The organism is Streptomyces sp. NPDC091649, from assembly GCF_044756785.1.
Taxonomy (GTDB): domain Bacteria; phylum Actinomycetota; class Actinomycetes; order Streptomycetales; family Streptomycetaceae; genus Streptomyces.
The window spans coordinates 614091-669482 of the sequence record NZ_JBIVTR010000001.1 but is presented as its reverse complement, the minus strand read 5'-3'; the positions used below and the strand labels follow the sequence as shown (position 1 = coordinate 669482).

Here is a 55392-nt window from a genome sequence, read left to right as displayed (position 1 = left end):
AGGACGGCGGCTCCGCGCCGCTCAGGCTCCGGTCATCCCCAGTGACCGCTTGAGGAAGTCCACCTGGAGCAGGAGCAGGTTCTCCGCGACCTGCTCCTGCGGCGTCATGTGCGTCACCCCGCTCAGCGGCAGCACCTCGTGCGGGCGCCCGGCCGCCAGCAGCGCCGAGGACAGCCGCAGGGCGTGCGCGACCACCACGTTGTCGTCGGCCAGGCCGTGCACGATCATCATGGGCCGGACCTCGGCGGCGGGCTCGGAGAGGCCGTCGTCGGTGAGCAGCGAGTTGTACGCGTACACCTCCGGCTGCTTCGCCGGGTCGCCGAGATAGCGCTCGGTGTAGTGGGTGTCGTACAGCCGCTGGTCCGTCACCGGTGCGCCCACGACCGCCGCGTGGAAGACGTCGGGCCGCCTCAGCACCGCGAGCCCCGCCAGGTAGCCGCCGAAGGACCAGCCGCGGATCGCCACCCGGGACAGGTCGAGCGGGAACCGTCCGGCGAGCCCGTGCAACGCCTCGACCTGGTCCTCCATGGTCAGTACGAGGTTGTCCCGCACCGCCTTCTCCCAGCCCGGCGAGCGGCCCGGCGCGCCCCGCCCGTCCGCCACGACGACCGCGAAGCCCTGGTCCGCGAACCACTGCGAGGTCAGGTGCGCGTTGTGGGCGGCGACCACCCGGCGGCCGTGCGGGCCGCCGTACGGATCCATCAGGACCGGAAGGGGACCGTCCGCCTCCTGGTAGTCGGAGGGAAGCAGCACGGCGCACGGAATCCGCCGTGCGCCCCCCTCGGTGAGGGTGATGCGGGCGGACAGCACCGGCTCCTGGGCGAAGCTCGGGACCCGGGTCAGCCGCTTGCCGTCCCGGACCACCCACGCGGCGGCTCCCGGCTCCTCGGGAACGGCCGAGACCACGACCGCCAGACCGCCCGAGCGGACCGCGGAGTGCACACCCACCCCTTCGGAAATCCGCTCGATTCCCAGCTCGTTCACCCGGTACACATGGATCTGGCCGATCTCCGGCTCGACCGCCTCCTCACCGGCCACCGCCGAGACCAGGATGTCGGACTCCCCGATGTCCAGCACCGACTGGACGTGCAACTGCGCCCCGGTGAGCAGCCGGTCCCCGACCGCCAGCACCCGCGCGCCGCCCTCGTCGGCGATCCGCACCAGCCGCCCGTCCGGCGCCCACGCGGGCACCCCGGGGAAAAGATCCAGCCACACCGGGTCCTCGTCGACATGCACGGTCCGGGTCGCGCCCGACTCCGGGTCCACGGCGAGATACCGCTGACTGCGCTGGTCGCGGGCCTGCACCAGCAGCAGCGGCGCACCCGCCGAGGACCAGTGCACCTGGGCCAGATACGGGAACGCGGCCCGGTCCCAGACCACTTCGGTGCGGGTGCCCTCCAGGTCCATGACGAACAGCCGCACCTCGGCGTTGGGCGTGCCCGCCGCGGGGTAGGCGACCTCGGCCGGAGTGCGCTCGGGGTGCGCCGGATCGGCGATGTACCAGCGCTGTACGGGGCTGTCGTCGGCCCGCGCGACCAGCAGCCGGTCCGACTCCGGCGACCACCAGAAACCCCGGTAGCGGTGCATCTCCTCGGCCGCGATGAACTCCGCCAGGCCGTAGGTGACCCGGGAGTCCTCCGGCTCGGCCAGAGCCCGGTCGCCCTCGCCCCCCGCGTCCACCACCCGCAGCGCGCCCTTGGCCACGTACGCGATGTGCCGGCCGTCGGGGGACGGACGCGGGTCGATCGCCGGGCCGGGTACCGGCAGCGCCCGCGCGGTCCCGGCCCGCAGCTCCGCCACGTACACCTTTCCGGACAGGGCGAACGCGGCCAACTCCGCCGCCGCGTCCACCGCGTAGGAGACGATGCCCGACGAACCCTCCCGGGTCCGTTCGCGCCGGGCCCGCTCCTGCGCCGACAGCTTCTCGGCCGAGCCTCCCAGCAGGACTTCGGGGTCGGCGGCGACGCGCTCCTCGCCGGTCGCCGGGTCAAGTACCCAGAGGCGGTTGGTCCGGTCCGTTCCGGACGTGGACCGGAGGAAGATCACACGCGTCTCATCCGGTGAGACGGTGAAGGCGCGAGGTGCGCCGAGAGTGAAGCGCTGGGTCCGTGCTTGCTGGCGGGGAAAGGACAGCTTCTGCGAGGTCATGGCTCCGAACTTAGCTCCGTACGGCGGTTCGTGCGCCCCTCGTGCTGCTGTGCCCCGATCAATGCGTTGGCACGGATAGTTATGATCCGTAGCGCTCGGTGGGTAGGAACCTGCTGACTCCGCGTGTGCTCCCGTTCCGACCGTACTGATGGAGGTGAACCGCCGTGGCGCTCTCGATTTCGGCGGTAGTGCTGCTGGCGATCATTGTCTTCCTGCTGATCCGGAAATCCGGGTTGAAGGGCGGGCACGCGGTGGTCTGCATGCTGCTCGGGTTCTACATCGCGAGTTCGTCCATCGCCCCGACCATCTCCGACCTGACGACCAACGTGGCGGGGATGATCAGCAGCATCAAGTTCTGAGGGCCGTCCGGAGGCCGGGCCGACGCGGGACACGGGCCCGGAGAGGCGGAGCGCGGGTCGCGGGGCGCGGGGCACGAGGTGACCGGGGGCTCGTAGGGTGGTCCCCATGAAGGACCTCCCCGCCCGCCGTCTGCTGCTGGTGCACGCGCACCCCGACGACGAGTCGATCAACAACGGCGCCACCATGGCCAGGTACGCGGCCGAGGGCGCCCACGTGACCCTGGTGACGTGCACGCTCGGCGAGGAGGGCGAGGTCATCCCGCCCTCGCTCGCCCGTCTCGCCGCCGACCGGGACGACGCGCTGGGGCCCCACCGCGTCGGCGAGCTGGCCGCGGCCATGCGGGAGCTGGGCGTCACCGACCACCGCTTCCTCGGCGGTGCGGGCCGCTACCGGGACTCCGGGATGATGGGCGTCGAGCAGAACGTCCGCCCCGGCTCCTTCTGGTCCACCCCGGTGGACGAGGCGGCGGCCCACCTCGTCGAGGTGATCCGCGAGATCCGCCCCCAGGTCCTCGTCACCTACGACCCGGACGGCGGCTACGGCCACCCCGACCACATCCAGGCCCACCGCGTCGCGATGCGCGCCGCCGCCCTGGCCGCCGACCCCGCGCACGGCTCCGGCGCACCGCACGCCATCGCCAAGATCTACTGGAACCGGGTGGAGCGTACGGTGGTCGAGGACGCCTTCGACCGGCTGCGCACCACCGCCCCCGGGGCCTTCCCCGGCATCGCCGCCGTGGACGACGTCCCGGGAGTGACCGACGGGGACCTGATCACCGCGGAGATCGACGGATCGGCGTACGCCGGGGCGAAAACCGCGGCGATGCGCGCCCACGTCACCCAGATCGCGGTCGACGGACCGTACTTCGCCCTCTCCAACGACCTCGGCCAGCCCCTGCTGACGACCGAGTACTACCAACTGGTGCGAGGCGTACCGGGCGTGCCCGAAGGGGTCCGCGAGAGCGACCTCTTCGCCGGCCTGCCGGCCGCGACGGGCACCGCGGGAGGCGCGGCGTGAGCGGCAGGTCCGAAGAAGCCCGCGGCCGTGCGCGGTCCTCCCCCACGCCGCGGCGGAGCGCCCCGTCCGCGCCCGCCGGGCCCGCCGGGCCCGCCGGCCGTCCCGACCCGGCCAGGATCGCCGCCTACGCGGGCCTCGCCGTGCTCGGCGCGCTCGTCGCGCTCGCCGGAACACTCGTCCAAGCCGCGTGGTTCCCGGGCGGGTTGATCCTCGCGCTGGCCGGGTCCGCGGGCCTCTTCTACGGCGGCCGGATACTGACCGGCACCCAGATCGGCGCGCTCGCCCCGGCGGTCGGCTGGTTCATCACGGTGTTCGTCCTGCTGGCCGGCCGGCCCGAGGGCGACTACGTCTTCGGTGACGAACTCGGCCTGGTGCTCTTCATGCTCGGCGGGACGGCAGTCGCTGTGATGTGCGCCACCACCTTCAAAGTGCCGCAATCAGCCATCCGCAGCGGCCGGTCCGGGACGTGAAGTGCCATATCCGGGTCGCGAACGACCCCCACAGGTGTGATGCCCGGGTGGAGGTTTCCCCCGGCCGCGGAGTGTCCGGCGGCGGCGGCCAGTATGGTGGTGCGCGCGCCGAGCCGTCCCCTGGCCTGCGGCATGGGGGAAGTACGGGCGGCGGAGCCAATCGGGAGAACCTGCTTTGAGTCGTGAAACTGACAGTTCGTCCTCCGGGCCCCAGGGCCGCGGCGGAGCCGCGTACCCGTCGGGTACGCCGCCGTACGGATCACGCCAGTATCCGTCACAGGACGGCTCTGACGAGAACCCGGAATCCGTGGATCCGCCCCGGCCCGAGGAACCGAAGACCGAGACCACGCTGACGACGCGCATCCGGATCAACATCCCCGGATCGCGCCCCATCCCGCCGGTCGTGATGCGCACGCCGATGGCGGAGAGCGACGTCGCCGGCGGCCGTTCCGACGCGGAGCGCACCGGCGCCACCCCGCGCCCCGGCACGCCGCCGCCGGCGCCCGGGGCCGGACCCTCGAACAGCCCCGCGGGCCCGAACGGCAACGCCCCCGCGGACCGGCCCCGGGACGGCGGCCCGGCCGCCGACCCCGCAGCCGCGGAGAGGCCGGCCCGGGAGAAGAGCGGCAGCGACTGGTTCGCCCCGCGCAAGGCCCCGGCCTCCGGCCCGGGAGCAGCCGCTCAGGACGCCGGTGCGCCCGGCGCCCCCGGCGGCGCTCCCTTCGGCCCCGGTGGCGTCGTGCCGGGCTCCGGCGCGGGCGCCCCGGGCGGTCCGGGCCCGGGCGGCCCCGGCGCCCCCGGCGGTTCCGGTGGCCCGCACGAGGGCGGCCCCGGCGGTGCCTCGGTCGGTGACGCGGGCCGCTCGCGCCCCGACCTGCCGTACTTCTCGGACGCCCCGCAGTCCGGCGGCGGCGTTCCGGGCGCGCCCGGTCCCGGCCGCAGCGCGCTCGACGGCTACGGCACCGAGCCCCCCGGCGGAGGCCCCCGTCCCGCCCCCGGCCTCGGCGCGCGGACGCCCGGCCCCTCCGGTCCCACCACGGGCCCGGTCACGGGCAGCTCCTCGCTGACCCCGAACCTCGACGGCGTCCCCGGCCTCGGCGGCCCGGGCCCCGGCCCGATGGTCCCGGGCGCCTCCGGCGGCGTACCGCCCCGGATGTCCGACGACACCGCGATCCTCACCCCGCAGGCCCCCGCCCCCGAGCCCGGCCCCGGCGGCCGTGTCTCGGGCGACACGCTGACCAGCGGCATCCCCGTGGTGCCCAGCGAGCCCCGCGCCCCGTTCCCGGGCGGGCCGGGCACCCCCGGCGGCCTGATGACGGGCGGTCCCGGCGGTCCGGGCGCGCCCTCCGTCCCCGCACCCGGCCCCGCCGCGCCGCGCCCCGCTCCGCAGACCGCCGCCCCCGCGAAGAAGGGCCGCTCCAAGCTGGTCCTGCTCGGCGTGGCCGCGGTCGTGCTGCTCGGCATCGCGTACGGCGCGGGTCTCCTGCTGAACCACTCCGAGGTCCCCAAGGGCACCACGGTGCTCGGGGTCGACATCGGCGGCGGCACGAAGGAGGAGGCGGTCGTCAAGCTCGACGCCGTACTCGGCGAGCGGGCCAAGAAGCCCCTCCAGCTGTCGGTGGACGGCAAGAAGGAGAAGCTCGACCCCGAAAAGGCCGGGCTCACCCTGGACAGCCAGGAGACCGTGCGCGGCGCGGCGGGCAGCGACTACAACCCCGTCTCGGTGATCGGTTCGCTGTTCGGCGGGGAGCGTCCCGCCGATCCGGTGATCCCGGTCGACGAGGAGAAGCTCGGCGTGGCGCTGGCCGACCTGGCAGGCGCTTCCGGCTCGGTCAGCGACGGCACGATCCGCTTCGAGCCGAACAAGGCCGTGGCGGTGCCGGGCAAGCCGGGCAAGGCCCTGGACGCCGGGCAGTCCCTGATCTCCATCCGGGACGCCTACCGCGCCCAGGTGCAGACCGGACAGGACCGGCTGGTCGAACTCCCCGTCACCACCGTCGAACCCACCATCACCAACGCCGAACTGGAGCGGGCGATGAAGGAGTTCGCCGAGCCCGCGATGTCCGGCCTGATCACCATCAAGGCCGGCCCCAAGCAGATCCAGTTCGGTCCGGCCCGGTCGCTGCCGCAGATCCTCTCCATGAAGCCCGTGGACGGCCGGCTGGTCGACGTCTATGACAAGAAGGCGATCGACGAGCTCCTGGACGGCGTCTTCGACGGCATCATGGCGGTCAAGGGCGACGGCAAGAAGTACCCGGTCGGCGCGGACGACGTGGCCCAGGCGATGAAGACCGCCCTGACCGGCAAGACGCCGGCCGAGCGCACGGTCACCATCGACCTGACCGGCCAGGGCTGACGCCCCGCACGGACAGCGGCTCCACCTCCTCCGCCCCCGCCCGGGAACGTCTCCGGCCGGGGGCGGAGTCGTCGGCGCGCGTCCTTCGAGGGGCTGTGCGGCCGGGCCGCCGACCCGGCGGGAGGGGCGCGCCGCGGCGGGGACGACGGCTCCGACGGCGCCGGTCCCGGGCACACCGGCCTCAAAAGCGGATGTCGCGCCCGGTCGTGGCGGGTGGACGGGCGCGGGCCCCGAGCGCGGGGGACCATGGGGCCATGAGTTCCTCCGCCGGCCCGGAACGCCCACCCCGCGAAGCCGATCGGATCAAGGTCTGGTTCCGCTTCGTCCCGCGTGAGGACCGGCCGCCGTACGACACCGAGGGGCTGTGGGCGACGCGGCTGGGCCCGGACACCGCGCGGGTCGACAACGTGCCCTTCCTCCAGGACGGGGTGGCCGAGGGCGAGACCGTACGGTTTTGGACGGACGACGGCGGGGTGCACTGGGCCGTCGGCCGGGTGGCGGACTCGGGCAACTGCACCGTACGGGTGCTGCCCGTGCCGGACGGCCCGCTCGGGCGCGACGCACGCGCCGTGCACGAGCGGCTCGCCGGCTTCGGGCTCACGGGCGAGGTCTTCAGCGCCGCGTTCCCGCTGGTCGCCCTGACCGTGCCCGGCGGTGCGGACCTGCGCGAGGTCAAGGCGCTGCTCGCCCGGGGACGGGACGAGGGATGGTGGCACTTCGAGGTCTCGTGCGTCACCGACGCCTGGCGGGCCGCGTGAGGCCCGGGTGCCCGCCGCTCAGGACGCGGGCCTCCGTGGCCCCAGCCGGCTCTCCTGTCCGCTCCCCCCCCGCCGCCCCTACGCCTCGGGCCCGGCCTCGCCGATCTTCCGGATCACCCGGGCCGGGTTGCCGACCGCCACCACGTCGGCGGGCAGGTCCTTCGTGACGACCGCCCCCGCGCCGACCACCGTGTTCTCGCCGATGGTCACTCCGGGGCAGACGATCACCCCGCCGCCCAGCCACACGTTGTCGCCGATGGTGATCGGCCGCGCGGCCTCCCACTTGGCCCGGCGCTGCTCGGGGTCGACGGGGTGGGTCGGGGTGAGCAGCTGGACGTTCGGGCCCAGCTGGACGTCCGCGCCGATGGTGATGCGGGCGACGTCCAGGAGGACGGCGCCGAAGTTGATGAACGTCCGAGGCCCGATGGTGGTCCGGTAGCCGTAGTCGACCCGCAGCGGGGGCCGTACCTCCACGCCCTCGCCCAGCTCGCCGAGGAGTTCGGCCAGCACGGCGCGCCGGGCTTCGGGATCGGCGGCCGAGGTGGCGTTGTAGCGCTCGCTCAGCACGGCCGCGTGCAGCGCGTCCGCGGCTAGTTCGGGGTCGTCGGCGATGTACGGCTCGCCGGAGAGCATGGCTTCCTTCTGGCTCGGCCTGGCCTCGTGGGTCATGTCGTCTCCTTCGTCCGGGGTGTTCGGGGTGCCGGAGGCTATCCGTCCCCTCCCGGCAGTCTGCCCCCACCGCCCCCGGGCCGGTCCCTCAGCCCCGGGGCCAGCGCCAGCGTCACCGCCACCGAGATCCCCGCTACGGCCGCCATGCCCGTCGCCGGGGAGGTCACCTGGGCGATGCCGCCCGCCACGGCCGCACCCACCCCCTGCGTCGCGAGCATCCCCGAACTGCTCAGCCCGAGCGCCTGGCCGCTCAGCTCCTGCGGGGTGAGGGCCATCAGCCGTTCCTGGAGCAGCAGACTCGCGGCGAAGCCCACGCTCGCCAGGACGACCGCCGCCAGCGCGAGAGGCAGTCCGGGCCGCAGGGCGAAGAGGAGGTAGGGCGCGGCCAGCAGCAGCCGGAGCGGAGCCCCCAGCCGTGCCCGCCACGTGGGGCCCGTCGCCGCGACGAACCGCCCGACCAGCGTGTCCCCGGCCAGCATCCCCAGGGCTCCGCCGGCGAAGAGGAGCCCGGCGTGCCCGGGCGCGTACGCCACGTACAGCGACTCACAGCCGACGACGAGCCCGTTGGGCACCCACAGCGCCAGGAACACGTACCGGCGCGGCGTCGACGACCACAGCACCGCGTTCGTCCGGCGGGTCTCCCGGACCGAGGGGCGGCCGGTGGCCCGGGGCGGCCGGGCGGTCAGCCCGAACCGGGTCACGGCCGCCGCGACCGCGTACAGGGCCGCTCCGATGAGCAGCGTCCCGCGCGCCGAGAACACCGTCACCAGCAGCCCGCCCACCGCGAAACCGCCGATCTGCGCCGTGCCCCCCGCCATGTTGAGCACGGAGCGGCCGAGCAGGAATCCCTCGCGCGGCACGATCTCGTTGAGCAGCCCGTACCGTACGCCCCCGCCCGGCGACGAGACCGCCCCCACCACCAGCAGGACGGCGAACGCGCCCCACAACGGCAGACCGGGAGCGGCCTGGACGCAGGCGGCCCCCGAGGACAGCAGGGCCAGAGCGGTCAGCGCGGCGCGCGGCGGCAGCCGGTCCGCCGCGGACAGCAGGGTGAGCGCCCCGGCCGCCTGGGCCAGCGACGGGCCGAACATCGCCAGTGCCGACAGCAGCGGCGAACCCGTCCGCGCGTACACGAGCGTGCCCAGGGCCAGGCCGGTCGCGGTCTGGGCGGCCGTCTGCACGGAGACGGCCGCGAAGAAGGGGGTGAACTCCGGGGTCCGGAACAGTTCGCGGTAGGTGCGCATGGGACGGAGTCTCCGGACGGCGCGGCCGGGGCCGTTACTGTTTCGCGCGGGTGCGAAAGCGGGCGGGGCGGTGAACCGGGTCCTCCTGGACCGGCGCGGCCGGCCGGGCCGCCGGGGGCCGCGGGTGGCGCCGGTGGGACCGACGAGGGCGGGCCGGGGCCGGCGCGAGCGGCGGAGAACGGGACGGTGGGGCGTATGGGCTGGTGGCAGGTCAGTGCGGACACGCTCGCCGGCAGCCGGTTCGTCGTCTCACCGCTCGCGGAGGCCGTCGCGAGTCTGCTGGTCCTGGAGCGGGCCACCGCCGCGCACCCGGGGGAGCGCGCCTGGCTGGAGGCCCACCTGCCCGCCTACCGGCGGCGGGCGGCCGGTGATCCGGTCACCGCGCTGGTGATCCGCGCGGCCCTCGCGCCCCGGTGGATCGCCGACTTCCTCACCCCGGCCCCGGCCCCCGCCCCACCCGGCGCGGCCCGCACGTCCTCCTTCGCCGAGGAGCTGGCGCGCATCCGGGCCACCCCGCCCGGCCGGGCCCGCGCCGAACTCGCCGAGGCGCTGCGCGGCCCGCTGCCCGCCGCTCTGGACCGCGACGACCTGGCCGAGCGCGCCGCCGACACGGTGGAGTGGGTCTGGACGCACACCGTGCTGCCCGACTGGCCGAGGCGGCGACGGGTCCTGGAGGCCGACGTGCTCGCCCGCGCGGCCGAGTTGGGCCGGGGCGGCTGGGCGGCAGCCCTGAACGGCATGCGCCCCGGCGTCCGCTGGCTGGGCGACAGCCGGCTCCAGATCAACACCTTCGACAACCCGCCCCGCGAGCTGGGCCGTGCCCAACTGCTGTTCGTGCCCGTCACTCCGCAGCAGTCCTGGGTCTGCTGGGACGTCCCGCGCCGGTACGGGCTGGTGTACCCGTGCTCCGGCGCCCTCGCCGGAGCCGGGCGCGTGCCCGTGCCGGAGGCCCTCGGCGCGCTGATCGGCCCGGCGCGGGCGGCGGTTCTGCTGCTGCTGGCCTCCCCGCTCAGCACGACGCAGCTCGTCGCACTGACCGGACAGGGGCTGGGCTCGGTGGGGCGTCATCTGCGGATCCTGCTGGACGCCGGACTGGTTCGCCGCCGCCGGGCGGGCCGCTCCGTGCTCTATTTCCGTACGGAAGCGGGGGACGGGCTGGTGCACAGCGCGGGCTGAACCGATGCGGGAACGCCCCCCGCACGCCCCCGCACGCCCCCGGCCCGGACCCGCCCACAGCTGGGCGGGGAGCGGAACGCATCGTCACGCGGTGCGCTCCGCATGGTGGGTGCGCATGTGCGAGTCGTGACAACAGTGACTATGGGCATCCCTCCTCGTTGTGACAATTTCTCTCTCGCCACGAAAGATCCGAGCGAGGGGGCCGTGCGTGAATCCGGAGTACGCCGCGTACTGCCAGGCGGACCGCCGCTTCTACGACGCGCCCCACCGTTCCCCCGGGCCGGGCGGAGCCGCCGATGAGGAGCGCGCGTTCTACGCGCCGCTCCGCGGCCCCGTACCCGGGGGCTGGACACGCTCGCGGCGCGGCGACTGGCTCGCGTACAGCCCCGAGGGGCTCCGGCTGCCGCCCCAGGGCTGGAAGATCCATGTCTCGGCCGCCCTCGACAACGCGGCCTCCGTCCTGGACCGGGTCGTCGGCCACTGCCTGGAACACCGGCTGGCCTTCAAGTGCGTACCGAGCCCCGGGCTGCTGGCCCTGCGGAACGCCAAGTACGCGGACCGGGCCGGCAGCGGCAAGTTCATCACCGTCTACCCGCCCTCCGAGGACGCGTTCCCCGAGGTGTGCACGGCCCTGATGCGGCTGCTGGAGGGTGAGCACGGCCCGTACATCCTGAGCGACCTGCGGTGCGGGAACGGGCCGGTGCACACCCGGTACGGGGCGTTCGCCGCCCGCTTCTGCTCCGGTCCGGACGGACGGCCCGTGCCCGCCGTCGCCGATGCGCGGGGCCGGCTCGTCCCGGACGACCGGGGCCCGGCCTTCCGCGTCCCCTCCTGGGTGACCCCGCCAGGCTTCCTGACCCCGCACCTCGAAGCCCGCGCCGCCGTGGGCCTGGCGGACCTCCCGTACACCGTGGAGAAGGCGCTGCACTTCTCCAACGGCGGCGGGGTCTACCTCGGCCGTGACACCCGCACCGGCGAGCGGGTCGTCCTCAAGGAGGCCCGGCCGTACGCCGGTCTGGCCGCCGACGGGGCGGACGCCGTGGCCCGGCTGGAGCGCGAACGGACGGCCCTGGAGCAACTGGCCGGACTGGACTGCGTACCGGCGGTCCGGGACGTGTTCGAGGTCGGCGACCACCACTTCCTGGTCCTCCAGTACATCCCCGGCACCACCCTCAACACCGTCTTCGCCCGCCGCTTCCCGCTCGCCCGGCAGCACCCGTCACCCGAGCTGCTCGCCGAACACGCGTCGTGGGCAGAGGAGTTGTACGGCCGAGTCGAACGCGCCGTCACGGCCGTGCACGCCCGGGGCATCGTCATCAGCGATCTGCACATGAGCAACGTCATGGTCGACGAGGAGAACGCGCGGATCGTCCTGCTCGACTTCGAGGCGGCCTCCCCGGCCGCCGAGCGCCGCCGCCAGATCGTCGCCAACCCGGCCTTCGTCGCCCCGCCCGACCGGCGCGGCGCCGACATCGACCGCTACGCGCTCGCCTGTCTGCGGCTCGCCCTGTACCTGCCGCTCACCACGCTGTTCGGCATCGACCGCACCAAGGCGGCCGGTCTCGCCCGGGACATCGCCCGCGTCTTCCCGGTCTCCGAGGAGGCGCTGCGGCCCGCCGTCGCGGAGATCCTGCGCGACACGGAGGAATCCGGGCGGGGCGGCACCGCCCCGCGGGCGCCCGCCACCGCCCCGGAGGCCGAACCCCCGTCGCCCGCCGCCGCCCCCTTCTCCGCCCCCGCGCACGCCCCGGCTCCGGTTCCCGACCCCGGTGACTGGCCGCGCAGCCGAGACGCGATGGCCCGGGCTGTCACCGCCTCCTGCACACCGGAGCGCGAGGACCGCTGCTTCCCCGGGGACATCGCCCAGTTCGCCACCGCCACCGGCGGCCAGTCCTTCGCGTACGGGGCGGCAGGAGTGCTCTACGCCCTCCACGAGACGGGCGCCCCGCCGTGCCCACCGGCCGAGGACTGGCTCCTGCGGCACGCCAAGGACCCGGCGTCCGGCAGCCCCCTCGGCTTCTACGACGGACTCACCGGCATCGCCTGGACCCTGAACCGGATCGGCCGCACCGCCGAGGCCGCCGACCTCCTCCGGATCATCCTCGACCAGCCCCTGGAGGGCCTCGCGCCCGGCCTGCACAACGGGTACGCCGGCATCGGCCTCGCCCTCGACGACCTGGCCCGCACCGCCTCCGACGCCCCGGCCCTGTCCGCCGCCGCGGCCCGCTGCACCGACCTCGCCGTCCGGGCCCTCACCGAGGGTCCGCCGTCCCCCCGCACCGGACTGCTGCACGGCGCGAGCGGCATCGCCCTGCTGCTGGTGCGCCGGTACGCGACTACCGGGGACCCCGCCCTGCTCGACCTGGCGGCCACCGCCCTGCGCCGCGACCTGGAGCGGTGCCGGGCCGGCGACGACGGCGAACTCCTGGTCGTCGAGGGCAAGCGGCTGATGCCGTACCTCGGTTCGGGCAGCGCCGGCATCGCCGCCGTCATCGACGCCTACCTGGCCCACCGCCCCGACGCCGGACTCGAAGCCGCGGGCCGGGCCCTCCTGCCGGCCGCGCTCTCCGCCTTCTACGTCCAGCCCGGACTGCTCCGGGGCTCGGCGGGACTCCTGCTGCACCTGGCGGCCACCCCGCTGTGCGACGCGGCCGGCCGGCCGCGGGCCCTCGCCCGCCACGCCGGCCTGCTGGGCAGCCACGCCCTCGCGTACGGCGACGGACTCGCCTTCCCCGGCGAGCAGTTGATGCGCCTGTCGATGGACCTGGCCACCGGTACCGCAGGCGTTCTGCTCGCCCTGGGCGCCGCGTTCGGCGGCCCCACCGGACTTCCCTTCCTGCCCGCCGCTCCGGCGGCGCGCCCCGGCCGCGCGAGCGGCCCCGAGAACCGGCCCCGTCAGGGGTCGTCGTAGCAACACCGTCCAGCACCATCACCGTCCCCGAAAGGACATCATCATGGCGCTTCTCGACCTTCAGGCGATGGACACCCCCGCCGAGGACTCCTTCGGCGAGCTCGCCACCGGCAGCCAGGTCTCGCTGCTGGTATGTGAGTACAGCTCCCTCAGCGTGGTCCTCTGCACCCCGTGACCCGACCCGGCCGGCCCATCGGTGATCCTCACCGGTGGGCCGGCCGGCCACGTGCCCCCAGGGGGCGTTCTGCCGATCACGCCGGAAGACCCCCCAGGAAAGGCGACCCCGTGCGGCTGTACCCACGCCCGGGCACGGAGCCCGGCACCCGGTGGCTCGCCCGGCAGCACCCGGCCGCCCTCCTCGGGCTCCTCCTGTGCTCCGCCGGCGGGGCGCTCGCCGCCCTCGCCCTGCCCGCCGCCCTCGGCCACACCGTCGACCGGCTCGTCGCCGGCGGCCCCGTGCCCTGGCCCGGGCTGCTGCTCTGCGCCGCCCTGACCCTCGCCGAGACCGGGTTCGACGCGGCGGCCGCCGTGACCGGCACGACCACCACCGCCCGGCTCACCGCGTCCCTGCGCACCCGCACCGCCGCCCGGCTCCTGGCCGCCGAACCCCGCCGGGCCCTCGCCCTGCCCACCGGCGACCTCACGGCCCGGCTCACCGCCCGCACCGCCGACGCCGCGTCCGCGCCCGTCACCGCCGCCGGAGCCGTCGCGGGCGTCCTGCTCCCGCTCGGCGCGATCGCCGGCCTCCTGCTCATCGACGTGTGGACGGCCGCCGCGCTCCTCCTGGGCGCCCCCCTCCTCGTCGCACTGCTGCGCGCCTTCACCCGCCGCACCGCCGACGCCGGGGCCGACTACCAGCGCGCCCAGTCGCTCATCGCCCACCGGCTCACCGAGGCCCTGGAGGGCGCCGACACCATCCGTGCCGCCCGCACCGGCGCACGGGAGCACCGCCGCGTCCTGGAGCCCCTGGCCGCCCTCGCCGGACACGGCAGGCGCACCTGGGCGGTGTACGGCCGGGCCGTCGGCCGCAGCGGCCTCCTGCTGCCGCTGCTCATGCTGCTGGTCCTCGCGGTCGCCGGACTGCGGCTCGGCGCGGGCGCGATCGGCGTCGGCGACCTGGTCGCCGCCTCGCGTTACGCGAGCCTCGCCGTCGGCATCGGCGCCCTGACCGGCGCCCTCGGCTCCCTCGCCCGCAGTCGCGCCGCCGCCCGGAGCCTGGAACCCCTCCTCACCCTCCCACCGCTGCCGCACCGCGGCCTGGGCCCGCCGCCCGACGCCCCCGGGCGCCTCGAACTCCGTAACGTCGGCGTCGAACAGGACGGCGGCCCGCTGCTGGCCGGCGTCCACCTGACCGTTCCCGGCGGCACGTCCCTGGCCGTCGTCGGGCGCTCCGGCTCCGGCAAGTCGGTGCTCGCCGCGGTCACCGGGCGGCTGCTCGACCCGGACACCGGCAGCGTGCTGCTGGACGGCGTCCCGATGGGCTCCATGGAACCGGCCCGGCTGCGCCGCGAAGTGGCGTACGCCTTCGCCCGCCCGGCCCTCCCCGGCGTCACCGTCGAGGACACGATCGCCTACGGGCCCTGGACCGCGTCACCCGAGGCCGTACGCGAGGCCGCCCGCGCGGCCCGCGCCGACGGGTTCCTGGCGCTGCTCCCGTACGGCTACGCCACCCCCGTCGCCGACGCCCCGCTGTCCGGCGGCGAACGCCAACGCCTGGGGCTGGCCCGCGCGTTCGCCCACCCCGGCCGCCTGCTGATTCTGGACGACGCGCTGTCCGGCCTGGACACCGTGACCGAGCACCACGTCCGGCGGGCGCTCGACGCGCGGGCGGGGCGCTGCACCCGGGTCATCGTCGCGCACCGGCTGTCCTCCGCCGCGCGGGCGGACCGGGTCGCCTGGCTGGAGGACGGCCGCGTCCGCGCCACGGGCCGCCATGACGACCTGTGGGCCGACCCGGACTACCGGGCGGTCTTCCGCACGGACGGCGGCCCGGGTACCGGCCCGGGCGAAACGGCCACGCACGAAACGGGCCCGGGCGGCGGAACCGGCGGCGGAACGGCCACCGGCCCGGGCACCGGCGCGGGCACGAGCCCGGGCCATGGCGCGGCCACCGGCACGGCCGGCACGGGCGGCGGGGACAGCCCGGGCGCACCTGACCGGGGTGCCGGGGGCGCCGTTCCCGCCGCCCGTACGCCCGCGACGCCGGCCGCCGGAGCGGAGGACCGGTGAAGGGCGGCGCGAAGCGGCCCCGGCGCGACACCCCGCTGCGCAGGGTCGGCCGCGAGGCCCGGCCCTTCCTGCGGGCGCGCACCGGCGTCGTCCTGCGGCTGGCCGGCTGGTCCCTGCTGGAGTTCGCGCAGACCTTCCTCACCGGATTCGGGGTCGCCCGCGCGCTCGACGACGGCTTCCTCGCCGAGAGCGCGCTCACCGGCCTCCTCTGGCTTGCCGTCGCCGCCCTCGCCGCGCTGCCCGCCGTGCCCGCCGCGCGCGGAGTGTTCGGCCGGCTCGCGGACCTGGTGGAGCCGCTGCGCGACGGACTGGTCCGGCGCGCCGTCTCCCGGGCGCTGTCCGGCGCGCTCGACCGCGCCGGCGACGTCAGCACCAGGTCGCTGTCGCAGGTCACTCATCAGAGTGAGATCGCCCGGGACGGCTGGGCCGGACTCGTCCTGACGCTGCGCTCGTTCGTGTTCACGGCCGCCGGGGCCGTCACCGGCCTGCTGGCCCTCTCGCCCGCCCTCCTCCTGATCGTGCTGCCCCCACTGGTCCTCGGGTCCGCCCTGTTCCTCGGCACCCTGCCGCCGATGGCGGCCCGCCAGCGCGACTACCTCGCCGCCGACGAGGCGTACGCCGCCCACGCGGGCCTGCTCGCCGCCTCGGTGCGTGACATCGCCGCGGCCGGGGCCGCCGAGCGGACGGTGGCCGAGTCCCGGGCCCTCGCCGAGGCGCAGCTCGCCGCCTCCCGTTCGCTGGCCCGCTGGTCGGCCGTACGCGTGCTGGCGCTCGCCGTCTGCGGCCGCTTCCCGCCGCTGCTGCTGCTTCTGGGGGCGCCCTGGCTGCTGCGGAACGGGCTCACGCCGGGCGCACTGGTCGGCGCGCTGACCTACCTCACCCAGGCGCTCGCCCCCGCCGTCCAGGCACTGATGACCATGCTGGGCACGGTCGGGGGCCGGCTCGTCGTGGTCCTCGACCGGTTCACGAACGCTCCGCCGCCGCCCGCCGAGGACCCGCCGCCGCCCGCCCGCGACGCCGCCCCGCCGCCGCGCGGGACGCCGGTCGCTGAACTCCACGAGGTCACCTTCGCCTACGGGCCCGGGGCCCACCCCGTCCTGGACCGGCTCTCCCTGACGATCGAGGCGGGGGAGCACCTCGCGGTCGTCGGACCGAGCGGCAGCGGCAAGTCGACCCTGGCCGCCGTCCTCGCCGGGACCGAGCGGCCCACCGGGGGAGCGGTGCGGTGGCGGGGGCGGCCGGCGCGCCCGGCCGACGCCACCTCCGTACGCGTCCTGCTCCCCCAGCACGCCTATGTGTTCAGCGGCTCCCTGCGGGACAACCTCCGCTATCTCCGTCCCGACGCCCGCGACCGGGAGATCGCGGCCATGGCGGACGTGCTCGGACTGGACGGGCTGCTCTCCCGGCTCGGCTCCCTCGACGCGGCCGTGGAGCCGGACCGGCTCTCCCAGGGCGAACGGCAGCTCGTCGCCCTGGGCCGGGCCTACCTCGCCGCCCCGCCGCTGCTGATCCTCGACGAGGCCACCAGCCGGCTCGACCCGGCCGCCGAGAGTCGCGCCGAACTCGCGTTCGCCGCCCTGCCGGGCGCGCTGGTCGTCGTCGCCCACCGGCTCAGCTCCGCCCGGCGCGCCGGGCGGACCCTGGTGATGGACGGTCCCCGCACCCAGTGCGGCACCCCCGAGGAACTGCTGCGCTCCTGCGCTCTCTACCGGGACCTGGCCGGTCTCTGGGAGCCGGAGGAGGCGGAGGCGGTCGGAGCGGCGGCGGTGCAGCGGGAGGCGCCCGGCGGGCCGGGCCGACCGGGCGGGGCCGCCGGTTCCGCGCGGCCGGGCCGGGGCGAGGAACGGGATGTCAGATCCACCCCGCCTCCTTCGCCCGCCTGATCGCGTCCAGCCGATTGCGCGCCCCGGACTTCCGTATGGCGGCGGCCAGGTAATTGCGCACCGTCCCCGGCGTCAGGTGAAGTCGGGCGGCTATCCCGGCCGCGGTGTCACCCCCTTCGGCCATCGAGAGCACACTCAACTCCCTCGGCGACAGCGGCATGTCGGCCACCTGTAGCAGGCTGAAGGCCAGCGACTCGTCGATATGCCGCCCCCCGTCCGCCAGTTTGTGCATCACCTCGGACAGGTCGTCCACCGCGCGGTACTTGTCGATGTAGCCGAGCGCCCCCGCCTCGTACGCCCGCCGCAGCCCGCGCGGCCGGTCGCTGCGGGTGAGCACGGCCAGCGGGCACGGCCCGCCGTGCGGTGCGGTCACCGCCTTCACCTCGTCCAGGACGTCCATCACGCCCGGACAGTCCAGGTCGGTGAGAACCACGTCGGGGCCCGGCCCGTCCAGGGGGGCACGTATCGCCCCGCGTTCGGCGGTGCGGACGTCCAACCCCCGCCCCGTGCCGAGGAGCGACGCCAGCGATGCGCGCCACAACGGCACGGTGTGGACCAGCAGCACGGTTGTCATCAATCTGCCCTCAGCTTCTCTCTCCGGCCCGCCCAACGCGGAGCGCGATGGGCTGTACGCGTCCGGTGACGGGTTTCCAGTTGAGCGCATGGGCATTCGCGTACGCCGACAAACGGGCTGAATAGCGCGCCCGTTGGGCGCGGAAGGGGGCGTTCAGAGGCAAAACGGGAGCGCACACCGCGCACGGACCCATCCGCCTCGCCCCCCGCAGGGGCCCTCCGGAGGCCCGGCGCCCGGTGAACTCCGCGGAAGAGCCGCCGGGCGGCCGGTTCAGTTCAGCAGGGCGCGCGCGGCGTGAGCCTTGCGCCGGACGTTCTCGGCCGTCGTCGGCTCGATCCCGTCGAGGATCTCCGCGTACTCCTCCATCTCCACCGCCCCGCGCAGGAACTCACCGCGCTGGACCAGGAGCTGGGCGTGCTCGTAGCGGAGCCTGGCCGGATGCGAGGGCAGGAGCAGCGACAGCTCCACCGCCCACAGGGCCACGTCCGTGCGCTCGGGCCGGGCCGCCGCCCACGCCCGTACGTTGTTCAGGATGCGCAGCACGATCTCCAGCGGCCGCGCCGGCGTCATCATCGACGGGTCGAGGGCGGCCCCGGTCGCCCCCGTGACCAGCAGCTCCGCGTCCCGGCCGGTCAGCGGGGCGCCCCCGGCGAACGGATCGGCCAGCACCAGGCTCTCCCGGTCGCCGAAGCCGACCACGAAGTGGCCGGGCAGGGCCACCCCGCACACCGGCGCGCCCGCCCTCCTGGCGACCTCGATCCACACGACCGACAGCAGGATCGGCAGGCCCCGGCGGCGTCGCAGCACCTGCTGGAGGAGCGAGGAGTCCAGCCGCTGGTAGTCGGCCGAGGAGCCGCCGAAACCGCAGCGCTCGCCCAGCAGCCCGGCCAGCGCCGAGGCCCAGGCGGCGGGGGAGCGGGGGCCGTGGGGCACCATTCCCGCCAGCCGGTCCAGCTCGATCTGCGCCGTGTCGATGCCGTACGGGTCGGGCACGGTCTCCCCCGGAGTCAGCGGGCGGACCTCGGCCGGTCCCACCGGTCCGGCCTCCGCGCCCAGCAGCAGGCACAGGTAGGCGAGGTCCGGCCGCTCGGACCGGGCCTCCTCGGCGAACTGCCGCCGCCGCTCGGCCGATCCGGAATCCCTATCGCTCATATGCGACCCATGTCCCCTTGCCTGCCCGTATCCGTCATCCGCCCGCGCCCGCGCCCGGGTCCGTGGCCGTCATGTACCCGCCGGGCGGGCCCGAGCGCCCTGGCGCGGCACATGGCCCGTCACGCCGAGCGGTAGTGGTGGTAGCGGTGATGGGCCGAGAAGCCCATGCCGTCGTACAGCGCCCGCGCCCCTTCATTGTCCTCCTCCACCTGGAGCCAGGCCGCCGAAGCGCCCTCGTCCAGGGCCCGGCGCGCCAGCGCGGTCATCACCGTGGTGGCGAGGCCGCGACGCCGCTGCTCCGGAGCGACCTCGACGGCCATGAACCCCGCCCACCGCCCGTCCACGACGCACCGCCCGATCGCGGCCGGCGCGGCGGCCGGGTCCGCGTCCGGGGCGCCGGCGTCCCCCGGCACCGTGGCGAACCAGACCGAAGGGCCGCTGCCCAGCACCCGCAGCACATGGGGCCCGGACGTGGAGAAGCGCTGGTAGCGGGCGAGCCAGGCCGCGTCCGGTTCGCGGGTCAGACGGACCGCCCGCACCTCCGACTCCCGGTCACCGACCGGCGCCAGCGCGGCGATCCGCACCTCCGCCGAGACCTCGCGCCGCCAGCCGTGCCGCTCCAGTTCCGCGCACAGCACCTCCTGCGCGCCCTCGGCCCCGGTCGCCGTCTGGACGTACGCGGGCAGGCCCCGCTCCCCGTACCAGTCGCGGACCCGGCCGAGCGCCGCGCCGAGCGGCAGGCCCGGATCGCCCAGCGGCAGCGCGGAGTTGGCGCGCCGGGTGAAGCCGCCCGCGGCACGCAGCCGCCAGTCGCCCAGCGCCTCGCTCTCCACGGGCTGCCAGGCGCGCGCGGTGACGGCCGCCAGTTCACCGAAGGATGCGGCGGGCCCGCGCCGACGTGCCGGGGCGGCGGGCACGACCTTGCCCGCTACCAGAGAAGCTTCCACGATGCGGACCGATTCCCCGCTCTTGCGTGTGATCGAGAGCACACCGTCGTCCCACGATGTGAGCACCCCGACCGTGTCGGTGAACTCCGCGCCCGCGCCCCCGCCGTCGGTCCGGCACCGCACGGACACGCGTTTGCCCACGTCAGCGGGGGTGATGCGGACTTCGAGTCGTCCGCCGATAGTGAATTCCACAGCTGTGTCCGCCCCTCCTGTTCGGATCGTGCCCGAGAACGGAGATACTAGGTGCGGGCATCGACGACGCCGCGCTCCCGCGCGAGAGCCAACGCCCTACCGAGGAGGAACGACAGCGTGACCTACGTCATCGCGCAGCCTTGTGTCGACGTGAAGGACAAGGCCTGCATCGAAGAGTGCCCCGTCGACTGCATCTACGAGGGCCAGCGGTCTTTGTACATCCACCCGGACGAATGCGTCGACTGCGGAGCCTGTGAGCCGGTGTGCCCGGTCGAGGCCATCTTCTACGAGGACGACACTCCGGAGGAGTGGAAGGACTACTACAAGGCGAACGTCGAGTTCTTCGACGATCTCGGCTCGCCGGGCGGTGCTTCCAAGCTCGGTCTCATCGAGCGCGACCACGCGTTCGTCGCCGCACTGCCGCCGCAGAACCAGTAGACACGGCGGCACCACGCGCGCAGCACCGGTCCCGTACGGCTCGTCCCCGTGCGGGACCGAGGTGTTTCCCCGTACCGCCGGGGCGTCGCCGCGCCCGTTCCGCCGCCGCCGTCCGTACGAGACCCCCGAAACCCGTACGCGAACGCTGCCGAAACCCGTACGAGAACATCCGAGAAAGCAGAGCGCCGTGTCCGCAGTCTCCTCCCGCCTCCCGGTCTTCCCGTGGGACAAGCTCGCGCCCTACAAGTCGACGGCCCTGGCCCACCCGGACGGCCTCGTGGACCTGTCCGTCGGCACCCCGGTCGACCCGGTCCCCGAGGTGATCCGGCGGGCGCTGGTCGCCGCCGCGGACAGCCCCGGCTATCCGACGGTGTGGGGCACCGAGGCCCTGCGGGACGCGCTCACCGGCTGGGTGGAGCGCCGCCTCGGCGCGGTCGGCGTGACCCACGCGGGCGTGCTGCCCGTCGTCGGTTCCAAGGAGCTGGTGGCCTGGCTGCCGACCCAGCTCGGGCTCGGCGCGGGCGACAAGGTGGCCTACCCCCGGCTCGCCTACCCGACGTACGAGGTCGGCGCCCGGCTCTGCGGCGCGGAGCCCGTCGTCTACGACGACCCGACCGAGCTGGACCCGGCGGGGCTGAAGCTGCTCTGGCTCAACTCGCCGTCCAACCCGACCGGGAAGGTGCTGTCCCGGGACGAGCTGACCCGGATCGTCGCCTGGGCGCGCGAGCACGGCGTCCTCGTCTTCAGCGACGAGTGCTACCTGGAGCTGGGCTGGGACGCCGAGCCGGTCTCGGTGCTCCACCCGGACGTCTGCGGCGGCCACCACGACGGCCTCGTCGCCGTCCACTCGCTCTCCAAGCGCTCCAACCTGGCCGGGTACCGGGCCGCCTTCATCGCGGGCGACGCGGCCGTCCTCGGCGAGCTGCTGCTGATCCGCAAGCACGGCGGGATGATGACGCCCGCCCCCGTCCAGGCCGCCGTCGTCGCCGCTCTCGGCGACGACGTGCACGTGTCCGAGCAGCGGGCCCGCTACGCGGACCGGCGCCTCGCCCTGCGCGCGGCCCTGGAGGCGCACGGCTTCCGGATCGAGCACAGCGAGGCGAGCCTCTACCTGTGGGCGACCCGCGAGGAGCCGTGCTGGGAGACCGTGGCCCATCTCGCGGAGCTGGGCATTCTGGTGGCGCCCGGAGACTTCTACGGTCCGGCCGGCGCGAGCTTCGTCCGGGTGGCGTTCACCGCGACCGACGAGCGGGTGGCCGCGGCGGTCAAGCGCCTGTCCTGACACGCGGCACGCACCTGCGGGAGGGCCTGAGGAGTGCGCACTCCTCAGGCCCTCCCGCAGGTCGCGCGCCGACCGGCCGAGCGTGCTCGGGCGCCGGCCGGTCAGCCGATCGGCAGACCGCCGCCCAGTGCTTCGGTGGGCAGGCCGCCGCCGGCGGCGTCGGTCACGCCGCCCACGGCCTCGCCCGCGTCGCCCGCGGTCCGGCCGACGGTCTCCTGTGCGGCCGGGAGGGCCACCGCGGCGGACTCGCCGACGGTCTCGCCCGCGGCCGGGATCGCCGTGCCGACGATCCGGCCACCGGTGTCGCCGGCCGCCCGGGTGCCCTGCTGCGCTGCGCCGTCGACGGCGCCGCCGAGACCGGCGCCGTCCAGCGTGGTCAGGCCGCCCAGGTCCGGGCTCTGCGGGAGCTCTGCGGCGCTCGCGGCGCCGGCCGCACCGACCACGGGGGCCGCGCCTGCGGCGATCAGCAGCGCGGCACGAGCGATCCGACGGGTCAGGGGGAGGGACATGATGCTCCTTCAGCGGGTTGTGCGCGAATTCTTCTGTCCGGTGATCGGACGCACTGACAACCGCTGCGGGGGAGGGGGAGGTTGCGGTGGGCCAAGGTAAAGGCTGAGTAATGCGTCGGATTATCCGCAGGGGAAGAACCCGGGCAAACGATCCATACCGTCGAAACCTGGTGAACCGTCACTTCCCTTGGGGGGCAAGGGAATCGGAGCCGGACGACCGGCCGGCCGGGCGGCCGGACGGAGCGGTCCGGGGGCGGGGCGCCCAAGGCCCGTACGGGTGATGGGGCGTACTACTGAACGACCCGGATTCTGACCGAGGCCGCGTCCGTTTCCGTGCCCTTCGCGCGTTCTGTCCGCCAGCCCCTACCGGCCTCCCAGACCCGGTCCGCGTAGCTCACGCGCCCGATCCGCAGCGCCTCGGACTGCGCCACGGCCCAGTGCGCCAGCTCCCAGCCGCGCCGCGGAGCGCCCTCGTCACCGGACGGCGCCGCGGCAACCGGTACGGGCACCGAGACCGTCGCCGACGCGGACGCGCCGGCCGCCTTCGCGGCGGGCAGCACGTCCTCGCCGAAGGCGCGCACCAGCTCCGTCCGTACCCGCGAGGCGTCCCCCGGACCGTCCGCCGTGGCCGTGGACGGCGTGCAGTTCAACGCGGCCGGTTCACGCCCGGTCAGGGCGGCGGCCAGCAGCGCGGCGTCCGGCTCGTGCTTCGCGTACGCCTGCGGGAATCCGCTGCGCTGCACCCGCTGCGCGGCCACGGTCAGCGGCAGCCGCGAGTAGCCCGGGACCTCGGCGAGGTGGTCGTAGAACTCACCGGCGGAGTAGACCGGGTCCATGAGCTGCGCGGGCGTGCCCCAGCCCTGCGAGGGGCGCTGCTGGAACAGGCCCAGCGAGTCCCGGTCCCCGTAGTCGATGTTGCGGAGCGTGGACTCCTGGAGCGCGGTGGCCAGCGCGATCGTCACCGCACGCTCCGGCATGCCCCGCGTGGTGCCCACCGCGGAGATCGTCGCCGCGTTCACCGCCTGGGCCAGGCTCATCTCGTACGTGTGCGACGTCCGGCCGTCCCCGTCGGAGCCCACCACGACGCAGCGGGGCGGGTTCTTCGAGCCGGAGTCGTACTGCACGGCCAGATAACCGGCCAGGGCCGTGAGCACGGCGAAGGCCACCGCGCATCGGATGAGGCGGCTGCGGCGGGCGGGGCTGGCTGTCCGGGGCACGGCCCCACCGTACTGGAGGCCCCGGCCGGGGCCGAGAGCCAAGTCCCTTAGGGTCGGGTCCATGGCCGACAGCACCCTTGACCTCACCCTGGACGGACCGGCGCTCACCGCCCGGCTCGTCGACTTCCCTTCGGTCAGCGGGGAGGAGAAGGCCCTCGCCGACGCGATCGAAGCGGCCCTGCGCGGCCTGCCCCACCTCACCGTCGACCGCCACGGCAACAACGTCGTCGCCCGCACGAACCTGGGCCGCGCCGAGCGGGTCGTCCTCGCCGGGCACATCGACACCGTGCCGATCGCCGACAACGTCCCCTCCCGCCTCGACGGGAACGGGATCCTCTGGGGCTGCGGGACCTCCGACATGAAGTCCGGCGTCGCCGTCCAGCTCCGGATCGCCGCGACGGTCCCCGAGCCCAACCGCGACCTGACCTTCATCTTCTACGACAACGAAGAGGTCGCCGCGCACCTGAACGGCCTCGGCCACATCGCCGAAGCCCACCCCGATTGGCTCGCCGGAGACTTCGCCGTCCTCCTGGAGCCCTCCGACGGCGAGGTCGAGGGCGGCTGCCAGGGCACGCTCCGGGTCCACCTGCGGACGCGGGGGGAGCGGGCCCACTCCGCGCGCGGCTGGATGGGCTCCAACGCCGTCCACGCCGCCGCACCGATCCTGGCGAAGCTCGCCGCGTACGAGCCCCGCCGCCCGGTCATCGACGGCCTCGAATACCACGAGGGGCTCAACGCCGTCGGCATCGAGGGCGGCGTCGCCACCAACGTCATCCCGGACGCCTGCACCGTCGTCGTCAACTACCGCTACGCCCCCGACCGCGGCGAGGACGAGGCCGTCGCCCACGTCCGCGAGGTCTTCGCGGACTGCGGGGTGGACGAGATCGTCATCGACGACCACTCCGGCGCCGCGATGCCCGGCCTCTCCCACCCCGCCGCCCAGGCGTTCATGACCGCCGTCGGCGGCGCCGCCCGGCCCAAGTTCGGCTGGACCGACGTCTCCCGCTTCGGCGCGCTCGGCATCCCGGCGGTGAACTACGGCCCCGGCGACCCGATGTACGCCCACAAGCGGGACGAGCACGTCGCGGTCGAGAAGATCACCCACTGCGAGGACCGGCTGCGGTCCTGGCTGACCACCTGACGCACGGCATTCCCCCGTACGTAACCTCCGCCGATCTACGCTGGCCGGACGCAGTACGACACGACCCAGCGCGACGCGGGTCGGTGGAGGGAGCGGAACATGGGCAACGCCGAGGACGCACGGATCCCCGAGGGCGCGGAGGTTCCCGAGGGCGCGGTCAGCCCCGAGGAGAAGTGGCTGGGCCCGGTCCTGCGCCGCGGGGACCAGGTCCAGCCCGGCACGACCGACCAGCGGCTGCTGGACTCCGAGGGCGACTCCGAGTGGGTGCACACCGACCCCTGGCGGGTGATGCGCATCCAGTCGGAGTTCGTCGAGGGTTTCGGCGCGCTCGCCGAACTGCCGAGTGCGATCAGCGTCTTCGGCTCGGCCCGCACCCCGACCGGATCACCGGAGTACGAGGCAGGGGTCCGGATCGGCAAGGCCCTGGTCGACGCGGGCTTCGCGGTGATCACCGGCGGCGGTCCGGGTGCGATGGAGGCCGCGAACAAGGGCGCCCGGGAGGCGAAGGGCGTCTCGGTCGGCCTCGGCATCGAGCTGCCCTTCGAGTCGGGCCTCAACCCGCACGTCGACATCGGTGTCAACTTCCGCTACTTCTTCGTCCGCAAGACGATGTTCGTGAAGTACGCCCAGGGCTTCGTCGTCCTCCCCGGCGGCCTCGGCACCCTGGACGAGCTCTTCGAGGCGCTGACCCTCGTCCAGACCGGCAAGGTCACCCGCTTCCCGATCGTCCTGTTCGGCACCGCCTACTGGGGCGGCCTCGTCGACTGGCTCCGCGACACGGTGGTGAGCCAGGGCAAGGCGTCGGAGAAGGACCTGATGCTCTTCCACGTGACGGACGACGTGGAGGAGGCGGTGACGCTCGTCACGAAGGAGGTCGGGCGCTGAGTCCGAGCCCGCCCGGCGACCTCGGGCCCGCCCGGCCGACCCGGCCGCGCCCGGCGGTCGAGGGCGCCCTCGCCGGCCCCCCGGGCGCTTGAGGAGCGGGTCCCGGGGGCGGCAGCCCCGGGACCCCGCCCACCGGCGGGCGACGCCCCTACGCCAGCCCCCGCCGCGCCACCGCCGGCGGCCGGTGCCCGGCGATCGACGCCACCATGTCCAGCACCTGCCGCGTCTCCGCCACCTCGTGCACCCGGTACACCCGCGCCCCCAGCCACGCCGAGACCGCCGTCGTCGCCAGCGTGCCGACGACGCGCTCCTTCACCGGCCGGTCCAGCGTCTCCCCGACGAAGTCCTTGTTGGACAGGGACACCAGCACCGGCCACGCGGTCTCCGCCATCTCCCCGAGCCGCCGCGTCGCCTCCAGCGAGTGCCGGGTGTTCTTCCCGAAGTCATGACCCGGATCGATCATGATCCCGTCCGGCCGCACCCCGACCGCCACCGCCCGCTCGGCCAGGCCCACGGTCACCCGCAGGATGTCCGCCATCACGTCCTCGTACGCGACCCGGTGCGGCCGGGTCCGCGGCTCCGCGCCGCCCGCGTGCGTGCACACGAGACCCGCCCCGTACCGCGCGGCGACCTCCGCCAGCTTTGGGTCCACGCCGCCCCAGGCGTCGTTCAGCACGTCCGCCCCCGCCTCGCAGACCGCCTCGCCCACCTCGTGCCGCCAGGTGTCCACACTGATCACCACGTCCGGATGGCGGCGGCGGACCTCGGCGACGAACCCGACCGTGCGGCGCGCCTCTTCCCCCGCGCTCACCTCCTCGCCGGGGCCGGCCTTCACCCCGCCGATGTCGATGATCGCGGCGCCCTCGGCCACCGCCCGCTCGACCCGGTCGAGTGCCGGCCCGTCCCGGAACGTGGCGCCCTGGTCGTAGAAGGAGTCCGGGGTCCGGTTCACGATCGCCATGATCACCGGCTCGTGCGGCCCGAATTCCCGTCGGCCCAGCCTGAGTACACCGCTCCGCATCCCGTACGTCCTCCTCGATAGCCCGCCTGCGACCCTTAGGGTCTCTCGTTCGGATCATGCCGGGCTCGCGGGGTCCGGTGCGCGCGCGTCCGCGGCGTTGGGCTGATCCGAACGAAAGACCCTAACGGTCGGCCCCGACTGTCCGTGCCGCATGGCACGATCGGAGCCGGACGAGGTTTCCGCCCCCGGGAGATGCGCGTGTTCTGGTTCTTGCTGCTCACGATGGTCGTGGTCGTCACCGCGGTCACCCTCGCGGTGGTCGGGGGCGGTGGGAGCGCGGTGCTCCAGGACGTCCCGCCCGAGCGGTTCAGCGACCCCCTGCCCGCCGCCCGCCCGGTCGGCCGGGCGGACGTCGAGGCGCTGCGCCTCCCGATGGCCCTCCGGGGCTACCGGATGGCGGACGTCGACGAGGCCCTGTCCCGGCTCGGCGCCGAACTGGCCGAGCGGGACGCCCGGATCGCCGAGCTGGAATCCACCCTGGCCGGGGCACAGGCCGCCGCGGTGACGACGGGCAGCGACCTGTTCGAGCAGCCGGGCGCACAGCAGGGAGACCGCCTCGCCGAGCGGAGCGGCCAGGAGGGCGCGCAGGACCGCACCGAGGAGGACGGCCGATGAGCGGCGGAGCCATGGCCGCCCCCGACGGCGCGCTGCGCTGCCCCTGGGGCCTGTCCGCCGAGGACTACCTCGACTACCACGACACCGAGTGGGGCCGGCCCGTCCACGGGGACGACGCCCTGTTCGAGCGGCTCTGCCTGGAGGCGTTCCAGTCCGGGCTCTCCTGGATCACGATCCTGCGCCGCCGCGAGACCTTCCGTACCGCCTTCGAGGGATTCCGGATCGAGGCCGTCGCGAAGTTCACCGACACCGACCGGGAACGCCTCCTGGCCGACCCGGGGATCATCCGCAACAAGGCCAAGGTCGACGCGACCCTCGCCAACGCGAAGGTGCTCGCCGACTGGCCGGCCGGGGAGCTGGACGAGCTGATCTGGTCCTACGCCCCCGACCCCGCCGGCCGGCCCGCCCCGCGCGAGCTGTCGGACGTCCCGGCCGTCACGGCGGAGTCCACCGCGCTGGCCAAGGAGCTGAAGAAGCGCTCGATCCGCTTCGTCGGCCCCACCACCGCCTACGCGCTGATGCAGGCGTGCGGACTGGTCGACGACCACCTCGCGGACTGCGTGGCGCGCGGCGGCGGGGCACCGCGCTGAGCGGCTACTTCCCGAGGTAGACCGGCTTCTCCTTGGCCAGGAACGCCTCCACCGCGATGGTGTGGTCCTGCGACGCGCCCGCCCGGGTCTGGAGCTCGTCCTCCTTCTCCAGCGCCTCGGCGAGGGTGTGCCCGGCGCCGTACGCCATCGACTCCTTGAGCGCCGCGTACGCCACCGTGGGGCCGTCGGCGAGGGCACGGGCCACCGAGGCCGCCTCCTCGGCCAGCTCGGCGGCCGGGACGACACGGTTGACGAGGCCCAGCTCGTACGCGTCCCGCGCGGAGACCGAACGCGGGAAGAACAGCAGATCGGCGGCGCGGCTCTGCCCGATCAGCCGGGGCAGCGTCCAGGACACGCCGGAGTCGGCCGTGAGCGCGACGCCCGCGAACGAGGTGTTGAAGGAGGCCGTGTCGGCGACCACCCGGTAGTCGGCCGCGAGCGCGAAACCGAACCCGGCCCCGGCCGCGACGCCGTTCACCCCGGCCACGACCGGCTTCGCCATCCCGGTGATCGCGCGCACGATCGGGTTGTAGTGCTCCTGGACGGTGCTCAGCGCGTTCCCGCTGCCCGCCTCGCGGGTGGCCGTGAGCGTGGCGACATGCTCCTTGAGGTCCTGGCCGACGCAGAAGGCGCGCCCCGTGGCCGTGAGCAGCACGGCCCGGACGCCCGCGTCCGCCGACGCCGCCAGCAGCGCGTCCCGGAGCGCGACCTTCGCCGCGGTGTTCATGGCGTTCATCGCGCCGGGTCGGTTGATCGTGATCGTCGCGAGACCCTCGCTCACGTCGTACAGAACGGTGTTCGCCGGCTCGTCGGCCATTCCGGTATCCCCTCGCTGCATGGGCATCGTTGCCACTGAAGAGCAAGCATGGCCGATCCGGGGCTGGGCAGAGATGTGACCTGCGTCTAACAATTGGCACTCGCCCGGGGGCCCGGAGCCGCGCAGTATCGCAGCCGGATCGCCGAATTGGGTGGTTTTGAGAGAGCGCGTTGCGCAAGCGATGCAGACCGATGTTGGTCATCGGGGTCGTTGATGCGGGATAATGGCGAAGAAGCAATGTGTTCGATGCCGGTGAGGCAGCGCCTGTCATGGGGCCGCCGGTTGCGATGAGCTGGTTTCAGGAAGGGGAACGAGCATGGCGGCCATGAAGCCGCGGACGGGCGACGGCCCGCTCGAGGTGACAAAGGAGGGGCGGGGCATCGTCATGCGCGTTCCGCTCGAAGGCGGCGGTCGGCTTGTTGTCGAGCTGACTCCGGACGAGGCCGATGCCCTCGGCGACGCGCTGAAGAAGGTCGTCGGCTGACGCGGAACGCCCATCACCTTCACCGCTGCCCGGTACGGATTCCGTACCGGGCAGCGGTGCGTCCAGGGGTGCTTACGGAGCACTGGGAGCGATACGGGAGGCGGCGGCCGAACCGGGTCCCGCCGCGCGGTACGGGAGCCGCCGGCCGTACGGGGTCAGCCGCGCCGGACCGCGCAGAGCAGGCCGTCGCCGACCGGCAGCAGCGTCGACATCAGCTCCTGGCTCTCGCGCACCGCCCGCAGCAGCTCCCGCAGCCGCAGCACCTCGGCCGGCTGGGCCGCCGAGTCGACCGTGCGGCCGTCCGCGAAGACGCCCTCGAAGCAGACCAGGCCGCCGGGCCGCAGCAGGCGCAACGATTCAGCGAGCACATCGAGGCTCTCCAGCCGGTCCCCGTCGCAGAAGACGAGGTCGTAACCGCCGTCCGCGAGCCGGGGCAGGACGTCCAGGGCGCGACCGGGGATGAAGCGGGCCCGGTTGGTGGCGAAGCCCGCCTCGCGGAACGCCTCGCGGGCGAACTGCTGACGCTCGGGCTCGGGGTCCACCGTGGTCAGGACCCCGTCCGGCCGCATGCCGTGCAGGAGATACATCCCGGACACGCCGGTGCCCGTGCCGATCTCCGCCACCGCTTTGGCGTCCGCGGCGCCGGCCAGCAGGCGCAGCGCAGCGCCGGTGCCCGGTGACACCGAGCGAAGTCCCAGCTCGCGAGCCCGCTCCCGGGCCCCGTGCAGTGCTTCGTCCTCGGCGACAAAGGCGTCGGCGAACGCCCAGCTCGTCTGCCGGTTGGCGGTAATGACCCTCTCCTGTCCCCGTAGTTGGCGCAACGGTGACTGTATCCGCTGGACCCGGGAACCCGCAGATGGGACCGGGCGTTGTGCAAGGAGTGGGGAAAGCGCAGCGACCGGGCCCGCGGATCGGGCCGGTGAGCTGCGAGGAAGTCCCGGGTGACGCCCGGCCCCAGCAAGGAAAAAGGCTTATCCGGAGCTAACGGGCGAGGTGGCTATGGTAGGGGCTCCACTGGACACCACCAGAGCCGATAGGGGAGGTGCGGCTGCGCCTGTGGACCGGAGAGGAGTGCTGCGGCGTCTTCTCAGGTCGGCCGGTGAGCCGAAATCCGTGACCGACATTGCTGACCGTTCTTCCGAAGACTCCGCACCGACCGCGACCTTCGCCCCTGATGCGGATTCTCAGGCGTGGACCCCACCCTCATGGGAAGAGATCGTCAGCACGCACAGCGGTCGCGTGTACCGTCTCGCCTACCGGCTGACGGGAAACCAGCACGACGCGGAGGACCTGACCCAGGAGGTCTTCGTCCGGGTGTTCCGCTCGCTGTCGACGTACACGCCCGGGACCTTCGAGGGCTGGCTGCACCGCATCACCACCAATCTCTTCCTGGACATGGTCCGCCGCAAGCAGCGCATCCGCTTCGACTCGCTCGGCGACGACGCGGCCGAGCGACTGCCCAGCCGCGAGCCGTCCCCGCAGCAGGTCTTCAACGACACCCACTTCGACGCCGACGTGCAGCAGGCGCTGGACACCCTCGCGCCGGAATTCCGCGCGGCCGTGGTCCTCTGCGACATCGAGGGCCTCAGCTACGAGGAGATCGCCGCGACCCTCGGGGTGAAGCTCGGCACCGTCCGCAGCCGTATCCACCGCGGCCGCTCGCATCTGCGCAAGGCGCTCAAGCACCGCTCGCCCGAGGCCCGCGCCGAGCAGCGCTCCCTGGCCGGCGCGGTTCTGGCAGGGGAGGGCGGAACGGCGTGAGCGGCACAGGACCCACCCCCGCGGAAGCGCATCTGGGGGACCGCCTCGCCGCGCTGGTCGACGGCGAGCTGAAACACGACGCCCGCGAGCGGGTCCTGGCCCACCTGGCGACCTGCGCCAAGTGCAAGGCCGAGGCCGATGCCCAGCGCCGCCTCAAGAGCGCCTTCGCCATGTCCGCCTCACCCTCGCCCTCCGAGGGCTTCCTGGCCCGCCTCCAGGGCCTTCCCGGGGGCCCCGGCGACGACGACGCAGGCTCCGGCGGACCCTTCGGCGGCCGACGGCCCTTCGCCGACGAGTTCTTCCCCGGGCTGCGGCCCTCCGGCGGCAGTACCCGCGCCGACGCCGTGCCCTCCCCCCTCGACGGCTTCGGATACCTCCCCGCCACCCACGGCTCCACCGCCGTGCTGCCCGGCGGGTCGGCCTCCGGTTCGGTCTTCCGCATACACGAGGTGGCCCGCGACGCGGACCGCTCGCCCTGGCGCGGGCGGCGCTTCGCCTTCGCCGCGGCCAGCGCCGTCTCCCTCGCGGCCATCGCGCTCGGCGGCACGCTGCCGCTGGACTCCGGCCCCGAACCCTCCCTGCGCGCCGAGGGCAGCGGGAACAACGTCACCCCGCTCGACGCCGAGACCCGGGCCGAGAAGGGCGCCGAATCGGTCAGCCGCCGGGGCGGCGGCGCCCTCCCGGCGACCGGCGAAGCCGCAGCGGCCGAGCAGCCCGCGTCCGGCACGGCCCCGGCCGGGAAGAACACGGTGCCGCCGTCGCTCACCGGGACGCCCCCGGTGGTTCCGGCCGTCACCCCTCCGGCGAACCGCCAGGGACCGCCGGCCGCTCCGCCGCTGTTCGGCGTCTCGGCGCCGGGCGGGCACCCCTTCACGCTCCCCGTGCTGAACGTGTCCGTGCCGCCGCTGATACGTCCGACCACGTCCGGAACCCCGCTGCTGGTGGCGGCGCTCGGCAGCGGTGCGGTGCCGAGGACGACTCCCTCCGCGGCCCCGTCCCCGAGCTCCCCCGCCAACGACCTGGCGAGCCCGCTTTCCCCCCGGCCCTGAGCGGATCCTGCGCAGGACTTCGCAAACCTGGTTGAATTCCGGTGAGGGACGCCTCTGTGGGGCGTGCAGAGGCCAGTTGCGGGGAGAGCATGGACGACGGGAAGCCCACCGGACCGCAGGCGAAGTGGTGGAGCCGCCCCCCGGCGGGGCGTGCCGACCGCACGGAGCCGGACAGCGCGGCGGCACCCGCCGGGTCCGCGCCGGCCTCGGGCGCTCCGGTGCCCGAGAGCCGCGAGCCGTCAGCACCCGAGGAGCGGGGCCCGGGGGCCGAGGACCGGGCCCCCGCCGCACCGTCCGACGCCGTCGGCCGGCCGGACGGGCACGGCGACCGGGAGTTCCCGGGCCCCCGTCCGTCCGGGCAGCCGCTGCACGAGCCCGACGAGTACAGCACTCCGCCCTACGGAGGCCCGGGCCCCTGGGCGCCCGCTCCACCGGTGCTGCGGCCCACCCCGGCCCACGGCACCGTCGTACCGCCGGGAGACTCGGAGCCGCCCCCGCCGTACGCCGCCCCGGACGGCACCGGAATCCCGGCCCCCGCGCCGGCGTCCCCGCCCACCGATGACGTCACGCCCTCGCACGCCCCGCCGGCCGGGGGGTTCACGCCCCCGCCCCGGCACCCGGGACCTCAGGCGCACGCCCAGCACCCGGCGGCCCCCGGGGCCCAACCGCCCCACGCGCCGCAGCCCCCGCAGGGAGCCGCCGAACACCCGACGCCGCACCCGGCACCGCAACCGCACGCGCGGCAGCAGACCCAGTGGCTCCAGTACGACCCGTGGGGCGCTCCGGGGCAGCCGCTGACCCGGCCGGGACCGCCCGGGGGCGCCGTCGAGGCCGGCGGCCGGAAGAAGCGCCGGGGCGGCGCCTTCATGGGGGTGCTCCTGCTGACGCTGGTCGCCGGCGGCATCGGCGGCGGAGCCGGCGCGTACATCGAACGCAACGGCGGCCTGACCACCGTCGAGCTGCCGCAGGCGGGCCGCGACAACGGCGACCGGCCGCCCGAGAGCGTCGCGGGCATCGCCGCCAGCGCCCTGCCCAGCGTGGTCACCCTGCACGTCAGCGGCACCGCCGAGTCCGGCACGGGCACCGGCTTCGTCCTCGACGCCCAGGGCCACATCCTCACCAACAACCACGTCGTCGCCCCGGCCGGAACCGGCGGGGACATCACCGTGACGTTCAGCAGCGGCGAGACGGCGTCCGCCGAGCTCGTCGGCAAGGACAGCGGCTACGACCTCGCGGTCGTCAGGGTCCGCGGGGTCTCCGGACTCAAGCCCCTGCCCCTCGGCAACTCCGACAACGTCCAGGTCGGCGACCCGGTGGTGGCCATCGGCGCCCCCTTCGACCTGTCCAACACGGTAACCTCGGGCATCATCAGCGCCAAGCAGCGGCCGATCACCGCGGGCGGCGAGAAGGGCGACGGCAGCGACATCAGCTACGTCGACGCCCTCCAGACCGACGCCCCGATCAACCCGGGCAACTCCGGCGGCCCGCTGGTCGACACGCAGGCCCACGTCATCGGCATCAACAGCGCCATCCGCGCGGCCGACAGCGCCCGGGGCCCCGAGGCCGGCGGCCAGTCCGGCTCCATCGGCCTCGGGTTCGCGATACCCATCAACCAGGGCAAGCGCGTCGCCGAGGAACTGATCAGCACCGGCCGGGCCACCCACCCGGTCATCGGCGTCACGCTGGACATGAAATACACCGGCGACGGGGCCAGGGTCGGGGACAAGGGGGCCGCAGGCGCGCCCGCCGTCGCGAAGGACGGTCCCGCTGCCAGGGCGGGCATCAAGTCCGGCGACGTCATCACCCAGGTCGAGGGCCAGCGGGTGCACAGCGGCGAGGAACTGATCGTGAAGATCCGGGCGCACCGGCCGGGCGACGACCTCGACCTCAAGCTGACCCGCGGCGGCGAGGAGCGGACGGTGACCCTGACGCTCGGCTCGGCGACCGGCACGTAGTGCCCGGCGTCACCTTCCCGTCCGCCCGGGCGGCCACCGCGAGGTACCGCCCGGACACCTTCGACAGGTACCTTTGACCGGTCCGGGCAGCCGGGGGACCCGGGCCGCGATCGCACGGAGAACACGCGGAGAACACGAGGAGCAGCAAGGTGTTCAATGACATAGGCGCACTGGAGCTGCTGACGCTCGGAGTGCTGGCCGTGCTGGTCTTCGGCCCCGACAAGCTGCCCAAGCTCATCCAGGACCTCACGCGCACCGTCCGCAAGATCCGCGAGTTCTCGGACAGCGCCAAGGAAGACATCCGCACCGAGCTGGGTCCGCAGTTCAAGGACTTCGAGTTCGAGGATCTCAACCCCAAGACGTTCGTCCGCAAGCAGCTCATGGACGGCAACGACGACCTGGGGCTGAAGGAGATCCGCGAGAGCTTCGACCTGCGCAAGGAGATGGCCGACGTCACCGACGCGGTCAACGGGCGCACCCCGGCCGCCTCCGATACCGCCAACGGTGCGGCGAACGGCTCTGCGGGCGCGTCGTCCGACGGCTCCTCCACCAGCCTCACCAAGACCGGTGACACGGCCCCTGACCTGCTGAAGAAGACTCCGGCGCAGACGCAGCCGGAGCGCCCGCCGTTCGACGCGGACGCCACCTGACCCCGGTCAATCCCGACTCGTCCGGACGGTATGGCTATTCTCCATCTGTCCGGTTGCGAGGACGCCCGAGCCCGCGGGGGGCGGGCCGCTCCGGATCATGACTGATCGAGGAGGCGGCCGCGCAGATGGAGACGACGAGTCGGATTGATACGGACGGTGTCCCGGGCACGGCCACGCCGGAGGAGGCGCGGGCGGCCAGACGCCCCGTCGACGGCTACCTGGAAGCGGCCTTCCCCTGGTACGGGCTGGACGAGGCGTTCACGGGCCCGCGCTGGCTGATGCAGGTCGGCACCGCGGCGGACGGCACGGTGCAGCACGGCGCCACGGGGCACGGCGACGAGCCGTCGGTGAAGTCCGACGGCTCCGCCGACAAGGAGCGCTTCGCCGCGGTGATCACCGTGGCCGCGAGCCCGGTGCGGCGCAGCGGGGACGGCACGGGCGTGCTGGACGCCACCACGGTGTCCTCGGCGGCCTGGCTCGCCGGCTCGGGCCTGCTGGCGTACACGTGGCCGCCGCAGATGGACCACACCCTGCGCGACGACTGGCTGGACCAGCAGACCGAGACGGCGTTCACCCTCGCCGACGACCTCGGCAGCGCGCCCTGGACGACGCTGTCGCTGCCGGTGGACGGGGTGCCGGTGGAGTTCCACTACCGCGAGTCCGAGTTCGGCTGGGTCCTCGCCGGGTCCGCCCACGAGGGCGTGCACATCGGGGCGTACGGGCGGGGAATGAGCGCGTACGGGCTCGGCTTCGCGGCCATCGAGGACATCGCCACGTACGCGTAGGGACCCTCTCGCACGGACGACGGGCGGGGCCGGAAGTCCGGCCCCGCCCGTCGTCCGTGCGCGTGTCGTCAGAACTTGTTGCGCGGGGTGATCCCCAGCGACATGCCCGACAGGCCGCGCTGACGGCCGCCCAGCTTCTCCGCGATCGAGCGCAGTGCGCTGCCGGCCGGGGAGTCGGGGTCGGACAGGACCACCGGCTTGCCCTCGTCGCCGCCCTCGCGCAGCCGCACGTCGATCGGGATCGAGCCGAGCACCGGCACCTCCGCGCCGACCGTGCGCGTCAGCCCTTCGGCGACCCGCGCTCCGCCGCCCGAGCCGAACACGTCGACCATCTCGTCGCAGTGCGGGCACGGCATGCCCGACATGTTCTCCACCACGCCGACGATCTTCTGGTGGGTCTGCACCGCGATCGACCCGGCCCGCTCGGCCACCTCGGCCGCCGCCTGCTGCGGAGTCGTGACGACCAGGATCTCCGCGTTCGGCACGAGCTGCGCCACCGAGATCGCGATGTCGCCGGTGCCCGGCGGCAGGTCGAGCAGCAGGACGTCCAGGTCGCCCCAGTACACATCGGCGAGGAACTGCTGGAGCGCCCGGTGCAGCATCGGACCGCGCCAGACCACGGGCGCGTTGCCCGGGGTGAACATGCCGATGGAGATGACCTTCACGCCGTGCGCCGACGGCGGCATGATCATGTTCTCGACCTGGGTGGGCTTGCCGTCCGCGCCGAGCATCCGGGGCACGCTGTGCCCGTAGATGTCCGCGTCCACGACGCCGACCTTCAGCCCGTCGGCCGCCATCGCCGCGGCGAGGTTCACCGTCACCGAGGACTTGCCGACGCCCCCCTTGCCGGAGGCGACCGCGTACACCCGGGTCAGCGAGCCGGGCTGGGCGAAGGGCACCTCCCGCTCGGCGGTGCCGCCGCGCAGCGAACTCGCCAGGTCCTTGCGCTGTTCGTCGCTCATGACGTCGAGGGTCACCTCGACCCGCGAGACGCCCTCGACCCGGGCGACCGCATCGGTCACGTTCCGGGTGATCGTCTCGCGCATCGGACAACCGGAGACCGTGAGATACACCGTGACAGCCACTACACCGTCAGGATCGATCTCGACCGATTTCACCATGCCCAGCTCGGTGATCGGGCGGTGGATCTCCGGGTCGTTCACTGTCGACAGTGCCTCAAGCACCGCGTCTTCCGTAGCCATACCGACGATGTTACGGCGCGGGGGCCTACGCGCGGGTAGCCCGTCAGCGGTCGCCTTCGTCACTCTCGGCCGGGAGCAGCACCTGGCGGTCCTCCATGTCCTTCACCATGTCCTGGAGTTCCGAGCGGATCCAGTCCCGCGTGGCGACCTCGCCCAGGCCCATGCGCAGGGCCGCGATCTCCCGCGTCAGGTATTCGGTGTCGGCGATGGAGCGCTCGTTCTGCTTGCGGTCCTGCTCGTGGGTGACCCGGTCGCGGTCGTCCTGCCGGTTCTGCGCGAGGAGGATCAGCGGCGCGGCGTACGAAGCCTGGAGCGAGAGCATCAGGGTCAGGAAGATGAACGGGTACTGGTCGAAGCGCAGGTCCTTCGGCGCGAAGATGTTCCACAGCACCCAGAGGATGATGATCAGCGTCATCCAGACGATGAACCGCCCGGTCCCCAGGAAGCGCGCGATCCGCTCCGAGAACCGGCCGAACGCCTCCGGGTCGTACTCCGGAAGCAGCCGCCGGCGGGGGGCCCTCGGCTGGTCCAGCCGCGTGCGCGGGGGGCGCACCAGGCCCGAGGCGCCGGTCGAGACGGCCTTCGCCCGGTCATCGCCCGCCATGACCGATCCCCTCCTCGCCGAGCAGGTCAGTCTCGCGCCAGTCGTCCGGCAGCAGGTGGTCCAGGACGTCGTCCACGGTGACCGCCCCCAGCAGCGAACCGCTCTCGTCCACGACGGGCGCCGAGACCATGTTGTAAGCGGCCAGATAACTGGTGACCGTCGGCAGCGGGGTGTCCGGCGGGAGCGGCACCAGATCGCTGTCGACGATCGAGCTGACCAGCGTGAACGGCGGGTCGCGCAGCAACCGCTGGAAGTGCACCGTGCCCAGGTACTTCCCGGTCGGGGTCTCGTCCGGCGAGCGGCACACGTACACCTGTGCGGCGAGCGCCGGCGACAGGTCCGCCTGCCGCACCCGGGCCAGCGCGTCCGCCACCGTGGCGTCCGGCCGCAGCACGATCGGCTCGGTCGTCATCAGACCGCCCGCCGTCCGCTCCTCGTACGACATCAGGCGGCGGACGTCCGCGGCGTCGTCCGGCCGCATCAGCGCCAGCAGCCGTTCCTTGTCCTCCTCCGGCAGCTCGGAGAGCAGGTCGGCCGCGTCGTCGGGGTCCATCGCCTCCAGGACGTCGGCGGCCCGCTCCTCGGCGAGCTTGCCGATGATCTCCACCTGGTCGTCCTCGGGCAGCTCCTCCAGGACGTCGGCGAGCCGGTCGTCGTCCAGGGCGGCGGCGACCTCCACCCGGCGCTTGGGCGAGAGGTGGTGCAGGGCGTTGGCCACATCGGTGGGCCGCAGCCGCTCGAACGTGGCGACCAGGTTCTCCGCGCCCTGGCCGTGCTCCTCCAGCGAGAAGCCGCTGACCGCCGACCACTCCACCGTCAGCGTCTCGCCCTTGCGGCGCAGCGCCCCGCCGCGCCCCTTGCGGACGAAGTACTTGTCGATCTCCCAGTCGCGGCGGGCCGGCAGCTGCTGGATGGCCACGTCCAGGACGGTGACCTCCTCACCGTCCTGGCCATGGCCGTCCACCAGCCGCACCCGCCGGTCCAGGAACTCGCCGAGGACGAGACGTTCGGTGGGCCGCTGTTCGAAGCGCCGCATGTTGACCACACCGGTGGTGATGACCTGACCGGACTCGACGCCCGTCACCCGGGTCATCGGCAGGAAGATCCGCCGGCGGCTGATCACCTCGACCACCAGGCCCAGGATGCGCGGCGGGCGTCCGCCGACCCGCAACATCGCCACCAGGTCACGGACCCGGCCGACCTGGTCGCCGTTCGGGTCGAAGACGGGCACCCCGGACAGATGCGAGACGAAGACCCTGGGGGTGACCGCCGCCATCCTCCGCCTCCTTCGTCCGTCCGTGTCCGCCGGGCCAGTGCGGCCCCGGTGACCGTCCGCACCCGGCCGCCCCGGCCCGGGGTCGCCGACCAGCGGATTTCACCGGCACGCCGGGATCAGGCTAGCCCGAACCGCCGCACCGCGCCCCGGCGGACCCGTCCGTGTGACGGGCTGCGGGACGGTGTCCGGCTCCCGGGTACGCTGCCGTCTGCCACCCCCGATCGCCGTTTGAGAGGCAGTGCGCCCGTGACCTCTTTCGCCCCGGCCGTGCGAAACCACCGCCGGACCGCCCTCGCTCTCGTGGTGTGCGGAGGGCTCACCGCGGCCCTGGCCGCCTGCGGCACGGAGGAGGACCCGGACAAGGGGACCAACGGCGTCGCCAGACTCTCCGCCGCCGAGATCGACGAGAAGGCCAGAGCGGCGGCCGACGCGGCGAGCGCCGTACGCCTGACCGGCACGCTGGTCAGCAGGGGCGGCGCCTACCGGCTGGAGATGAAGCTCAACGCCGAGGGCGGCATGGGCTCGGTGACCTCGAAGAAGCAGAGCTTCGCCCTGTTGCGGGTCGAGGACGACCTCTTCCTCAAGGCGCCCGCCGAATTCTGGACCCACGAGGACGGCGGCGGGGGCGGGTCCGCCGACGCGGCGGCCGCCGACAAGCTGGGCGGCAAGTACGTGAAGGTCCCCGAGGGCGACCCCAGCTACCGTCAGCTGCGCGGCTTCACCGACAAGAAGGTCCTGCTCGACGGCCTGCTCGCGCTGCACGGAAAGGTCAACAAGGGCGGCCGTGACACGGTCGCCGGGCAGCGCACCATCCAGATCCTGGGCGGCGAGGGCGAGGGCGGGGCGTTCGACGTCTCCCTGGAGGGCCGGCCCTATCCGGTACGGGTGGCGCGGGGCGGCGGCGGGGGCACGGTCACGCTGGCCGACTGGGGGAAGTCCTTCCCGCTTCAGGCCCCGCAGGACGACGACACCGTCGACTACGGCGGCCAGCTCCCCAAGTCCTCCGGCTGAACGCCCCCGGGAGCCGTCACTCAGCCCTTCCGGCGACGCTTCAGCAGCAGTCGCGGCAGCGCCGCCGGGGCCGCCTCCCGGGTGGTGGCCCCGGTCGGCAGCGGGACGGCAGCCAGCGAGGCGTCCGGCAGCGCGGTGCCGACGGCGTCGGGAGTCAGGCGCACCACGGTGCACGCGCGCGCCCACCGCTCCGTCATCGACTCGGCGTCCGGCGCGTTCAGCCGCTTGCCTTTCAGCTCGGCCACCGCCGCCTCCCACTCCTCGGAGTGCGGGGCGAGGAAGCGCACGGCCGCGGTCCACGCGACGATCCGGCCGCCCTTGTCCTTGCTGCGTACGGTGACCTCGGCGCGGCCGCCGTCGGCCAGCCCCTCGGGCAGCGGCTGCTCGCCGGGGCCGCCGCCGACCAGGTGCGCCGCGCCCGCGTGCCAGACGTGCCACACGGCACGGGCCGGACCGGTGCCCCGTACCCAGACGAGGCCGGACTTCTTCGTGGCCTCCTCGACGAGGGCACGCTCCAGCAGGTCGGCGGCGGCATCGGGCGCGGCGGCGTCAGTCATGGGCGCGAGCTTAGACCGAGCGCCCGCCGCGCACCGCTCAGAGCCAGCCGTTGCGCTTGAGGATGCGGTGGATCGAGAAACAGACCGCCCCGATGACGCCCAGCACCAGCGGATAGCCGTACTTCCACTCCAGCTCGGGCATGTGGTCGAAGTTCATGCCGTAGACACCGCAGATCATCGTCGGCACGGCGATGATCGCCGCCCAGGAGGTGATCTTGCGCATGTCCTCGTTCTGCGTGACGGTCGCCTGCGCCAGATTCGCCTGGAGGATCGAGTTCAGCAGCTCGTCGAAGCCGAGGACCTCCTCCTGGACCCGGGCGAGGTGGTCGGCGACGTCGCGGAAGTACTTCTGGATGTCCGGGTCGATCAGCCGCATGGGACGCTCGCTCAGCAGCTGCATGGGCCGCAGCAGCGGCGAGACGGCTCGCTTGAACTCCAGCACCTCACGCTTGAGCTGGTAGATCCGGCCCGCGTCCGAGCCGCGCGGGCTGCCCTTGGCCGGAGTGGAGAAGACATCGATCTCCACCTCGTCGATATCGTCCTGCACCGCCTCGGCCACCGCGATGTACCCGTCCACGACGTGGTCGGCGATGGCGTGCAGGACCGCGGAGGGGCCCTTGGCCAGCAGCTCAGGGTCGTCCTGGAGGCGGTGGCGCAGGGCGCGCAGGGAGCCCTGGCCGCCGTGCCGGACGGTGATGACGAAGTCCCGGCCGGTGAAGCACATCACCTCGCCGGTCTCCACGACCTCGCTGGTCGAGGTCAGTTCGGCGTGCTCCACGTAGTGGATCGTCTTGAAGACGGTGAACAGCGTGTCGTCGTAGCGCTCCAGCTTGGGCCGCTGGTGGGCGTGGACGGCATCCTCGACGGCCAGCGGGTGCAGCCCGAACTCCCTTGCGATACCCGCGAATTCGGCCTCGGTCGGCTCGTGCAGGCCGATCCACGCGAAGCCGCCCTCCTCCCGCACCTGGAGCATCGCCTCGTGCGGCGTCGGCGTCGCGGGCGTCACCAGCCGGCGGCCGTCGCGGTAGACCGCGCAGTCGACGACGGCGCTGGAGGCGGACGGGTCGCGGGTGGTGTCGTACGCGCTGTAGGGGGCGCTGTTCTTACGGAGGGACGTGCGCAGGGACGGGCGCACGGCGGCGCGCAGGTCACGGATCATCGACATGGCTGACTCCTTCACGGAGGGCCGTCGGCGAGGGCGTGGAACAGCCCGGAATGGGGACGTGCACTCACGTCCGCAAAGCGGGCGGCACCGCGCGGGCGCGATGACGGCGTTCGCTACAGACAGGCAAAAACGAAGTGCTCTTCCGTCGCGCGAACCGCAGTCGGGGAGTCGTCCGGATACGACGGCGATGTCGGGACCGGGCGACCGACGGAGCGTCGGATCAACGGGAAATGCGAGGCGCGGAGGAGCGGTCGGTACTGCACGGTCGACTTGGATCCATGGCAGTCCCCACCTCCTCCGGCCGGTCCCCCGTGGGGGACGACGTGTCGTCGGGACGAAGAAGAGCGACGCTTCTGCGTGCTGTCCCGACCGGCGGCCAGGCTATCAGCCACCTCAGGGCCAATCCCGTACTTTGCCCATTCCCCACGCGATCTATGCTCGCGGGATGGCAGAAATTCTCGCTCTGGTCGAGGCACGGCTCCGCTCCGCCCTCGGTGAACCGGACGCCCGCGCCGATGTGACGTTCCTCGGCACGGACCGCATCGAGGTGCTGCGCTTCCTCGACGGCGACGTGGTGCGCTACGCGACGCTCGGCATGTCCGGTCAGCCGATGGCCGACCCCACCTCCCCGCTCGCCGACCCGGTGAAGGGTCCCCGCGCCGAGCTGGTCCTCTCCGTACGGGGCGGACTCGCCGACACCGACCAGGTGCTGCGCCCGCTCGCCGTGCTGGCCGCTTCCCCGCAGGTCGAGGGGCTGATCGTGGCTCCCGGCGCCTCACTGGACCTGGGCGAGCCGCTGTGGACCGGGGCGGCGTTCACCTCGGTGCTGGTCGCGGAGCCCGGCGGTCTGGTGGAGGACCTGGAACTGGACGAACCGATGGACCCGGTGCGCTTCCTGCCGCTGCTGCCGATGACCCGCAACGAGGCCGCCTGGAAGCGGGTGCGCGGCGCGCAGGAACTGCAGGAGCGGTGGCTGACGCACGGCACGGACCTGCGCGACCCGCTGCGTACCTCCGTCCCCCTGGACTGAGGCCGCAGCGGCGGCCGGCCGCGGGACACAGCGGTCCCCGGCCCGGAAGACGCCGGACGGGTGACCGTCCTTGACGCGAGGACCGGCGGGGAGGACGGTTGGTCCTTATGAGGGGCGAACCCAGTTGCCCGAAGTGCGGTGGCCGGGTCAGGGCGCCCGGTCTCTTCGCCGACGCCTGGCAGTGCTCCGCGCACGGCCAGGTCCATCCGATGCAGCCGGTCATCCCACCGAGCGTCGAAGGGCTCGGCGTCGTGGTGCACCGTGCGCAGGTCCCCGTCTGGATGCCCTGGCCGCTCCCCGTGGGCTGGCTGTTCACCGGCGTCGCCAGCGCGGGCGACGACCGCAGCGGCGGACGCGCGAGCGCCGTGGCCTGCTCCGGACCCGGCCCGCTGGGCGGCATGGGCGAACTGCTGCTCGTCGCCGAGGAGCTCGGCGTCGGACTCGGCGCCCGGTACGCCGGCATCGAGGGGCCGGACCCCGGCCCGCACCTGAACGTCGACGCGGCCCCCGACGCCAAGGTCCACGCCGCCGGCCGCCCCACCCCGCTCTGGCACGTCAGGAGCGCCCCGGAGGACCGCGCCGTCTTCGCGGGCGAGGCGCGGGGGCTGTGGCTCTGGGCGATCCTGTGGCCCGAGCAGTCGGGGCTGCTGATGTACGACGAGCTGGTGCTGACCGACCTGCGGGACGCCGGGGGGGAGGTGGACCTCGTCCCCTGCGGCGCGCTCACCCCCCGCCTGCTCACGACCCCCGAGGCGCCGCCCCGCCAGGCGACGGGCGGGCGGTAGGGACCAAGGGAAGGCGCCGGGTCCGGGTCCCGCCCTCCGGGGCGGGGCCTGTGGCGGTCGCGGGGCCAGGACCCGGGGCGGGGCGGGCGGGCGCGGGGCCAGGAGCGCGGGCGGGCCGGCCCAGCGGTGAACGCGGCCGGACGGCCGGCGCGCGGCGGTTATCCTTGAGCGGTCCCCCGTCCGTCCGCGAGCCCCGGAGTCAAGCGTCGTGCGCATCGACCTGCACACCCACTCCACCGCGTCGGACGGTACGGACACCCCCGCCGAGCTGGTCGCGAACGCCGCCGCCGCGGGCCTGGACGTCGTCGCCCTCACCGACCACGACACCGTGGGCGGGCACCGGCAGGCCGTCGAAGCGCTGCCCGAGGGGCTCACGCTCGTCACCGGAGCCGAGCTCTCCTGCCGCGTCGACGGCGTGGGCATGCATCTGCTGGCCTACCTCTTCGATCCCGCCGACGCCGAGCTGGAGCGCGCGAGGGAACTCGTGCGCGACGACCGCGTGCCGCGGGCCCAGGAGATGGTCCGCAAGCTGCGCGCCCTCGACGTCCCCGTCACCTGGGAGCAGGTCGCCCGGATCGCCGGGGACGGCTCGGTCGGCCGCCCGCACGTCGCCGCGGCCCTCGTCGAACTCGGCGTCGTCCCCACCGTCTCCGACGCCTTCACACCCGACTGGCTGGGCAACGGCGGCCGGGCGTACGCCGAGAAGCACGAGTTCGACCCCTTCGAGGCCGTCCGCCTGGTGAAGGCGGCCGGCGGGGTCACCGTCTTCGCCCACCCGGCCGCCGTGAAACGCGGTGCGGTGGTCCCCGAGTCCACGATCGCCGCGCTGGCCGACGCCGGCCTCGACGGCGTCGAGGTCGACCACATGGACCACGACGCGCCCACCCGGGCCCGGTTGCGCGGCCTCGCCCGCGAACTGGGGCTGCTCACGACCGGCTCCAGCGACTACCACGGCAGCCGGAAGTCCGTCGAACTCGGCGCGTACACCACCGACCCCGAGATCTACGGTGAGATCACCCGGCGCGCCACGGGCGCCTTCCCGGTCCCGGGCGCCGGCGGAGCCGTCCGCCGCTAGGGACCGTTCCGGGTCCGGACCGCGTCCGGCCCCGCCTCCTCTCCGCACCACGTCCTCCTCCCCGCGCGCCCCGGTGCGTACCGCCGTGTGCCCGACGCACCGGCACGCGCTGTCCGGGCCCCGCGCCCCTCCGTACCGCCCGCTCTTCTCTCGCAAGGCTCACTGTGTTCGACGTCGCTGTCTTCGGATCCCTCTTTCTCACCCTTTTTGTGATCATGGACCCGCCCGGGATCACGCCGATCTTCCTCGCTCTCACCGCGGGCCGCCCCGCCAAGATGCAGCGCAGGATGGCGCTCCAGGCGGTCATGGTCGCCTTCGGGGTGATCGCCGTCTTCGGTCTGCTCGGTCAGCAGATCCTCGACTATCTGCATGTCTCCGTGCCCGCGCTCATGATCGCGGGCGGACTTCTGCTGCTGCTCATCGCGCTCGACCTGCTGACCGGCAAGACGGACGAGCCGACGCAGACCAAGGACGTCAACGTGGCGCTCGTACCGCTGGGCATGCCGCTGCTGGCCGGGCCCGGCGCCATCGTCTCGGTCATCCTCGCGGTGCAGCACGCCGACGGGCTCACGGGCCAGCTCTCGGTGTGGTCCGCGATCGTCGCCATGCACGTGGTGCTCTGGCTGACCATGCGCTACTCGCTGGTGATCATCCGTGTGATCAAGGACGGCGGCGTGGTGCTGGTGACCCGGCTCGCCGGCATGATGCTCTCCGCCATCGCCGTCCAGCAGATCATCAACGGCGTCACCCAGGTCATCCAGGACTCCTGAGGCCCCGGCACACCACGGCGCCCCCGCACGGACGTTCCGTACGGGGGCGCTTCGTCTTTAGCGGCGCAATGCGTCATCGGGCGATGTGAGCCCCTGGAGCGTTACGAGGCCGAGTTGCCGGCCGGCCGGATGTAGATGCGACGGCCGACTGCCGCGGCCTGCTGCACGATCCGGTTGACGGAGGCGGCGTCCACGACGGTGCTGTCCACGGCGGTACCGTCGACGTCGTCGAGTCGCATGATCTCGAAGCGCATAGGGCTTCCCTTCGTCTGATCCCCCTGCTGGAGAACTACTGGCGCCGGTGGGCGTCCCACCGGCAAGACTAGGAACGCGAGGTTTCCCTCGCGTTCCACATGGGTGACAACGGCTCGCCCTCGGCAAACATTCCCTACGCTAAGGAAATTTTTTGGATGTCTAAGTACCTGATGGTAGCCACCCCGCCACAGACCATGGGGCCCGCATGACCGAGGCGGACTCGCAGTCCACCGGGGGAGCCGGCCTCGGCGCCCGACTGGACCGCACCAACGAGCTGCTCCAGCGCGTGCTCATCGAGGTCTCCAAGACCCCGTCGACGCACGCGATCTTCGTGGACGCCGGCTATGTGTACGCCGCGGCCGGCCTTCTCGTCACCGGCACCGAGGACCGGCGCTCCTTCGACCTCGACGCCGAGGGGCTGATCGAAGCCTTCATCGACAAGGCCCGCACGATCTTCGCGGACAGCAGACTGCTGCGCGTCTACTGGTACGACGGCGCCCGGCGCCGCATCCACACCACCGAGCAGCAGGCCATCGCCGAACTCCCCGACGTCAAGGTGCGGCTCGGAAACCTCAACGCCAACAACCAGCAGAAGGGCGTCGACTCACTCATCCGCACCGATCTCGAATCCCTCGCCCGGCACCGTGCCATCAGTGACGCGGCGCTCGTCGGCGGCGACGAGGACCTGGTCTCGGCGGTCGAGGCCGCCCAGGGCTACGGGGCCCGTGTGCACCTCTGGGGCATCGAGGCCGCCGAGGGCCGCAACCAGGCCGAACCGCTGCTGTGGGAGGTCGACAGCCAGCGCACCTTCGAGCTCGACTTCTGCCGCCCCTACGTCACCCGGCGGCCCGTCACCACGTACGAGGACGACACCCCGGCCCCCTCCCGGGAGGACGTCCGCTTCGTCGGCGCGCAGATCGCCGCCGCCTGGCTCGCCGCCCGGGGCCGGGAGTCCCTCGCCGACCTGCTGCCCGGCCACCCCTACCTGCCGGGCTCCGTGGACCAGGACCTGCTGGTGGAGGCGGAACGCCTGCTCCAGCACTCGCTGCGCGGCCACGCGCACCTGCGGCGGGCGCTCCGCGACGGCTTCTGGCAGCATCTGCAGTCGCAGTACTGAGGGCGGGCGGCGGGGCGGACCGGGTGCGCGTCAGGCGGTCGGCAGGTCGTCCCAGAACGCCGCCAGCGCCCTCGCCGTCTCCAGGGGGCGGGCCGTGTTGGGGGAGTGCTCGGCTCCGGTGATCGTGGTGCGGCGGGCGTCCAGACGCCGGGCCATGGAGTCGAACCGCTCCACCGGCCAGACGTCGTCGCGCTCCCCGGACAGGACGTGGACGGGCAGCCCGACGGCGGCCAGCTCGTCCACCCGGTCCGGTTCGGCGGCCAGCTGGGCCCCGGTGGCGATCAGCTGGGCCGGGCGGTGGGCGAGCCAGCGGCGGCGCATGTCCGCACCGTCACCGGTGTCCGCGTCCTGCGGGGGGTCCAGCGCCCGCATCGCCTGCCAGACCTCGTCCATGGACAGCACGGCCAGCGCGTCGCTCAGCATCTTCACCTTGTCCCGCTGGGCGGCGACGACCTCGGCGGGCCCCGAGGACATCAGCGTCAGCGAGCGGAACGGGGTGGCGTCCAGCAGGACGGCGGCGCGGGCGATCTGACCGCCGAGCGAGTGCCCGAGCAGGTGCAGCCGTCCCGCACCGACGTCCAGGGCCGCCGCCTGGGCCAGCACATCGCTCGCCAACTCGGCTTGTGCGTAAGCCTCCTGACGGTCCGTCCCCTCGGATTCGTACTGCCCCCGGCCGTCCACGGCGACCACCCGGTAGCCCGCCGCGCTCAGCGGCTCCAGCAGCGCGATGAAGTCCTCCTTGCTGCCGGTGTACCCGGGCAGCAGCAGGGCGGTGGCCCGGGCCGGGGTGCGCGGTACGGCGTCCAGGACGGCGAAGTCGCCGCGCTCGGTGCTCAGGACACGGGCGCGGGCGCAGGGGGGCGGGGTGAAGGTGGGCGGGCGGCTCATACGGCGAGGCTATCCCCGCCGCCCCCTCCCTGACGTCACCGGGCGGCTCCGGCGTCGCCGGGCGGCAGAACGGCCCCGGCCCCCGCGTGTGCGGGGGCCGGGGCCGTAGGTGGTGCGGTGCCGCCGGAAGCGTCAGCTCTCGGTCGCCGACGCCTTGCCCGCCGGGCGGGTGGCGCGACGGCGGCGCGGCTTCGTCTCGGCGGCGGCCTCGCTCGCCACGGACTCGGCCTCGGAGACCACGGCGGCCTCCTGGGTCGCGGTCGAGGTGACGCTGCGGGTGGCACGGCGGCGGCGCGGCTTGGCGTCCGCCTCGGCGGCCGGGGCCTCGACGACGGGCTGCTCGGTGGCGACCGCCTTCGCGGCGGCCTTCGGCGCGGGCTCCGCCGTCTCCGCCTTCGCCCGGGACTTCGTCGACCTGGCCGCACGGGCCTTCGGCTCCGACGCGGCCTTCGTGGCGCGGGCGGGACGGCGACGCGTCTTCGCCTCGGGCTCCGGCTCGGCGGCCGGGGCGATCTGGAAGTCGACCTCGTCGGCCGGCTTCACGATCCGGGTACGGCGGCGCGGCTTGACGGTCTTCGGCTCGGCGACCGGCTCCGCGACGCCCGCGGCGACCGCCACGGTCTGGAACTCGGCCGGAGCCGCGACGGCCCGGGCCGCGGCGACGGGCCGGTCCGTCTCCTCGGCGACCGGCTTCGCGGCGGCACGGCTGCGACGACGGCGGGGCTTCGCCTCCGGGGCGTCCTCCGCGACCGGTGCGGCCACGGGTGCGGCCTCGGCCACCGGTGCGGCCTCGGCCACGGGAGCGGCCTCGGCGACCGGGGCGGGAACCGCCGGTGCCTCGGCGACGGCCACGGCAGTCTCGGCGACGGCCTCGGGAGCGCTGACGCGGGTGCGGCGGCGACGGCGCGGCGTACGCGGCGCGTCGGACGCCTCCTCACCGGCCGGCGCGACCGGAGCGGCCTCCTTGGCGGGGGCGGGCACCGTCGCGGCGCCCTCCTCCGAGGCGGTCCCGCCGCGGGTGCGGCGGCGCTGGCGAGGCGTACGGGTGCGCGGCTCGCGCTCCTCGCGGGCGGGCGCCGGGGCGGCGGCCTTGCGGCCGCGGCCACCGGTCTCGCCGAGGTCCTCGACCTCCTCCGCGCGCAGACCGGCGCGGGTCCGCTCGCCACGCGGCAGCACACCCTTGGTGCCCGCCGGGATGCCGAGCTCCTCGAAGAGGTGCGGCGAGGTGGAGTACGTCTCGGGCGGGTCCGGGAACTTCAGGTCCAGCGCCTTGTTGATCAGCTGCCAGCGCGGGATGTCGTCCCAGTCGACCAGCGTGATCGCGATGCCCTTGGCGCCCGCGCGGCCGGTGCGGCCGATGCGGTGGAGGTAGGTCTTCTCGTCCTCCGGCGACTGGTAGTTGATGACGTGGGTCACACCCTCGACATCGATACCGCGCGCGGCCACGTCGGTGCAGACGAGGACGTCTACCTTGCCGTTGCGGAAGGCGCGCAGCGCCTGCTCGCGGGCGCCCTGGCCGAGGTCGCCGTGGACCGCGCCGGAGGCGAAGCCGCGCTTCTCCAGCTGCTCGGCGATGTCGGCCGCCGTGCGCTTGGTCCGGCAGAAGATCATCGCGAGACCGCGGCCGTCCGCCTGGAGGATGCGGGAGAGCATCTCCGGCTTGTCCATGTTGTGGGCACGGTAGACGTGCTGCACGGTGTTCTTGACGGTCGTGCCCTCGTCGTCGGGCGACGTGGCGTTGATGTGCGTCGGCTGCGACATGTAGCGGCGCGCGAGGCTGATGACGGCGCCGGGCATGGTGGCCGAGAACAGCATCGTCTGGCGCTTGGGCGGCAGCATCGTGATGATGCGCTCGACGTCGGGCAGGAAGCCCAGGTCCAGCATCTCGTCGGCCTCGTCGAGGACGAGCCCGCGGATGTGGGAGAGGTCGAGCTTGCGCTGGCCCGCCAGGTCCAGGAGCCGGCCCGGGGTGCCGACGATCACGTCGACGCCCTTCTTGAGGGCCTCGACCTGGGGCTCGTACGCCCGGCCGCCGTAGATCGCGAGAACGCGGACGTTACGGACCTTGCCGGCCGTGAGCAGGTCGTTGGTGACCTGCTGGCACAGCTCGCGGGTGGGGACGACGACGAGCGCCTGGGGCGCGTCGGTCAGCTGCTCGGGCGTGGCGCGGCCCGCCTCGACGTCGGCGGGGACGGTCACGCGCTCCAGGAGCGGCAGACCGAAGCCGAGCGTCTTGCCGGTGCCGGTCTTGGCCTGGCCGATGACGTCGGAGCCGGAGAGGGCTACGGGGAGCGTCAGCTCCTGGATGGGGAAGGGGGACATGATGCCGACTGCCTCAAGGGCTTCGGCCGTCTCGGAAAGAATACCGAGGTCGCGGAACGTAGTCAGGGTGCTGCCTCTTCTGTGAGACGCGGTCCGAGGCGAACGCTGGGGGTCGTACCGTGCCGGGGTTGGTCATCCGGCCGTGGATGGGCCGGGTGGCGCGGGACCACTGCCGTCGCTCGAGCGCTCGTGCCGCTGAGGGGGCCCCTCAGCTGCGGTCGTACGTGTCATACGCACCGCGTGGAGGGCTGTCGGGTCGGAGCCGATCGGGCCTCCGACCGGGCATCCTCATTCAAGGGCGCGCCTCTGGCACAGCACAGTGCTCAGTAAGCGCAATACCACTGTACCCCGGATTCGCGCATGTGTGTTGGACGAATTCATCGGAACGGTATGAGGCCCCCGGCTGACCAGCCCCTTCCGCCCTGCGCGGAGCGGGCTATCGTTCCGTTCATGGAGACGCCTGACCACGCCAATGAGACCCCCGCCGAAGCTTCCGGAACCACCGGGATCGCCGCCCAGGACTGGACCACCGCGTCTGCCGACCCGCAGTACCGTGCCGCCGTCGTGGACCTCCTCGGCGCCCTCGCCTACGGAGAACTGGCGGCCTTCGAGCGGCTGGCCGAGGACGCGAAGCTCGCCCCGACACTCGGGGACAAGGCGGAACTGGCGAAGATGGCCGCCGCCGAGTTCCACCACTTCGAGCAGCTGAACCAGCGGCTCACCGCCGTGGACGAGGACCCCACCGCCGCGATGGAGCCGTTCGCCCAGGCGCTCGACGACTTCCACCGCCAGACGGCGCCGTCCGACTGGCTGGAGGGCCTGGTCAAGGCGTACGTCGGCGACTCGATCGCGAGCGACTTCTACCGCGAGATCGCGGCCCGGCTGGACACCGACACCCGGTCCCTGGTCCTGTCCGTGCTCGACGACACGGGCCACGGGAACTTCGCCGTGGGGAAGGTGCGCGCGGCCATCGAGGCCGACCCGCGGCTCGGCGGGCGGCTCGCGCTGTGGGCGCGCCGGCTGATGGGCGAGGCGCTGTCGCAGGCCCAGCGGGTGGTCGCCGACCGAGACGCCCTCTCGACGATGCTGGTGGGCGGCGTCGCGGACGGTTTCGACCTGGCCGAGGTGGGCCGGATGTTCTCCCGGATCACCGAGGCCCACACCAAGCGGATGGCCGCCCTGGGGCTGGCCGCGTAGTACCGGATATCGGATACCAGGTATTGGATGCCGGGTTCCGGGGCCGCGGCCGTCCGGGGCCCCGCGCCACTGGGCCCGCGCTACTGGGCCGCCGCCGACCGGGCGAGGCGGCGGCCGCGGGGCCGGATCAGGAGCGACAGCGTCACCGCCCCGACGGACGCGGCTCCGATGAGCGTCGCCAGCAGGTGGCCGGAGTCCAGCGCGGCATGGGTCAGCCAGGCGCCGAACAGCGCGCCCAGCGCGCCGGTGGCGTAGACCGCGCGGCCGGACGGCAGCCGGTCGGCCAGGGACCGGAGCGCCGCCCAGGACAGGGCGAGTCCGAGCACGGCGGCGCCGAAGGATTCCCAGATCACGGAGGATCACCTCGCGGGGGTGTGCGGGGCGGGCAAATCGGTCGTAGGCCGTACTACCCCTTGCCTGCGGAGAACAACCCTCCGGGAGCCCGTTCCGACCCGTACGAGCCCCGGCGCCCGGCGGGAACGGGCTCCGGGCACAACGCAGGAGCGGCCCTGCGGGGACACCCCCGCTGGGCCGCTCCTGCGATCGACGCCTCCGGTGGACTACAGCGTGCCGAACCCCACCCGCCGGGTGGTCGGCTCGCCGATCTCCACATACGCGATCCGGTCGGCCGGCACCAGGACCTTGCGGCCCTTCTCGTCCGTGAGGCTCAGCAGCTCCGCCTTGCCGCCCAGTGCCGCGGCGACCGCGCTCTCGACGTCCTCGGCGGAAAGCCCGCTCTCCAGAACGATCTCGCGGGGCGTGTGCTGCACCCCGATCTTGACCTCCACGGCTATGTCCCTCCGACGGTCAGTTTGTGCGCGGCGAACCGCGCCGTACGCAGCCACACTAGCCCGGTGGGAGCGGCGCTCAGGGCCCGACCGGCAACGCCCGCAGCGAACACGGTGTCAGGCGCGCCCCGGCGGAGCACTCAGTGCTGCTCGACACCGTGCAGCGGGAAGCCCGCGATGCCCCGCCAGGCCAGCGAGGTGAGGAGCTGCACGGCCGTGTCGCGGGGGATGGCGGACCGGCTGGAGAGCCAGTAGCGCGCCACCACCTGGGAGACGCCGCCCAGCCCCACCGCCAGCAGCATGGACTCCTCCTTGGACAGGCCGGTGTCCCCGGCGATCACGTCGGAGATGGCCTCGGCGCACTGGAGCGACACCCGGTCGACCCGCTCGCGCACGGCGGGCTCGTTGGTCAGGTCGGACTCGAAGACCAGCCGGAAGGCGCCGCCCTCGTCCTCGACGTACGCGAAGTAGGCGTCCATCGTCGCCTCGACGCGCAGCTTGTTGTCCGTGGTCGAGGCCAGCGCCGTGCGCACGGCCTGGAGCAGGGACTCGCAGTGCTGGTCGAGGAGGGCGAGGTAGAGGTCCAGCTTCCCGGGGAAGTGCTGGTAGAGCACCGGCTTGCTGACTCCGGCCCGCTCGGCGATGTCGTCCATCGCCGCGGAGTGGTAGCCCTGCGCGACGAAGACCTCCTGTGCGGCGCCCAGCAGCTGATTGCGTCGGGCGCGGCGGGGCAGGCGGGTGCCCCGCGGGCGCGCCGCCTCTGTCTGCTCGATGGCTGTCACGCCGCCTCCCAAATATGTGTTCCAGCACAGCCGGTCCGTGCGGGCCGCGCCGTACAGCCATCGTACTTTTGGGTAACCCGGGTGTGCGCGGCGCGGACGCAGAATTTCACGGACCGGACGGCTGTGGAAGCCACAGTTCTCCATGGTCGCGAGCAAACCGGGGCGTTCTACCGGTAATCGTCCTCATCGAGGGGGATCACCCTGCGCTGCTCCATCGCGTCCGCCTCATTGGCGGTGGCCGGGTCGACGCTCTCCGCCCTTTCGTCCTCCTCGGGCCGGATGTCCGCCCGCTGTTCGGCGGCGTCCGCCTCGGGGGCCTCGGGCCCGGGGCCTTCGGGCTCGGCGTCCTCGAAGGTGTCCGGGTCGCTCGGGTCGACCGTCATGTGCAGCTCCCTTCCTCATCTGAAGCGTAGGAGCTACTCGTCTACCCCGCGATGCGGCCCTGTGACGGCGAACACATGAATCAGGGCGTGATCGTCTCGTAACATTGCCGCATGTCTTCGACCGAGCTGCCGGGTGTCCAGGCCGCCGCCGCCGCGGCGGCCCCCACGGTCAGCGCCGTCCGGGTCGCCGACGGCGAACGGCTGCGCTCCGTGTCCCTGCCGGGGATCGGTCTGAACGTCCGCTGCCGGCCGGGCGACCGGACCGGACTGCCCCCCGCGCTGTACGTGCACGGCCTCGGCGGCTCCTCGCAGAACTGGTCCGCGCTGATGCCGCTGTTGTCCGACGTGGTCGACGGCGAGGCCGTGGACCTGCCCGGGTTCGGGGACTCGCCGCCCCCGGACGACGGCGACTACTCGGTGACCGGACACGCCCGCGCGGTGATCCGGCTGCTGGACGCGGGCGAGCGGGGGCCCGTCCACCTGTTCGGCAATTCGCTGGGCGGCGCGGTCGCCACCCGGGTCGCCGCCGTCCGCCCCGACCTGGTGCGCACCCTCACACTGATCTCGCCGGCCCTGCCGGAATGGCGGGTGCAGCGGCCCGCCGTCCCGACCGGCCTCCTGGCGGTCCCGGGAGTCGCTCCCCTGTTCGCCCGGCTCACGAAGGGCTGGACGGCGGAGCAGCGGACGCGGGGAGTCATGGCACTCTGTTACGGCGATCCGGCACGGATCTCCGACGAAGCCTTCCGCCATGCGGTGGCCGAGATGGAGCGGCGGCTGGAGCTGCCGTACTTCTGGGACGCGATGACGCGTTCGGCCCGGGGCATCGTCGACGCGTACACCCTGGGCGGCCAGCACGGACTGTGGCGCCAGGCCGAGCGGGTGCTCGCACCGACCCAGCTCGTGTACGGCGGACGGGACCAGCTCGTCTCGTACCGGATGGCACGCAGGGCGTCCGCGGCCTTCCGCGGCGCCCGGCTGCTGACCCTGCCCGACGCGGGGCACGTGGCGATGATGGAGTACCCGGAGGCGGTCGCCCAGGCGTTCCGGGAACTGCTGGACGATGGTGGCGGGAGCTGATCCGGGGCGTGGGACGACACAGTCGAAAGGGCTCCGGGGCGATCCGCCCGGACGCGGCGGCGGAACCGAGCGGCGAACGCGCCGCGGCGAGGCCCGCGCCCGGTGGCGGCCGGCGCAGGCGGACCGGGCCGACGCCGGCCGGCGACGGAAGGGGCCCGTTCTCCGCCGACGCCCCGCAGGTGCGCGGCGGCCACCCCGAGCAGCGGGAGCAGGGCGGCGGCTGGGGGGCCGGACCGGCGTCCCGCCAGGGGCCCGGCGCCCCGGCAGCCCCCGGCACCCCCCACTGGCGCCCCGGCCCGGACCACCGCCCCGCCGACGTCCGGCCGTACGCCGACGACTCCGGCGGGCCCCAGGCCGCGGCCGCCCGGCAGCAGGCCGTGGCCCGCCAGGTGTCCGCCCAGCGCGCGGCCCAGCGCACCGCGGACGGCCGTGCGGCACAGCAGCCGACGCCCACCGGGCCCTCGGTGCCGGGCCCGCGCCGGGAGTTCGTGGACGCCTTCGACGCCGAAAGCCCGGCGGGCCCGCCCGCCGCACCGCCCGGCGCGACCCCGGACGGCGGCGCGGACGACGCCGAGGCCGGGGACCCGGACGAACGCGCCGCGCCCCGGGGCTCCAAGGGGCGGACGTTCACCGGGATCGCCGCAGCCGCGGTGACCACGGTGCTCGCGGTGGTGGTGGCCGGACAGGTCGCCGAGGAATCCGGCGACCGCGCGGCCGCCGCGCGCGCCGCCGAGGTGGAGCGGCAGGGCCCGGGCGACGAGGCATCCCGCTCCGACGCCCGCCCGACCCCCGAGCACCCCTCGGACAAGCCCGAGGTCAAACCCCTCTCGTACGCGGACAAGATGGCGCAGCCGTTCCCGCTCCCCGCAGACCTGCGGGCCAGTGGGGAGTTCGAGGCGGTGCCCGGTCTGGCGAAGGCGCCCGGCAAGGGGCAGAAGCACCGCTACCGGGTCGATGTGGAGAAGGGCCTCGGCCTCGACGCCGGCCTGTTCGCCGAGGCCGTGCAGAAGACGCTCAACGACGACCGGAGCTGGGCGCACAACGGCGCGATGACCTTCGAGCGCATCTCGTCGGGGACCCCGGACTTCGTGATCACGCTCGCCAGTCCCGGGACCACCGGCGACTGGTGTGCCAAGTCGGGTCTGGACACCACGATCGACAACGTCTCCTGCGATTCCGCCGCGACCGACCGCATCATGATCAACGCCTATCGCTGGGCCCAGGGCGCCGCCACGTTCGGCCCGGGCCAACTGCTGGCCTACCGTCAGATGCTCATCAACCACGAGGTCGGCCACCGCCTGCGCCACAACCACGTGAACTGCCGCACCCCCGGCGCCCCGGCTCCGGTCATGCAGCAGCAGACCAAGACTCTGGAGATCAACGGCATCAAGTGCAAGCCCAACCCCTGGGTGTATCCCGCCGGTTGACCTCCGCGCGCCTCTGCGGCGAGACGGCCGTCCTGCTCCGCTCCGGCGGTGGCCGGGCGGCCGTTCGTGTGTGACGGCCTCCCCGGCCCCGGCTCGGCCCCGCTCGTCCCCGGCTCGGGCCCCGGTTCCGGCCCGTGTTCCGCCCGCGCGGCGGCCCGCCGGGTGAGCCGCCAGGGCCTGGCCCGGGCCTGACTCTCCGTCATGGTCGGCCACCGTAGCGCGACAGAACGCGACGGGGGCGGGAAAGTTACGACGGTTCACCCCTTTCGGTGGTGGGGGGGGCCACCCCCCCGCCCCCCCCCCCCCCCCCCCCATGAGGGGGGGGCCCCGGGGGGGGGCCGGTGAACAGCGGGCGGCCACACCGGGGTTGAGGGGGGGCCACCGGCGGCTAGGGCA

54 protein-coding genes are annotated in these 55392 nt (G+C 74.0%); 31 read left to right on the top strand and 23 right to left on the bottom strand.

The features are described 5' to 3' along the window. Positions 1 to 21: 21 nt before the first annotated feature. On the bottom strand, positions 22 to 2148 hold the full coding sequence (locus ACIQMU_RS02940) for a prolyl oligopeptidase family serine peptidase (RefSeq protein ID WP_402688094.1): 2127 nt from the start codon (positions 2146 to 2148) through the stop codon (positions 22 to 24). A 164-nt stretch (positions 2149 to 2312) separates the two neighbouring features. On the opposite strand from ACIQMU_RS02940, the gene ACIQMU_RS02935 reads away from it, so the two are divergent. The 5 genes from ACIQMU_RS02935 (at position 2313) to ACIQMU_RS02915 (ending at position 7109) form a co-directional block, all read left to right on the top strand. Continuing rightward, positions 2313 to 2507, top strand: a complete 195-nt coding sequence (locus ACIQMU_RS02935; protein ID WP_010063247.1) for a hypothetical protein — start codon at positions 2313 to 2315, stop codon at positions 2505 to 2507. 106 nt (positions 2508 to 2613) lie between these two features. After that, the gene (gene mshB, locus ACIQMU_RS02930; RefSeq protein WP_352238035.1) at positions 2614 to 3525 is read left to right on the top strand and encodes an N-acetyl-1-D-myo-inositol-2-amino-2-deoxy-alpha-D-glucopyranoside deacetylase; all 912 of its coding nucleotides are present in this window, start codon (positions 2614 to 2616) and stop codon (positions 3523 to 3525) included. Continuing rightward, complete coding sequence (locus ACIQMU_RS02925; protein WP_402688093.1) at positions 3522 to 3995, top strand: DUF6113 family protein; 474 nt, start codon at positions 3522 to 3524, stop codon at positions 3993 to 3995. Before mshB ends, ACIQMU_RS02925 begins: the two co-directional genes overlap by 4 nt. A gap of 175 nt (positions 3996 to 4170) precedes the next feature. Continuing rightward, positions 4171 to 6351 carry a hypothetical protein gene (locus ACIQMU_RS02920; RefSeq protein ID WP_352238037.1) on the top strand — a complete coding sequence of 727 codons (2181 nt, stop codon included), beginning with the start codon at positions 4171 to 4173 and terminating at the stop codon, positions 6349 to 6351. Positions 6352 to 6605: 254 nt separating this feature from the next. Then, the gene (locus ACIQMU_RS02915; protein WP_352238038.1) at positions 6606 to 7109 is read left to right on the top strand and encodes a DUF4265 domain-containing protein; all 504 of its coding nucleotides are present in this window, start codon (positions 6606 to 6608) and stop codon (positions 7107 to 7109) included. Between the two features lie 78 nt (positions 7110 to 7187). On the opposite strand, the gene ACIQMU_RS02910 is transcribed toward ACIQMU_RS02915, so the two are convergent. After that, on the bottom strand, positions 7188 to 7778 hold the full coding sequence (locus ACIQMU_RS02910; protein ID WP_352238039.1) for a sugar O-acetyltransferase: 591 nt from the start codon (positions 7776 to 7778) through the stop codon (positions 7188 to 7190). Between the two features lie 38 nt (positions 7779 to 7816). Beyond that, positions 7817 to 9022 carry an MFS transporter gene (locus tag ACIQMU_RS02905; RefSeq protein ID WP_402688092.1) on the bottom strand — a complete coding sequence of 402 codons (1206 nt, stop codon included), beginning with the start codon at positions 9020 to 9022 and terminating at the stop codon, positions 7817 to 7819. 195 nt (positions 9023 to 9217) lie between these two features. On the opposite strand from ACIQMU_RS02905, the gene ACIQMU_RS02900 reads away from it, so the two are divergent. The 5 genes from ACIQMU_RS02900 to ACIQMU_RS02880 all read left to right on the top strand — a co-directional run bounded on the left by ACIQMU_RS02900 (position 9218) and on the right by ACIQMU_RS02880 (position 17221). Next, positions 9218 to 10198 (top strand): winged helix-turn-helix domain-containing protein, encoded by a 981-nt coding sequence (locus tag ACIQMU_RS02900; RefSeq protein ID WP_402688091.1) that lies wholly within the window; start codon positions 9218 to 9220, stop codon positions 10196 to 10198. Positions 10199 to 10406: 208 nt separating this feature from the next. Continuing rightward, the gene (gene lanKC / locus ACIQMU_RS02895; RefSeq protein WP_352238042.1) at positions 10407 to 13109 is read left to right on the top strand and encodes a class III lanthionine synthetase LanKC; all 2703 of its coding nucleotides are present in this window, start codon (positions 10407 to 10409) and stop codon (positions 13107 to 13109) included. A gap of 43 nt (positions 13110 to 13152) precedes the next feature. Next, positions 13153 to 13284: a SapB/AmfS family lanthipeptide gene (locus tag ACIQMU_RS02890; RefSeq protein WP_003966507.1), complete on the top strand. Its 132-nt coding sequence runs from the start codon at positions 13153 to 13155 to the stop codon at positions 13282 to 13284. Between the two features lie 110 nt (positions 13285 to 13394). After that, positions 13395 to 15338 carry an ATP-binding cassette domain-containing protein gene (locus ACIQMU_RS02885; protein ID WP_402688090.1) on the top strand — a complete coding sequence of 648 codons (1944 nt, stop codon included), beginning with the start codon at positions 13395 to 13397 and terminating at the stop codon, positions 15336 to 15338. Further along, a complete protein-coding gene (locus ACIQMU_RS02880) occupies positions 15335 to 17221 on the top strand; it encodes an ATP-binding cassette domain-containing protein (protein WP_352238044.1) in 1887 nt (628 codons plus the stop codon). Before ACIQMU_RS02885 ends, ACIQMU_RS02880 begins: the two co-directional genes overlap by 4 nt. On the opposite strand, the gene ACIQMU_RS02875 is transcribed toward ACIQMU_RS02880, so the two are convergent. From ACIQMU_RS02875 to ACIQMU_RS02865, 3 genes are all read right to left on the bottom strand, one after another. Continuing rightward, positions 17190 to 17795 carry a response regulator transcription factor gene (locus ACIQMU_RS02875; RefSeq protein WP_352238045.1) on the bottom strand — a complete coding sequence of 202 codons (606 nt, stop codon included), beginning with the start codon at positions 17793 to 17795 and terminating at the stop codon, positions 17190 to 17192. The genes ACIQMU_RS02880 and ACIQMU_RS02875 overlap by 32 nt on opposite strands. 270 nt (positions 17796 to 18065) lie before the next feature. After that, positions 18066 to 18947 carry a transglutaminase-like domain-containing protein gene (locus ACIQMU_RS02870; RefSeq protein WP_402688089.1) on the bottom strand — a complete coding sequence of 294 codons (882 nt, stop codon included), beginning with the start codon at positions 18945 to 18947 and terminating at the stop codon, positions 18066 to 18068. Between the two features lie 119 nt (positions 18948 to 19066). Further along, positions 19067 to 20086, bottom strand: a complete 1020-nt coding sequence (locus tag ACIQMU_RS02865) for a GNAT family N-acetyltransferase (protein ID WP_402688088.1) — start codon at positions 20084 to 20086, stop codon at positions 19067 to 19069. A gap of 117 nt (positions 20087 to 20203) precedes the next feature. Here ACIQMU_RS02865 and fdxA point away from each other — a divergent pair, with 117 nt between their 5' ends. Both fdxA and dapC read left to right on the top strand, forming a co-directional pair. Continuing rightward, positions 20204 to 20524 carry a ferredoxin gene (fdxA, locus tag ACIQMU_RS02860; RefSeq protein ID WP_065490770.1) on the top strand — a complete coding sequence of 107 codons (321 nt, stop codon included), beginning with the start codon at positions 20204 to 20206 and terminating at the stop codon, positions 20522 to 20524. Between the two features lie 187 nt (positions 20525 to 20711). After that, the gene (gene dapC, locus ACIQMU_RS02855; RefSeq protein WP_352238048.1) at positions 20712 to 21806 is read left to right on the top strand and encodes a succinyldiaminopimelate transaminase; all 1095 of its coding nucleotides are present in this window, start codon (positions 20712 to 20714) and stop codon (positions 21804 to 21806) included. 101 nt (positions 21807 to 21907) lie between these two features. On the opposite strand, the gene ACIQMU_RS02850 is transcribed toward dapC, so the two are convergent. Both ACIQMU_RS02850 and ACIQMU_RS02845 read right to left on the bottom strand, forming a co-directional pair. After that, positions 21908 to 22315, bottom strand: a complete 408-nt coding sequence (locus ACIQMU_RS02850; RefSeq protein ID WP_352238049.1) for an ATP-binding protein — start codon at positions 22313 to 22315, stop codon at positions 21908 to 21910. A 290-nt stretch (positions 22316 to 22605) separates the two neighbouring features. Next, positions 22606 to 23532, bottom strand: a complete 927-nt coding sequence (locus ACIQMU_RS02845) for a hypothetical protein (protein ID WP_402688087.1) — start codon at positions 23530 to 23532, stop codon at positions 22606 to 22608. 61 nt (positions 23533 to 23593) lie between these two features. On the opposite strand from ACIQMU_RS02845, the gene dapE reads away from it, so the two are divergent. Both dapE and ACIQMU_RS02835 read left to right on the top strand, forming a co-directional pair. After that, positions 23594 to 24673 (top strand): succinyl-diaminopimelate desuccinylase, encoded by a 1080-nt coding sequence (dapE, locus tag ACIQMU_RS02840; protein ID WP_352238051.1) that lies wholly within the window; start codon positions 23594 to 23596, stop codon positions 24671 to 24673. 99 nt (positions 24674 to 24772) lie between these two features. Further along, entirely contained in the window at positions 24773 to 25558 is a 786-nt protein-coding gene (locus ACIQMU_RS02835; protein WP_352238052.1) for a TIGR00730 family Rossman fold protein, read from the top strand. Positions 25559 to 25706: 148 nt separating this feature from the next. Here the strand turns inward: ACIQMU_RS02835 and folP are convergent, their stop codons facing one another. Continuing rightward, positions 25707 to 26579, bottom strand: coding sequence for a dihydropteroate synthase (folP, locus tag ACIQMU_RS02830; RefSeq protein WP_352238053.1), 873 nt, complete (start codon positions 26577 to 26579; stop codon positions 25707 to 25709). Positions 26580 to 26771: 192 nt separating this feature from the next. On the opposite strand from folP, the gene ACIQMU_RS02825 reads away from it, so the two are divergent. Next, complete coding sequence (locus tag ACIQMU_RS02825; RefSeq protein WP_352238054.1) at positions 26772 to 27194, top strand: DivIVA domain-containing protein; 423 nt, start codon at positions 26772 to 26774, stop codon at positions 27192 to 27194. Further along, positions 27191 to 27784, top strand: coding sequence for a DNA-3-methyladenine glycosylase I (locus tag ACIQMU_RS02820; RefSeq protein ID WP_352238055.1), 594 nt, complete (start codon positions 27191 to 27193; stop codon positions 27782 to 27784). The genes ACIQMU_RS02825 and ACIQMU_RS02820 overlap by 4 nt, the downstream gene beginning before the upstream one ends. 4 nt (positions 27785 to 27788) lie before the next feature. Here ACIQMU_RS02820 and ACIQMU_RS02815 read toward each other — a convergent pair whose 3' ends face one another. Next, positions 27789 to 28601: an enoyl-CoA hydratase-related protein gene (locus ACIQMU_RS02815; RefSeq protein WP_352238056.1), complete on the bottom strand. Its 813-nt coding sequence runs from the start codon at positions 28599 to 28601 to the stop codon at positions 27789 to 27791. Positions 28602 to 28917: 316 nt separating this feature from the next. On the opposite strand from ACIQMU_RS02815, the gene ACIQMU_RS02810 reads away from it, so the two are divergent. Then, on the top strand, positions 28918 to 29085 hold the full coding sequence (locus ACIQMU_RS02810; protein ID WP_003966491.1) for a DUF3117 domain-containing protein: 168 nt from the start codon (positions 28918 to 28920) through the stop codon (positions 29083 to 29085). Between the two features lie 155 nt (positions 29086 to 29240). Here ACIQMU_RS02810 and ACIQMU_RS02805 read toward each other — a convergent pair whose 3' ends face one another. Further along, a complete protein-coding gene (locus ACIQMU_RS02805; protein ID WP_352238057.1) occupies positions 29241 to 29906 on the bottom strand; it encodes an O-methyltransferase in 666 nt (221 codons plus the stop codon). A 178-nt stretch (positions 29907 to 30084) separates the two neighbouring features. Here ACIQMU_RS02805 and sigE point away from each other — a divergent pair, with 178 nt between their 5' ends. The 5 genes from sigE to ACIQMU_RS02780 all read left to right on the top strand — a co-directional run bounded on the left by sigE (position 30085) and on the right by ACIQMU_RS02780 (position 35285). Then, positions 30085 to 30846: an RNA polymerase sigma factor SigE gene (sigE, locus tag ACIQMU_RS02800; protein WP_352238058.1), complete on the top strand. Its 762-nt coding sequence runs from the start codon at positions 30085 to 30087 to the stop codon at positions 30844 to 30846. Beyond that, on the top strand, positions 30843 to 31895 hold the full coding sequence (locus ACIQMU_RS02795) for an anti-sigma factor family protein (RefSeq protein ID WP_402688086.1): 1053 nt from the start codon (positions 30843 to 30845) through the stop codon (positions 31893 to 31895). The genes sigE and ACIQMU_RS02795 overlap by 4 nt, the downstream gene beginning before the upstream one ends. 89 nt (positions 31896 to 31984) lie before the next feature. Continuing rightward, complete coding sequence (locus ACIQMU_RS02790) at positions 31985 to 33850, top strand: trypsin-like peptidase domain-containing protein (RefSeq protein ID WP_402688085.1); 1866 nt, start codon at positions 31985 to 31987, stop codon at positions 33848 to 33850. Between the two features lie 149 nt (positions 33851 to 33999). Further along, positions 34000 to 34500 carry a sec-independent translocase gene (locus ACIQMU_RS02785; protein ID WP_352238061.1) on the top strand — a complete coding sequence of 167 codons (501 nt, stop codon included), beginning with the start codon at positions 34000 to 34002 and terminating at the stop codon, positions 34498 to 34500. Between the two features lie 125 nt (positions 34501 to 34625). Continuing rightward, positions 34626 to 35285 (top strand): hypothetical protein, encoded by a 660-nt coding sequence (locus tag ACIQMU_RS02780; protein WP_352238062.1) that lies wholly within the window; start codon positions 34626 to 34628, stop codon positions 35283 to 35285. Positions 35286 to 35353: 68 nt separating this feature from the next. Here the strand turns inward: ACIQMU_RS02780 and ACIQMU_RS02775 are convergent, their stop codons facing one another. From ACIQMU_RS02775 to ACIQMU_RS02765, 3 genes are read right to left on the bottom strand one after another with little or no spacing between them, the layout of a single operon-like run. Further along, positions 35354 to 36487 (bottom strand): Mrp/NBP35 family ATP-binding protein, encoded by a 1134-nt coding sequence (locus tag ACIQMU_RS02775; RefSeq protein ID WP_352238063.1) that lies wholly within the window; start codon positions 36485 to 36487, stop codon positions 35354 to 35356. A gap of 43 nt (positions 36488 to 36530) precedes the next feature. Next, positions 36531 to 37091 (bottom strand): DUF1003 domain-containing protein, encoded by a 561-nt coding sequence (locus ACIQMU_RS02770; RefSeq protein WP_352238064.1) that lies wholly within the window; start codon positions 37089 to 37091, stop codon positions 36531 to 36533. Then, positions 37078 to 38367 (bottom strand): magnesium transporter MgtE N-terminal domain-containing protein, encoded by a 1290-nt coding sequence (locus ACIQMU_RS02765; protein ID WP_352238065.1) that lies wholly within the window; start codon positions 38365 to 38367, stop codon positions 37078 to 37080. Before ACIQMU_RS02765 ends, ACIQMU_RS02770 begins: the two co-directional genes overlap by 14 nt. A gap of 246 nt (positions 38368 to 38613) precedes the next feature. Here ACIQMU_RS02765 and ACIQMU_RS02760 point away from each other — a divergent pair, with 246 nt between their 5' ends. Then, entirely contained in the window at positions 38614 to 39378 is a 765-nt protein-coding gene (locus ACIQMU_RS02760; protein ID WP_352238066.1) for a hypothetical protein, read from the top strand. A 20-nt stretch (positions 39379 to 39398) separates the two neighbouring features. Here the strand turns inward: ACIQMU_RS02760 and ACIQMU_RS02755 are convergent, their stop codons facing one another. Together ACIQMU_RS02755 and ACIQMU_RS02750 are read right to left on the bottom strand one after the other, a co-directional pair. Next, positions 39399 to 39935 carry a hypothetical protein gene (locus tag ACIQMU_RS02755; RefSeq protein WP_352238067.1) on the bottom strand — a complete coding sequence of 179 codons (537 nt, stop codon included), beginning with the start codon at positions 39933 to 39935 and terminating at the stop codon, positions 39399 to 39401. A 37-nt stretch (positions 39936 to 39972) separates the two neighbouring features. Continuing rightward, positions 39973 to 41100: a magnesium and cobalt transport protein CorA gene (locus ACIQMU_RS02750; RefSeq protein WP_352238068.1), complete on the bottom strand. Its 1128-nt coding sequence runs from the start codon at positions 41098 to 41100 to the stop codon at positions 39973 to 39975. Between the two features lie 445 nt (positions 41101 to 41545). Here ACIQMU_RS02750 and ACIQMU_RS02745 point away from each other — a divergent pair, with 445 nt between their 5' ends. The 4 genes from ACIQMU_RS02745 (at position 41546) to ACIQMU_RS02730 (ending at position 44760) form a co-directional block, all read left to right on the top strand. Beyond that, positions 41546 to 42130 carry a suppressor of fused domain protein gene (locus ACIQMU_RS02745; RefSeq protein ID WP_352238069.1) on the top strand — a complete coding sequence of 195 codons (585 nt, stop codon included), beginning with the start codon at positions 41546 to 41548 and terminating at the stop codon, positions 42128 to 42130. A gap of 107 nt (positions 42131 to 42237) precedes the next feature. Next, on the top strand, positions 42238 to 42915 hold the full coding sequence (locus ACIQMU_RS02740; RefSeq protein ID WP_352238070.1) for a DUF6758 family protein: 678 nt from the start codon (positions 42238 to 42240) through the stop codon (positions 42913 to 42915). A gap of 208 nt (positions 42916 to 43123) precedes the next feature. After that, complete coding sequence (locus tag ACIQMU_RS02735) at positions 43124 to 43990, top strand: PHP domain-containing protein (protein WP_352238071.1); 867 nt, start codon at positions 43124 to 43126, stop codon at positions 43988 to 43990. Positions 43991 to 44154: 164 nt separating this feature from the next. Beyond that, complete coding sequence (locus ACIQMU_RS02730) at positions 44155 to 44760, top strand: MarC family protein (protein ID WP_352238072.1); 606 nt, start codon at positions 44155 to 44157, stop codon at positions 44758 to 44760. A 101-nt stretch (positions 44761 to 44861) separates the two neighbouring features. On the opposite strand, the gene ACIQMU_RS02725 is transcribed toward ACIQMU_RS02730, so the two are convergent. Beyond that, on the bottom strand, positions 44862 to 45014 hold the full coding sequence (locus ACIQMU_RS02725; protein ID WP_352238073.1) for a hypothetical protein: 153 nt from the start codon (positions 45012 to 45014) through the stop codon (positions 44862 to 44864). A 206-nt stretch (positions 45015 to 45220) separates the two neighbouring features. Between ACIQMU_RS02725 and ACIQMU_RS02720 the strand changes: the two genes are divergently transcribed. Beyond that, the gene (locus ACIQMU_RS02720) at positions 45221 to 46132 is read left to right on the top strand and encodes an NYN domain-containing protein (RefSeq protein ID WP_356723351.1); all 912 of its coding nucleotides are present in this window, start codon (positions 45221 to 45223) and stop codon (positions 46130 to 46132) included. A gap of 30 nt (positions 46133 to 46162) precedes the next feature. Here the strand turns inward: ACIQMU_RS02720 and ACIQMU_RS02715 are convergent, their stop codons facing one another. Together ACIQMU_RS02715 and ACIQMU_RS02710 are read right to left on the bottom strand one after the other, a co-directional pair. Beyond that, on the bottom strand, positions 46163 to 47020 hold the full coding sequence (locus ACIQMU_RS02715) for an alpha/beta hydrolase (protein ID WP_352238075.1): 858 nt from the start codon (positions 47018 to 47020) through the stop codon (positions 46163 to 46165). Between the two features lie 132 nt (positions 47021 to 47152). Then, positions 47153 to 49342, bottom strand: coding sequence for a DEAD/DEAH box helicase (locus tag ACIQMU_RS02710; RefSeq protein ID WP_402688084.1), 2190 nt, complete (start codon positions 49340 to 49342; stop codon positions 47153 to 47155). A 450-nt stretch (positions 49343 to 49792) separates the two neighbouring features. Between ACIQMU_RS02710 and ACIQMU_RS02705 the strand changes: the two genes are divergently transcribed. After that, positions 49793 to 50539, top strand: a complete 747-nt coding sequence (locus tag ACIQMU_RS02705) for a ferritin-like fold-containing protein (protein WP_352238077.1) — start codon at positions 49793 to 49795, stop codon at positions 50537 to 50539. An 80-nt stretch (positions 50540 to 50619) separates the two neighbouring features. On the opposite strand, the gene ACIQMU_RS02700 is transcribed toward ACIQMU_RS02705, so the two are convergent. From ACIQMU_RS02700 to ACIQMU_RS02685, 4 genes are all read right to left on the bottom strand, one after another. Next, positions 50620 to 50892 carry a hypothetical protein gene (locus ACIQMU_RS02700; RefSeq protein WP_352238078.1) on the bottom strand — a complete coding sequence of 91 codons (273 nt, stop codon included), beginning with the start codon at positions 50890 to 50892 and terminating at the stop codon, positions 50620 to 50622. A gap of 207 nt (positions 50893 to 51099) precedes the next feature. Next, on the bottom strand, positions 51100 to 51327 hold the full coding sequence (locus tag ACIQMU_RS02695; RefSeq protein WP_030580428.1) for a DUF3107 domain-containing protein: 228 nt from the start codon (positions 51325 to 51327) through the stop codon (positions 51100 to 51102). A 140-nt stretch (positions 51328 to 51467) separates the two neighbouring features. Next, positions 51468 to 52109 (bottom strand): TetR/AcrR family transcriptional regulator, encoded by a 642-nt coding sequence (locus ACIQMU_RS02690; RefSeq protein ID WP_352238079.1) that lies wholly within the window; start codon positions 52107 to 52109, stop codon positions 51468 to 51470. 167 nt (positions 52110 to 52276) lie between these two features. Continuing rightward, positions 52277 to 52492, bottom strand: a complete 216-nt coding sequence (locus ACIQMU_RS02685) for a hypothetical protein (protein WP_352238080.1) — start codon at positions 52490 to 52492, stop codon at positions 52277 to 52279. A 111-nt stretch (positions 52493 to 52603) separates the two neighbouring features. On the opposite strand from ACIQMU_RS02685, the gene ACIQMU_RS02680 reads away from it, so the two are divergent. Then, positions 52604 to 53569 (top strand): alpha/beta hydrolase, encoded by a 966-nt coding sequence (locus ACIQMU_RS02680; protein ID WP_352238081.1) that lies wholly within the window; start codon positions 52604 to 52606, stop codon positions 53567 to 53569. A gap of 8 nt (positions 53570 to 53577) precedes the next feature. Next, a complete protein-coding gene (locus tag ACIQMU_RS02675; RefSeq protein WP_402688083.1) occupies positions 53578 to 54996 on the top strand; it encodes a DUF3152 domain-containing protein in 1419 nt (472 codons plus the stop codon). Positions 54997 to 55392 lie beyond the last annotated feature (396 nt).

What these genes read in the sequence shown, in the direction of transcription:
- ACIQMU_RS02680 (WP_352238081.1), top strand. Translation starts at nt 52,604, where the DNA reads ATGTCTTCGACCGAGCTGCCGGGTGTCCAGGCCGCCGCCGCCGCGGCG.
- ACIQMU_RS02740 (WP_352238070.1), top strand. Translation starts at nt 42,238, where the DNA reads ATGAGGGGCGAACCCAGTTGCCCGAAGTGCGGTGGCCGGGTCAGGGCG.
- ACIQMU_RS02915 (WP_352238038.1), top strand. Translation starts at nt 6,606, where the DNA reads ATGAGTTCCTCCGCCGGCCCGGAACGCCCACCCCGCGAAGCCGATCGG.
- ACIQMU_RS02715 (WP_352238075.1), bottom strand. Translation starts at nt 47,020, where the DNA reads ATGAGCCGCCCGCCCACCTTCACCCCGCCCCCCTGCGCCCGCGCCCGT.
- ACIQMU_RS02685 (WP_352238080.1), bottom strand. Translation starts at nt 52,492, where the DNA reads ATGACGGTCGACCCGAGCGACCCGGACACCTTCGAGGACGCCGAGCCC.
- ACIQMU_RS02835 (WP_352238052.1), top strand. Translation starts at nt 24,773, where the DNA reads ATGGGCAACGCCGAGGACGCACGGATCCCCGAGGGCGCGGAGGTTCCC.
- ACIQMU_RS02775 (WP_352238063.1), bottom strand. Translation starts at nt 36,487, where the DNA reads ATGGCTACGGAAGACGCGGTGCTTGAGGCACTGTCGACAGTGAACGAC.
- ACIQMU_RS02875 (WP_352238045.1), bottom strand. Translation starts at nt 17,795, where the DNA reads ATGACAACCGTGCTGCTGGTCCACACCGTGCCGTTGTGGCGCGCATCG.
- ACIQMU_RS02750 (WP_352238068.1), bottom strand. Translation starts at nt 41,100, where the DNA reads ATGTCGATGATCCGTGACCTGCGCGCCGCCGTGCGCCCGTCCCTGCGC.
- ACIQMU_RS02810 (WP_003966491.1), top strand. Translation starts at nt 28,918, where the DNA reads ATGGCGGCCATGAAGCCGCGGACGGGCGACGGCCCGCTCGAGGTGACA.
- mshB (WP_352238035.1), top strand. Translation starts at nt 2,614, where the DNA reads ATGAAGGACCTCCCCGCCCGCCGTCTGCTGCTGGTGCACGCGCACCCC.
- ACIQMU_RS02745 (WP_352238069.1), top strand. Translation starts at nt 41,546, where the DNA reads ATGGCAGAAATTCTCGCTCTGGTCGAGGCACGGCTCCGCTCCGCCCTC.
- ACIQMU_RS02850 (WP_352238049.1), bottom strand. Translation starts at nt 22,315, where the DNA reads ATGTCCCTCCCCCTGACCCGTCGGATCGCTCGTGCCGCGCTGCTGATC.
- ACIQMU_RS02820 (WP_352238055.1), top strand. Translation starts at nt 27,191, where the DNA reads ATGAGCGGCGGAGCCATGGCCGCCCCCGACGGCGCGCTGCGCTGCCCC.
- ACIQMU_RS02780 (WP_352238062.1), top strand. Translation starts at nt 34,626, where the DNA reads ATGGAGACGACGAGTCGGATTGATACGGACGGTGTCCCGGGCACGGCC.
- ACIQMU_RS02905 (WP_402688092.1), bottom strand. Translation starts at nt 9,022, where the DNA reads ATGCGCACCTACCGCGAACTGTTCCGGACCCCGGAGTTCACCCCCTTC.
- folP (WP_352238053.1), bottom strand. Translation starts at nt 26,579, where the DNA reads ATGCGGAGCGGTGTACTCAGGCTGGGCCGACGGGAATTCGGGCCGCAC.
- ACIQMU_RS02765 (WP_352238065.1), bottom strand. Translation starts at nt 38,367, where the DNA reads ATGGCGGCGGTCACCCCCAGGGTCTTCGTCTCGCATCTGTCCGGGGTG.
- ACIQMU_RS02710 (WP_402688084.1), bottom strand. Translation starts at nt 49,342, where the DNA reads ATGTCCCCCTTCCCCATCCAGGAGCTGACGCTCCCCGTAGCCCTCTCC.
- ACIQMU_RS02825 (WP_352238054.1), top strand. Translation starts at nt 26,772, where the DNA reads ATGCGCGTGTTCTGGTTCTTGCTGCTCACGATGGTCGTGGTCGTCACC.
- ACIQMU_RS02705 (WP_352238077.1), top strand. Translation starts at nt 49,793, where the DNA reads ATGGAGACGCCTGACCACGCCAATGAGACCCCCGCCGAAGCTTCCGGA.
- ACIQMU_RS02910 (WP_352238039.1), bottom strand. Translation starts at nt 7,778, where the DNA reads ATGACCCACGAGGCCAGGCCGAGCCAGAAGGAAGCCATGCTCTCCGGC.
- ACIQMU_RS02790 (WP_402688085.1), top strand. Translation starts at nt 31,985, where the DNA reads ATGGACGACGGGAAGCCCACCGGACCGCAGGCGAAGTGGTGGAGCCGC.
- ACIQMU_RS02755 (WP_352238067.1), bottom strand. Translation starts at nt 39,935, where the DNA reads ATGACTGACGCCGCCGCGCCCGATGCCGCCGCCGACCTGCTGGAGCGT.
- ACIQMU_RS02940 (WP_402688094.1), bottom strand. Translation starts at nt 2,148, where the DNA reads ATGACCTCGCAGAAGCTGTCCTTTCCCCGCCAGCAAGCACGGACCCAG.
- ACIQMU_RS02770 (WP_352238064.1), bottom strand. Translation starts at nt 37,091, where the DNA reads ATGGCGGGCGATGACCGGGCGAAGGCCGTCTCGACCGGCGCCTCGGGC.
- ACIQMU_RS02720 (WP_356723351.1), top strand. Translation starts at nt 45,221, where the DNA reads ATGACCGAGGCGGACTCGCAGTCCACCGGGGGAGCCGGCCTCGGCGCC.
- ACIQMU_RS02725 (WP_352238073.1), bottom strand. Translation starts at nt 45,014, where the DNA reads ATGCGCTTCGAGATCATGCGACTCGACGACGTCGACGGTACCGCCGTG.
- ACIQMU_RS02870 (WP_402688089.1), bottom strand. Translation starts at nt 18,947, where the DNA reads ATGAGCGATAGGGATTCCGGATCGGCCGAGCGGCGGCGGCAGTTCGCC.
- sigE (WP_352238058.1), top strand. Translation starts at nt 30,085, where the DNA reads ATGGTAGGGGCTCCACTGGACACCACCAGAGCCGATAGGGGAGGTGCG.
- ACIQMU_RS02815 (WP_352238056.1), bottom strand. Translation starts at nt 28,601, where the DNA reads ATGGCCGACGAGCCGGCGAACACCGTTCTGTACGACGTGAGCGAGGGT.
- dapE (WP_352238051.1), top strand. Translation starts at nt 23,594, where the DNA reads ATGGCCGACAGCACCCTTGACCTCACCCTGGACGGACCGGCGCTCACC.
- ACIQMU_RS02890 (WP_003966507.1), top strand. Translation starts at nt 13,153, where the DNA reads ATGGCGCTTCTCGACCTTCAGGCGATGGACACCCCCGCCGAGGACTCC.
- ACIQMU_RS02900 (WP_402688091.1), top strand. Translation starts at nt 9,218, where the DNA reads ATGGGCTGGTGGCAGGTCAGTGCGGACACGCTCGCCGGCAGCCGGTTC.